Raw genomic sequence first — 57,671 nt, 5'->3', positions numbered from 1 at the left:
CAAGTAACTGCCGCCCGCCCAGATTCGCGCCGATGGATAGCGGTAGGCAATGGTGGCAAACTCACTGAGCGTCTTCGGGGTATGGATGACAGGCGACCTAATTCCTTCGTACACGCTTGCGCCTCCTGTACGTCAGGGCTATCTCGACGATTTGCAGCATTTCAGACATATCCATGCACTGGCAGGTATTGAGGCTGAGCTCCTGAATGATGGCCTTCTTGTCCAGTGTATCCTCTGTTTCCTGAGTGTCTTTCATCGGAAGGTTGTTGCCCAAGGTTTTCAGACGGGTGCTGCTGGTCAACTCCTGGAGAATGGATTCAATGATCAGCGTCTTGGAAGCATAGCAGTTGGGACACGGGGTGTTGCCGGTGGCTTGGTAAGCCCGTTCGATATCCCGGTACTGGCGCGTCTTCTGATAACTCTCGAAGGTTTTGATGTTGGCATCCCGCAACCGGAAGGCGGGAATGACACAACTGAGAGCAGCTTCGTCATTAAGCAGTACAATGCAGTTGCCGCAGGCATTTCCCTTGCAATGGCTGGTGATGGTCCTGTTTCCCACATCCTCCATAAGAATGAGGGAAAGCGGCTTGTTTGAGTTCACCGAAAGCGAGAGAGCCTTGCCGTCGATGGTACATTCTATTTTCATGGTTTCCCCCGCATGGCTGCAAGCAAGGTATCTCCATCCACGGGAATTTTTGCCACCGGCGATCCGAGGGCTTGTTCGAGGGCGGAGATGAAGGCTGCGGTTACAACCCCCTTGAGGGCACTGGTAACCGAGGAGGATATCTGATCCCCTTCTTTGGAAATGGAAATATCAATCTCAAAGCTGCTTCTATGGGAAAGCAGGGCACCGGCCTCTCTGAGGGTGGAAACGACAGTATGACGAATTTTGCTCTTGAGCACCTGCTCATCGAAAATTCGCGAGAGAGAGACCGAGACCCAGACGGAACGTACCAAAGGTTGGAGAAGCACAGCATCTATTTCGAGTTCCAGGATCAAGGCAACCCAGCTATTGCTGAAAAAGAGCGATCCTTTCGTCCCTGGTTGCTTGGGAGAGAGCACACTCTCGCAAATCGGCAGGGGCTGGACGAATCGCTTTTCCTTGATCTGGCTGCAGGCACGCTGAATCTGTTGGGGCATACGGCCGCTGTTGGCTGAAAGCACCGAAGGTCCGCTGTCCAGCATCTCCTTCTGGTCTTCCAGGAAGGTGATATCGGCCTTGGTTACCCCCAATTCCTCGCTTATTATCTGTCTCCAGATTTCGGCACTGGAGCCGTTGTTGTAGAAGGAGGTATTCACTTCCACTTTATTGTTTGTCTTGAGGGTGATCTGCACCGATTGCTGGGGAAGGGAACGACATTCGCTGGAGAATCCGCTGACCCCACCCCCGCATGCAAGGGCTGTCCCCCTGCTGTAGTTGAAAAAGGTGGAGAGCTTGACGCGCATCTGATGCTGCATTTCGTACGCTGCATTCTTGCGCTGAAAATCACAACGATTACTGAGTTCGGTGATCATGTCCTTGAGCTTGGTATACTTGTCGGTTCTGATCACCTGGGTGTGTCCACTGTTCTCAGAAGTGAACTTCAGTCTCCAAGACAGCGGATTGTACCCGGTGATTTTTGCCAGCGAACAGTAGTGGGCCTCGGTACAGCACAGAGCGTCGGCGTACCCAAGGTCCCCGAAGAAGTGGGCCGGAGGGGTATTGCTGGTTGTGAACGTGATGGAAATGTTGAGGGCCTGCAAGGGGTACAGGGGTACAAGACCGGCTATGAGTTGGTTGGCCAGTTCATCGCTGAACATCGGCTCGCACCCTTGGTTGACTTGTACGATGATATCTTCGGCCTGCACCCTGCCATCGCGGTAATACCAGCTCTTGCGCTTGATGGTCAATTCTGGTCGGAAGCTTTCAACCTTGCACGATACATCCGTAGGACAATTCGCCTTTAGGCAGGCGATGGCTGCTATTGAACAAAGGGCTGAAGGAGCGGTAAGCATTTCGTCATGCGGGGCGTAGAAGGGCAGGCGATGCACGACTATCCTGCGTTTGGGGATTGAGGTGGTATCGCTGATGGTGTCCCGCACATGACTGGGCCATTGGGTGGGGGTGTATACATGCAGGATGTCCCCCTCCTGCTCCACATTGATGCGTGTGAGCGTATTGCTTTGGTAATCGGAACCGCTATAGCGGTAGGTGCGTTCGAGCACCAACAGCTCTGTATCGCTTGTGGCAGCCTCCATAGTCCCGTAATGATAGGTGTACGGAGTCGACTCAATAACCAGGGAGGGACCATCCAAAGCGGTGGGCAGCTGATAGGAGATGTTGATTTCCCTGGCTTTGAGCTGCACCGATTCGCTGTCGTAGCCGAACAAAGCCAAAATGGGTTGCTGATGGTAGCTGATGGTTGAGGAGGTGAGCAGTGCTGTGGCGGCATCAAGGGTTCGGATTCGGTTGGTTCCTGGAATGTCGCGTGTGGTGACCAAGGTGAAGTTGGCATCCAATTCGGGCAGAGAAATCTCCTCGATCCGACCAGCATCAACCGATGAGGTGATTATCAGCCCGTGCAGCGATGTCACCTTGCTTGTCGATGGTTTTTTTTCTGCCATGCCGCCTCCCTCTCTTGCGTATGAAAGATAGCATGTACAACCTATCAAAGCAATGAGAGAAACCTAAACCACAGCTTGCAATGAAGAGCAAGAGAGCCGTACAATTACAGGCATGAACGAACTTGAACACGAAATCCACTCACTTGTCGAGCAGCTTGCCTCCTATCAGAAAGCCTACTATGTGGACAACCGTCCGCTTGTCAGCGATTTGGAATACGACCGCCTCTTCGACCGTCTGGTTGCCTTGGAGACGCAATACCCACACCTCAAGCTTGCCGATTCACCAACCCAGCGGGTGGGAAGCGACCTCGACTCGGCTCTGGTGGAGGTGGCTCATACCATCCCGGTGCTCAGTCTGGACAAGGCGTACAGCGATGGGGAAATGCTCTCCTGGATTGAGAAGACCGAGCTCAAGATTGGAGAAGAGGTGGGAATAGTCATCGAGGAGAAAATCGACGGCATCTCGATCGTGCTCTATTACGAGGACGGACTTCTCAAGCGTGCTGTAACACGCGGCAACGGGATGGTAGGAAACGATGTGACGGCCAACGTAAAGACCATCGCCTCCATTCCCCTCAGGCTTCCGGTCAAGGAAAGCTTGGCGGTTCGCGGTGAGATCTACCTGCCCAAGGAGACATTTGCCAAGCTGAATGCCCAGATGGAAGTGCCCTTCGCAAATCCACGCAACCTGGCCGCAGGAACAATTCGGAGGATCAAGAGCAGCGAAGTGGCCAAGGTGCCGCTACAGATTTTCGTCTATGAGGGGTTTTGGAAAGAGGTGGTGCATACCGACCATTTGCAGATTCTTTCAACACTTGCTTCCTACGGCTTCAGACTGAATCCAAACCTTGGATACTTTGCCAAGGATGCAAGTCAGGCAAGGCAAGCGCTTATGGATGCACAGCTATCAGGTTTTGGCGGCAGTTTTTCCGACCTTGCCTCCTATATCCAGGACCATACCCAAAAGCGAGCCTCCCTCGGCTATGAGATCGATGGTCTGGTGGCCAAGGTGAACTCTCTTTCGGGTCGTGAAATGCTTGGGTATACCGGTCACCATCCCCGTTGGGCAATGGCTTACAAGTTTGAATCACCTCAGGCACAAACCGTGGTGCAGGCAATCGATGTCCAGGTGGGCCGCACAGGAAGAGTCACCCCGGTTGCCCGAGTAGTGCCGGTGCAGGTTGCGGGCTCTACGATCAGCAATATCACCTTGCACAACCAGGACTACATCAACATGCTCGAATTGGGACTCGGGGATACAGTGGAAATTTCAAGGCGTGGGGATGTCATCCCCGCCGTTGAACGGGTCATTGAGAAGAACGAGTCCTCCCAAGGCATCTACCATATGCCTACTCGGTGCCCTATATGTGACAGCACCTTGGAAAGCCGAGGTGCCCATACCTTCTGTCCCAATATAAGCTGTCCCGCCCAGATTCGGGGCCGTATTGAGTTTTTCATCGGCAAGGAGGGGATGGATATCGACAACTTCGGTCCCGAAACCGCCGCAGCCCTTATTGATTTGGGCTATCTCAAGGATATCGATGACATCTATCGCATCGACTATCGCAAGGCCCTCTCAGACCAGGCTGGGTTCGGTGAGAAGAAAATTCGCTTGATCGAGGGTGGTGTACAGAAAAGTAAAGAGCAGCCGTTTCGCAAGGTACTGGTTGCCCTCGGTCTTCCCGAGCTGGGAAAAAAAGGTGCAGAATTGTTGCTTGCCAATGGCATCACCAGCATGGAGATCCTGCTTGATATAGCAAATCGGGGTGATGTCCAGCGGCTTACCTCGATCAAGCAGATTGGGGAGAAGATCGCCCGTCTGTACATCGAGGCCCTCTGCGAACCTGCTATGCAGCAGAGAATCGCCCGCCTTGCCTCCCTCGGTCTTGCCATGGCGGAGGGTGAACAGCAGCTGCAGAAACTCGACGATAGCTTTTCCGGTCAGGTCTGGTGTGTAACCGGCTCCTTCGAGCATTTCAATCCCCGCTCTCTTGCCATGGATGAGGTTGTCAAACGGGGAGGGAGGACAGTCAGTTCTGTTACCAGCAAAACCACTCACCTGCTTGCAGGGGAAGGGGGAGGGAGCAAGCTGGAAACTGCTCGTTCGCTCAAAGTCCAAGTGGTCGATGAACAGACTTTCCTCACGTTGCTGAAATCCAAACAGCATAACGAGCAGCAGAGTCAAGGAGAATTTGCTTTTTGAGCCGGCATTAATGACATTTTTTCCAAAAACGTATATACAGAGATGCATAACTGGAGGACATGTTATGCACGCACTAGCCACTGAACTGAATGAGACTTTGCAGAACACCATAGTTGATGCAATGCTCTCCGACGTCGGGCAAAGGATGTTTTTCCCTAAGGGAATCGTCGCCCAGAGCGCCGAAGCCGGCCAGAAAGCAACTCGTTTCAATGCCACGATCGGAATGGCCACGTCAAATGGCCAGCCCATGTATCTGTCGGACATTTACAACAAGTTTGCCGAGAACTCCTTCAAGCCCTCCGAACTCTTCTCGTATGCCCCCGGTGGAGGGGACCAGCAATTGAGGGCTCTGTGGAAAACACAGATGCTTGTAAAGAACCCCTCGCTTGCAGGTAAGTCCATTTCACTTCCCATCGTGACCTCAGGTCTCACCCATGGACTGAGCATGCTCGCCCAGCTCTTTTCACAGGAAGGGGATACCCTGGTCATCCCGGATTTGGCGTGGGATAACTATGAGTTGATTTTCAAATACCAAGTCAATTCCGATGTGCTTACCTTTCCTTTGTATAACAGTGAGGGTGGATTCAATGTTGCGGGCCTGAGAAAAGCTCTGCTTTCCATAGCAGACAAAAAAGCACGCCTGCTCCTCAATTTCCCCAATAATCCCACCGGCTATACTCCCAGCAAGACCGAGATGGCAGCCATTGCCGATGCCTTGGTGGAGCTTGCCGGCCTTGGTATGAAGCTGATGGTCATCAGTGACGATGCCTACTATGGCCTCTTTTTCGAGCAGGAGACTGCCACACAGAGCCTGTTCTCCTATCTTTGCGATGCCCACCCCAACATATTCGCCGTCAAATGCGATGCTGCAACCAAGGAAGACATGGTCTGGGGCTTTCGCATCGGGTTCATCACCTATGGATCCAAAGGCTTGACCGAGGCTCACTATGATGCGCTGAACAAGAAAACCTTGGGCATTATCCGTAGTACCGTCTCCAACTGTGACAAGCCGGGGCAAAGCCTGCTTCTCAAAGCAATGCAGGAAGGAAAGCGCTATCAGGCGGATAAGCTTGCTGCTTGCGAGGAGATGGAAAAACGTTATCGCATTCTCAAGGAAGTGCTGAAGAAGTATGAGGGAAACACCTTGTTGACTCCCTACCCATTCAACAGCGGCTACTTCATGGCCTTTAAGACCAAGGGGAGTGCCGAGGCATTGCGCCGCCATTTGCTGGACAATTACCAGATTGGATGCATCAATATTGCCGATGTGACACTCAGACTTGCCTATTGTTCGGTAGAATGTGATAAGATTGCTGAACTGGTGGATTTGGTCTATCAGGCGGCAGGAGAAGCATGGAACTAAAAACGAAGCTCTACCTCGTCGACGAGGAAGGCAACAAATTCATGGGAATCGGTGTGCTCTGGCTGCTGGACAACGTAGCAGAGCACAACTCCCTGCGCAAGGCCGCTTCGGCCTTGGGTATCTCGTATTCGAAGGCTTTTTCCATGGTGCAAAACCTGGAAAAGAGCCTGGGTGTTGCTGTTCTGAATCGACGCAAGGGAGGGGCAACTCGTGATGGGGCGACTCTCACGGCTTTTGCAATAGCCTTTCTTGACCTGTATCGCCAATTTGAACACCAAGCCAAGAACGAGTTGACGATACCTTTTGACCGATTCAGGCAGGATCTGGCGCTCCTGCTTGAAGCGCAAGATGCACCTGGAGGTGAAGCGTGACAACGAAGAAATTGGATTTTAGCATTTCTGTACTCGGCGAGGCAAAAATTTCCAGCCCGATCATGATGAGTACCAACCAAAACGATGGCCAAGCCGATTATGTTAGCGACGACGATCACATTCTTTTCGGAATCGATACCGATATCGATGAGAAGGGTCACCCGGTTCCCCGACATGAGGAAACGGTTGAGGTTGCAGGGCCGAGGGCAAAAATCTATTTCAATCCTGCACACGTGCACGCTGCCATCTGTACTTGTGGAGGCATCTGCCCGGGACTGAACAACGTCATACGTGCCGTGGTTCGTTGTTTCTGGTATCGCTATGGGGTTCGCAGGATCAGCGGGGTGCAGTTCGGCTACCAAGGTCTTTTGGAAAACAGCCCCTGGCCGCTCATCCCATTGGATCCGGATGTAGTGGACGACATTCAGGAAAAGGGTGGTACCATCCTGGGCTCGGCCCGTGGCGGCGGCAAACAGGTTGAGGAGATTGTCGACTCGCTGGAGAAGCTGAATATAAACATTTTGGTCACCATCGGAGGGGATGGAACGCTGCGCGGTGCCTATGACATCTACGAAGAGGTGAAAAAGCGCAATCTGAAGATATCCATCATCGGCATTCCCAAGACCATCGACAACGACCTTTCCCTGATCCAAAGCTCTTTCGGTGTGGATACTGCCGTACAGATGGCGGTGCCCGTAGTCAGAAGTGCGCATGTCGAGGCTAAGAACTCCATTCATGGCATCGGTTTGGTCAAAGTCATGGGCCGCGAGTCGGGATTCATTGCAGCCCAGACCGCACTTGCCCAGAGCGATGTGAATTTCTGCCTGATCCCGGAGAATCCGTTTGACTTGGATGGCCATAACGGGCTGTTGGAACATCTCAGACGAAGATTGCTCGACCGCGGTCATGCCGTGGTGCTGGTCAGCGAGGGTGCTGGTCAGGAATTGCTGCCTCCCAGCAGCGAGCTCGATGCCTCCGGCAATGTGAAGTTCCACGATATTGGAATTTTCCTGAAGGACCGGATCAATGAGTTCTTCAAGCGTGAGGGGATTGAGACGAATGTGAAGTATATCGATCCGTCCTATATCATCCGCAGCGCTCCTGCCGACTCGTACGACTCCATTTACTGCGCTCGTCTTGGTGCTCATGCAGTCCATGCAGCAATGTCGGGCAAGACGCAAGCCCTCATCGGACTTCTTCACAACCGGTTCGTGCATCTGCCTATCAAGGTGGCGGTTTCCAGCCGCAATCATGTCGATCTTGAAGGTTCTCTGTGGAGGGATGTGTTGGAAAATACCCGCCAGCCGTTCTCCATGAAGAATTTCAAATTTGACTGAGAAACAAGAGACGGGGGGATTTCCCCCCGTTGCCCAATGCCATGTGAATGATTTTCCCAATCATGCAATAATTTTTAGAAACATTGTGCCAACCTCTGGTAACTTATGACATAGTAATTAAAAAGAAAATCATTTTTTTCAGAAAATGTGGAAAACCGCTTGACGTTTTTTTTAGTTATCGGTACTGTACCTCTCAGAAAGAGAACGACCTGCTTCTGAGTCCGTTGGACCAGGCAGCAACGAAATCGGATTTTTTCTAACCTCCTTTTGTTCCCCCAGGGTTTAACCTCCTTTTCCCTGGGGGTTTTTTTTATTTGTTGACGCTCCCTTCTATTCAGCGTATCATCGGCCAATGGCTTCAAAATCTCTTACAACCATCCTCTTTGACCTCGATGGCACATTGCTTCCCCTCGATCAGAAGCAATTTATGCACGGCTACTTTGCTCTGTTCAGCAAGCGTTGCAAAGAGCTCGGTTACGATGTTGGATCTACTCTTTCGGCCTTGCAGTCAGGTCTGAAGGCCATGCTTGACAACGATGGGAATATGACCAACAAGACCCGATTCGACCAGACTTTTGAACGGATGACCGGTATTCCCAGCGATGAATTCAATTCCCGGTTTGCTTCTTTCTACGAGGTGGAGTTTCACCAGCTTAGGGATGCAAGCAGGCCCACCGCACTTGCATCCGATCTGGTGAATCTGGTACGGGAAAAGGGGTATGACACCGTTTTAGCCACTACACCGCTTTTTCCTTGGCAGGGGACGCATGCTCGACTGAGCTGGGCCAAGGTAAATCCCCGCCAGTTCTCCCTGATCACCACCTATGAGGACTTTTGTCATGCCAAACCCAATCTGGGTTACTATCAACAGATCCTGAAGGATCGAAGTGTAGAGGCCCAGCAGTGCCTGATGATCGGCAACGATGTCGGTGAGGACATGATAGCCCAACAGCTTGGCATGCAGGTGTATTTGGTCACCGATTGCCTGATCAATGAACAGCATGCCTGTCTACAAGCTTACCGTAGCGGAAGCTTGGAAGACCTATATAGATATTGTGAGGAACTGCCGATATGCAACTAGAGAAACAATCTGTTTTGGCAAAACCGCTGGTTAGTGCCCTTTTAGCCAGTTTTTGTGCAATTTTGTGGGGAAGTGCCTACCCGTCCATCAAGCTTGGGTATGAGTTGTTCAGTGTTGGAGCCGATGATACATCGGCTAAAATGGCCTTTGCAGGCCTGCGGTTTGCCCTTGCCGGGTTGCTTGTTTTCCTGGTTCGGTCAGTTCAGAGAGGCCCCAAGCAACCGATGAGGACCCTGACAGTTAAGCAATGGGGGAGTGTTTTGCTCCTGGGTCTCTTGCAGACCACGATCCACTACTACTTTTTCTACGTGGGGGTTTCGTATACCACCGGGGCAAAGAGTTCGATTCTCAACGCTTCCTCGGTATTTTTCAGTGCCCTGCTTGCACACTTCTTTTACGCAAATGACAAGATCAGTGTGAGAAAAGGCATTGGTATTCTCTTGGGTTTTCTGGCTGTCATCATTGTTAACTTTGAGTCCAGCCTTACCCTTTCCTTTGCCTTGCAGGGTGAGGGATTCATTATCATTGCTGCTCTTTTACATAGCATGAGTTCGCTGTACAGCAAGCGGATGAGCAAAACCATCGACCCCGTTTTGCTTACCGCCATGCAGCTGTTCTTTGGTGGGGCACTGCTTCTTTGCATCGCCCTGTTGCAAGGAGCCTCGTTTCCGAAAAGCAGCATCGCAGGGTTTTGCCTGCTTGCCTATATGGCAGCACTCAGTGCAGCTGCCTTTTCCATTTGGACCACCCTGCTCAAGCACAATAAGGTCAGTTCCATCACCGTTTTCAACTTTCTGATTCCGGTCTTCGGGACACTGCTTTCCGCCCTGATTTTGGGTGAGTCGGTACTTCGCATCCAGTATCTCGCCTCCCTGCCGTTGGTCGCTGTCGGCGTGATTCTGGTTACCTACTCCAGCTCAAAGGCTCCGGTGTAGAGACGGTAGTACTGGCCCTTTAGTTGCAGCAACTGCTCATGATTTCCCCGCTCGATGATCTTTCCGTTCTGAAGAACCAAGATCCTATCGGCATTACGGATGGTGGAGAGCCGGTGTGCAATGACAAACACCGTTCGTCCCTGCATCAGAGCATCCATGCCACGTTGCACCATTGCCTCGGTATGGGTATCGATGCTGCTGGTTGCCTCGTCCAGAACCAGTACCGGAGGATTAGCCACAATGGCCCGGGCGATGGAAAGCAATTGCCGCTGACCTTGGGAGAGGGAAGTCCCATCGCCTGAGAGTTGGGTCTGATACCCTTGACCAAGATGGGCGATGAAGGTATCGGCATTGGAAAGCTTGGCCGCTTCGATGACTTCCTCATCGGTGGCATCCAGGCGTCCGTAGCGAATGTTTTCCATAACCGTTCCACTGAAGAGATGTACATCCTGCAGTACCACGCCGAGTGACTTTCTCAGTTGGTCTTTGGCGATGGTGTTGATGTCGATGCCGTCATACTGGATTTTCCCATCCGCCAAATCATAAAACCGGTTGATGAGGTTGGTGATGGTGGTCTTTCCAGCTCCGGTGGCTCCGACGAGAGCAATCTTTTGGGCAGGTTTTGCTTCGATGGTGATATCCTGAAGTACAAGCTTCTCTGCTGTATAGGCAAAGTCGACTTCATGCAGTTGGACATGGCCGCAAAGCTTGGTCAGCTCTCCCGTCTTCGTGTCCTTCCATGCCCAGGTATTGGTTTTCTCATCGGTTTCCACCAATCCATCACCTTCATCCTGCTTGACGTTCACCAAACGGATATACCCTTCATCCGGTTCGCTTGCTTCATCCAACAAAGCGAAAATTCGTTTGGTTCCCGCCAACGCCATAGCCACCGAATTGAGCTGTTGCGCCATTTGGTTGATGGGCATGTTGATCGAGCGGCTGAGCTGCAGGAAGGAGGCGATGGCTCCCAACGTTAGGGAACCGACCCCCCCCAAGGCCAATATGCCACCGACGATGGCTACCAATACATACTGGATATAGCTGATATTTCCCATGATCGGCATCAGGATGTTTGCAAAGCGATGGGCATTGAACGCATCGCTGGCGAGTTCCTCATTGAACTGGTTGAACCGCTGTTTGGCCCGTTCTTCATAGGTGAAGACCTTGATGACCTTCTGCCCGTTTATCATCTCCTCGATGTAGCCATTGGTCTTTCCGATAGCCTTCTGCTGGGCCATGAAATAGGAACCGCTTTTCTTGGCTACCTTGCTCGAGATGGAAAGCATGAAGGACAGGGAGACTACCACTACAAGGGTCAGTTGCCAACTGGTCAGCAGCATTGCCAGAAAAATCGCAACCACGGTGATGATCGAGTTTATGAAGTTTGGGATCGATTGGGTGACCATTTGCCTGAGCGTGTCGGCATCGTTGGTGTACAGGCTCATGACATCACCATGCGAATGGCTGTCGAAGTACCGGATCGACAAGGTTTGCATGTGCGAGAACATGTCATCGCGGATGGACTTGAGTGTTCCCTGGGCGATGGTGATCATGAGCAGGTTGTAGGTGAAAGACGCCACAACACCGCTTGCATAGATGCTAAGCATCACCAACAAGGCTTGGACGAGAGGGGCGAACGAGGGATTCGCCGAACCGATGAGCGGGACGATATAGCTGTCGATGAGGATTCGCAGGAACAATGAGCCTGCCACTCCACTGAGGGCGCTGATGATGATGCACAGCACGACGATGACAAAACGACCCTTGTAGGGCTTCAGAATCAGGGAGAAGAGACGCTTGAAGGTTGCCAAATCAAGCTTGGGCATGCCATGTGGTTGCGTTTTTTGGTTGCTGGGCATTCTCATGCTTGTTCCTCCTTGTGCATCTGCGCTGTGTACAGTTCCTGGTAGCGAGGGCAGGAATCAAGCAGCTGTTGGTGAGTTCCCACCGCTTGGATATGACCATCCTCAAGCATGATGATTTGGTCGGCGTCCTCTACGGAGGCTATTCGTTGGGCTATGATGATTTTTGTTGTTTCCTTCAGTTCGGTTGCCATGGCTTTACGGATTGCTGCATCGGTTTTGGTATCCACGGCACTGGTGGAGTCGTCGAGAATCAAGATTTTCGGTTTCTTCAGAAGCGCGCGGGCGATGCAAAGCCTTTGCTTCTGCCCTCCTGATACGTTCGAACCGTCTTGTTCGATGTGAGTCTGGTACCCCTCGTCCATAGCTCTGATGAAAGAATCAGCTTGGGCAATCTTGCATGCCCAGACAAGTTCCTCATCGGTGGCTTCCTTGTTCCCCCAGCGTAGGTTCTCCGCTATGGTTCCGCTGAACAATATGTTTTTCTGCAACACCATGGCTACAGAAGACCTGAGACTTGTAAGATCATACTCGCGCACATCGACGCCCCCGACTTTCACTGAACCACAGAAAACCTCGTACAGACGTGCAATGAGCTGGACCAAGCTGGTCTTGGCACTTCCGGTAGGGCCGATGATGCCCACCGTCTGACCACTTTCAATATGGAGGTTGATATCATGTAGACACCGCTTATCAGCAGTACCGAAATAGCTGAAGTCAACCTTTTCAAAATCGACCGACCCATCGGAAACGGTTGTTCTGCCATCAGGGTGCTGGACCAGGTCGCTTTTCTCGGTGAGTACTTCCTCGATACGTTGGGCCGAAGCCTTGCTGATGGTCAGCATGACGATGACCATGGAGAGCATCATCAGGCTCATCAGGATTTGGGAGGTGTAGGTGATGAAGCTCATCAGTTGGCCGGTAGTCATTGAGGAGGATACGATCAGACGGGCGGCGATATAGGAGATGGCGAGAATGGAAAGGTACATCGTCCCTTGCATCAAGGGGCTGTTGAAAGCAACAATTTTCTCAGCCTTGGTGAAATTTTGGTAAATCTCCTGTGAAACATTGTTGAACTTCTGTTTCTCGTGCTCTTCCCTGACAAAGGATTTGACGACCCTGATGCCTCGGATGTTCTCCTGCACCACGGTGTTGAGCCGGTCATAGATTTTAAAGACCCGGGTAAAAATGGGATAGGCTGCACGAATCAGAAAGTAGAGGCCGGTGCCCAGAACCGGTATTGCAACCAAGTACACCATGCTCAGGCGGGCATTGATGTTGTAGGCCATCAAAAAGCTGAACAGCAGCATCACCGGGCTGCGCACGGCAATTCTGGTCAACATCTGGTAAGCTTGTTGGACATTGGTGACATCGCTCGTCATACGGGTTACCAGTGAAGCAGTGGAAAATTTGTCAAGGTTTGAAAAGCCGAAGTCCTGTACTCGGTAGAAGAGGCTTCTGCGCACATTGCGGGCAAACCCCGTGGAAGCCTTGGCGGCAAAGTGTCCGGCCATTACCCCGAAAAGCAGCGCGATGGAGGCACAGAGAAGCAAGAGAGCCCCCCATGTAATGATTTCTTGTATGTTGCCTGCATCCACCCCCCTGTCCAGAAGGAAGGCCATCAGAAAGGGTATGGTGACATCCATGACCACTTCCAGGACGACGAAGAGCATGGTAAGAAAGGTGGGAATAAGGTTGCCTTTGGCTTGTTTTTTCAGTTCTTGTATCATGTATAGGTATCCAGTATTTGATTGAGTTTCTTGGTGATGGCGAAGAACTGTTTCAGCTCTTCGTCGGATAAATTTGACTGTAGCGAGGTTTCGAAATCATTGACCAGCTTCAGGTGCTCACTGCAGAGAGCTTTCGCCTTTTCTGTCAGGCGGACCAGTTTCTGTCGCTTGTCCTGCTGATATTCTTCCCTCGTAACCAGACCCTCGCTTTCCATGCCATCGAGGATGTTGGTCATCGTTGAGCGCCTGATGAGCAAGTGGTTGCCCAGCTCGCTTTGCAGAACAGCTTCCACTTCGTGGTGGGCAAAGTATCCAAGAATATGGCTGCGTACCGCAGTTGAGGCAGCTTCTTGCTCCAAGCGCAGCTGCTGCCCCAATGTTCGCCCGATGCGATGGGAGAGGGTTTTTATAGTGAATCCGATTCGTGGTGTAGTGTCCATGTGCTCCAGACTATTTGTTAGGATGCTAACGATAATACTGAAAACAATAAAGAACGACAACTGATTTGGCAGGAAGAAACCAAAAGAAACGGCCCCGCGGGGGGCCGTACAACGCCTAGAGCAACTCCGAGAATGCCTTAAGCACCTCATCGCCCTTGCATCCGTCCAGGACCTTGGTAGCCAGAACCTTACCCAGTTGGACTCCTTCCTGGTCGAAACTGTTGAGGTTCCAGATGAAACCTTGGAACATGACCTTGTTCTCATAGTGTGCCAAAAGGGCACCCAGTGCCTGGGGGTCGAGTTGTCTGGCAGACAGAAGGCTGGATGGCCGGTTGCCTGTGAACTGCTTGTTCGGTTTTACATCGTCTTTACCCAAGGCAAAGGCAACTATCTGGGCAACCAGGTTGGCACTCAACTTTTCTTGGCTTGTCGAACCTTCCACCACGATATCCTTGTGGTACTGTGATTCGGAAAATCCGATGAACTGCAAGGGTACGATATCGGTTCCCTGGTGGAGAAGCTGGTAGAACGAGTGTTGGCCGTTGGTTCCCGGTTCCCCGAAAATCACCGGTCCGGTCGGGTAGGAGATGCTCAGGCCATCCCGATTTACATGCTTGCCGTTGCTCTCCATGTCCAGCTGCTGCAGATGGGCGGGAAAACGGCTCAATGCCTGTGAGTACGGAAGGATCGCCGTAGTGGGATAGAGAAGAACATTGCGCAGGTACACCCCCAAAAGGGCGTCGAGCAAGGCTGCATTCTCCTTGATATTTGGATTCAGTGCCAATACATCGGCTTCATGGGCGCCGTCCAGCAAGGAATTGAATACGTCAAACCCAAAGGAGAGGGACAGCACTACAGCACCTACTGCACTGGTGGAACTATAGCGTCCTCCGATGTAGTCATCGATGAAGAAGGACTCAAGCACGGAGGAGGATGTTGCAAGCGGGCTTGTCTTGCTGGTCACCGCCACCATGTGCTTGGCTGGATCAATGCCTCGTATGCCGCTTGCCTCGATGGCTTGGATGACCAGGTCCCGGTTGGTAAGGGTTTCCAGGGTGGTTCCGCTTTTGGAGACCAGAATGAAGAGGGTGCTTTCCAGATCGAGATTGTTCAGGACCGCTTGAGCATCGTCGGGGTCGACATTGCTGATGAACTGGGCATCGATCAGTTCAATTTCCTTGCTTGCACACCAACCCTTGAGGGCAAGATAGAGGGCACGGGGACCCAAGTCGCTGCCTCCGATGCCGATCTGAACCACGGTTGAGAACTTTTTGCCGGTCGACCCGAGGATGGCTCCACTGCGCACTTGGGATGAGAAGCGCTCAATTTTCTGCAGCTGTGCCTGATAGAAAGCGCCCTTGTCCTCTCCGTCTGCACTCACAGGCTTACCGACCTGGCCGCGGCTGAGATGATGGAGCACCAACCGCTTTTCCCCTGTGTTCATGACCTGCCCATCAACTACGGCTTGGTATTTTTCTGTCAGGGACAGCTCTTCGCTGAGCTGTTGCAGTACATTCAGATGCTCTTCTGCTATAGGCATGGCACCATAATGGTAGGTAAGACCGCCACCAGCCTTTGCATGATAGGTTTTAATGCGAGCTGGATTGAGGACGTGTTTCAGATTGCTCGCAGGCATGGCCTGCAACTGTTTGAATGCACTGCTTGAATCGAGATTTTTATACGTCATATGGTCTTCTCCTGATGGTACACAAAAGCCCCCCCATTGTAAGCGGAGGGGCAGTGGTGTGCAAGGTGGTTTTACTCCTCGATGTCGGGGATGCGGGTCTTGAAACTCTCCTGCAGATCTTCCTTGGACATGCCCTCGCGAAGGATGACAAAAATGGTGTCGTCACCGGCGAGGGTTCCCAGGATTTCCGGTATGGCAAGCACGTCCAAGGCAATGCCGACAGAGTTTGCGTGTCCGGGCCTGGTCTTGATGACTCCGAAGTTGCCGGAAAATTCGATGGAAAGGATGCCTCTGCGTACATCCTGGATATAACTTTTCTCAGACTCACTGATCAAGTCGTTTTCTGGAAGGCTGTAATAGTATCCGGACCAACCGTCGCTGATTTTGCCGACCTTGAGCATTTTCAAGTCTCGAGAGAGTGTTGCTTGGGTAACGGAGTACCCCTCGGTCTTGAGCATCTCCAGCAGCGTATCCTGGTTGTCGATGCGGTTATTCTTGATCAATTCCTTGACGACCGCCAACCGGTTATGTCGTTCCCTCATGGTTTGGATTCTCCTGGAATGGAATATTTATGCGATTTACACGAATAAAGATACAGTACTATTGCCTGTATTGCAAGCTTCAGGCGTATCTTTTTGCCGAACTCTTGACCGAGAGCCCCCCTTATAGCATGCTACAAATTAGTATCCCAAACATGGAGGTTGGTATGACAATTGTGTATATTCTCATTGGTGTCGTAGTCCTGATAGGTCTGTATGTGGTCAGCGTGTACAACAAGTATGTGCGCCTGAGAAACCAGGGTGAAGAAGCTGAATCGGCAATCGATGCCCACCTCAAGCAGCGCTATGATTTGGTTCCCAACCTTGTGGAAACCGTCAAAGGGTATGCAAAGCATGAGGAAAAGACCCTCACTGCCGTAATCGAAGCCCGCAACAAGGCGATCAGCGCCACCTCGACCGAGGAAAAGGATGCTGCAAGCACAGCCTTCGGTTCAACCCTCAAGTCATTGTTTGCCCTCAGCGAAGCGTATCCGGATTTGAAAGCCAACCAAGGTTTTCTGGACCTGCAGGCCCAGCTGCAAAAAATCGAGGAACAACTTTTGGGAGCCCGCAAGTACTACAATGCCATCATCAAGCATCTCAATACGATTATTGAGGTATTCCCTTCTTCTTTGGTTGCCTCCATTTTCCACTTTGTCAAGAAACCCTATTTGACCATCGAGGAAGAGGCAAAGGCCCGTGTAGAGGTTAAATTTTAATGAAACGGACACTGCTCTTGGTTCTTATGATCCTGTGCAGCCTCACCCTGCTCTTTGCCCAAGACTATGTATTTGACCGCTTCCATCTTGAGATGGAAGCCGGTTTGGATAATAGTTACGCGGTGAAAGAGCAGATTGTGGCCAACTTTTCCACTGCTCGCCATGGAATCTATCGTGAGATTCCCATCCGCTTCGGCAAGGTGCGCGTCAAGCTGAAAAATCTGCAGTCCAACGAACCCATCCAGGAAGACTCTGTCTCCTCTGACTGGGTGACCTTCCGTCTGGGCTCGGAGAATCGGACGGTAACAGGTTTGTATGAATACTTGATCAGCTATACCTACGTAATCGGGGATGACCGCAACCAGGAGTATGATGAGTTTTACTACAACCTGTTGGGTCCGGGTTGGCAGGCTCCCATATCGGAGATGAGTTTTCGCATCACCTTCCCCAAGCCCGTCGATCCTTCCATGGTGTTCCTTACCGGGGGTTCGTATGGCTCAACTGCACAGCGGGGAATCTTTACTCTGAGTTCCGACCGTCGGACCATCGAGGGAAAAGCAAGCAACCTGCTGCCCGGAGAGGCCCTTACGCTTCGGGTGCAGATGGAAGAGGGCTATTTTTCTGCAGTGAAGCCCTTTGTTGATTATACTATTCCAGCCTCCATCGTTGCTTGGCTGGTCGCCATCTTGGCAGGCCTTCATGCCACGGTACTGTTCCGCCGCCATGGAAGGGAGGAACTGTTCGTACCGGTTGTGCGTTTCGATCCTCCCGAAGGACTGAGTCCGATGGAAGTCGGATACTTGGCCGATGGGGTTGTGGATAACAAGGATGTAACCAGTATGCTCTTTGCTTGGGCGGACCAAGGGTGTCTGACCATCGAGGAGCAGGGAAAGAAGGAGTTCCTTTTTACCAAGCTCAAGGAAATTCCGACATCCAAGACCCATGAGAAAAAACTCTTTACCGCTTTCTTCGCCTGCGGAGACGGGACTTCTGTGACTTTGAAACAACTTGAGAGCGGCAAGTTTGCTGAGGCCTTGATGAAGGCCAAAATCGATGTTCATGCCTACTTCAAGGGTGAGCGTAGGCTCAACGACAGTACTGCCGAGAAGAAACGGGTTCTTGCCTTGCTGTATGCGGCTTTGGTGGTGGTCCTCAATGCCATCGCTTCCACCATTACCTATCTCTCGGCTGAGACGGTGCCTTTCTTGGTCATTGGATTCTTCAGCATGGGTATCGGCCTTGTTACGGCAAGCAGGCTTTCAGCGACCTGGGTGATGAGCTCGTCGGTCAAGAAGACGGTTAAGTTCTTTGCTTTAGTGCTCTTTTGCATCGCAATGTTCGGCTTTGCATTCATGTTTGAATATGCAGTGTTGGACCACGGGCTTTTCTATTCGGTGCTCATGAGTCTTTCAATGGTGTTTTTCCCTGTCTACTTGGCTTTCCTGACGATAATGACTGCCAAGCGAAGCCCCTATGCCCAACAGAAGCTTGAGCAGATTGTGGGCTACAAGGAGTTCATCAGCAAGGTTGAGATGGACAAACTGAAAATGATGATCGATTCAGATCCCCAACTTTTCTACCATGTTCTTGGCTATGCCATCGTACTGGGCCTTGAGGATGTCTGGGCAAAGAAGTTTGCCAGGATTGCCATTGATGAGCCCTCATGGTATGTAGGCGGCCGGCCGATCAGGGATGCCCTGTTTTACAGCGCACTCTCGCATCGATTGCATGGTTCAGTCATGGAGAAGGCTGTGTATACACAGGCAAAGGGTGGCGCTCGCTCACCGATTCATTCCTCCTTTGGCTCAAGCGGTTTCAGCGGCGGCGGCTTCGGTGGTGGAGGCGGTGGCGCATGGTAGAGCCCAAAAGCATCCCCAAGGGAATATATCGGCATTTTAAGGGAGGCCTGTATGAGGTGGTGGACACCGTCATAGACAGTGAAACGCTCCAGACGATGGTATTGTATCGTCCTATGGGTACTCCCTATTGGTGGGTTAGACCCTATGAGATGTTCTGCGAGAATGTACAACGAGACGGGGTGGTGATGCAGCGCTTCTCGCTTGAGGAAGCACGATAAGCACAAAAAACGGAGCCGAAAGGCTCCGTTCCCGTTACTGAATCATACATTGGCTACTTAGTTGCGATAACTTCCATGCGTCGGCCGGGGCTTGGCAATTGCTTCGTTGACACGAAGATTGCGACCTCCAATTTCCTTGCCATCAAGCTGGGAAATTGCGGCGTCGGCTGCAGCATCCTCCTGCATTTCCACGAATCCGAACCCTTTGGGTCGGCGGGTTTCGCGGTCAATGATGATATTGGCACTGACAACGGTGCCGTACTGTGCGAACAGGTCCCGAAGTTCTTCTTCGGAAGTGTTGTAACTCAGGTTTCCAACATAGATTTTCTTTGCCATTCAAAGCATCCTTCGCAGGCTCACTACGCCTGCACTGCAATATTGCTTCATGTGGCGCAGTCTTGAACTCTTACCTGTCTGCGGGAGCGATTCAGTAACGCACGCGTGCGAACATTTAGGAATTACGTACCAGCTGCAACACAAAAACGAAAGCAATGAAACGGTAGCATGAGCCCAAGGGACTGTCAATTCTTTGCCTATCCATTTTTGCTGTTTTGTCCACATGACTGCTGAACCCTTGCTCTCTTGAAATTCTTATTCATTCTCTGCATCATGACGCGTATGAATAGTAATATCATCGGATTGCTCATATCGTTCCCGTTTCTGGCTGTCGTGATTGCCATTGGAATTTTCTTGAAACGTCAGTATTCAATTTCCAGCGAAACGATGCGGAAGTTCGTCCACATAGGAGTCTCCAACTGGTGGTTTATTGAAGCAAATTTCTTTACTACCTTGTCCTTTGCCTTGGTCGGACCAATTTTCTTCATCGTCACCAATAGTCTTTTCACCTTCCTCGGCTGGGGTAAGGCCTTGGGCATGGATGACCGCAAGCGCAACTACGGATTGATTTATTTCCCTATCACCTTGTTGCTCTTGGTAGTGCTGGAATATCAAGGTGCGGTTTCCTCCCTAGCCTGCAGCATTGCGGTGATGATTATGGGATACGGCGATGGTCTTGCCGCCCTCATCGGTGCGAAGTGGGGCCAAAAGCGTTTGCCACTCAGCTTTGCCAAGAAGACGTATCTGGGGACGCTGGTGATGGCCTGTGTCAGTTTTATAATCACGTTCATCGGTCTTGCGGGGTACAGTACCTTGGGTATGGGCTCTGTTGTTGCAATCTCTTTTTTGATCGCTATCGTAAGTGCCGTGGTGGAAGCCATTACCCCGCTTGCGTTGGACAATATCACCGTTCCCTTGATTGCAGCACTCCTAGTTGAGGTGTTTCTATGATTGAGTACGCGAACCTTGTGCCTGCAACCGGCTCTCTTGCCTCATACTTCAATGCCTTCTTTTTCTCCTTTCCCTCTGCGTTCTGGGCGCTATTTCTGATTATGCTTGCTGTAGCGGTAAGTGCGTATGTAACCCGTCAACTCACCTTCGGTGGATCAGTTGCGGCGTTTCTGGTCGGCTTTGGGCCCACCTGGGTATTGGGATTCGGTGCATTGGCTACGCTGCTTTTGTTTTTCATCGCAGCAGGGGTGTTGGGAAAAATCGCAAAGAAGGTGATTGCCTTTGATGTGATGAAAATACAGGAAAAGGGAGGCCGTCGTGATGCAGTCCAGGTCTACGCAAACGGTCTGATGGCCTTGGTTGCCGCTCTTTTGTATGCCTTCAATCCCAGCATTACTTTTTTGGTGATGTTCGGCTCGGCTGTGGGGGAAGCTGCAAGCGATACGTTTGCAAGTGAAGTGGGTATTCTCTCAAGAACCAAACCGGTTTCCATTATCACCGGTCGTCCCATGACCCCGGGCTTGAGTGGGGCTGTCAGCCCTTTGGGTCTTGCAAGCGGAATTTTGGGCGCTGTTTTGATTGCCTTGTGCATGTGGGGTTGCTTTCTCCCTTTGACCGCAAAGAGTGCCCTTATTGCTTCTGTCATTGCCCTGAGCTCCTTTTTTGGCTGTCTGTTGGATAGTATTTTGGGAGCGACCGTGCAAGCCCACTACTACGATGAAGTTGAGGACCGTATTACCGAACGGTCGGTCATCGATGGAAGAAGCCTGCCGCTGGAACGTGGACTAAGTTGGGTGGATAATGATATCGTGAATCTGGTTAGCAATGTTGCTTCCGCTGTTTTGGGCATGTCTTTAGCCCTAATATTCACGTAATCTGTATTTTCCACTTGCTTCTCAGCATTTTTATTTGTATGTTACATGACGGTAGAGCCGTTTGGATCTACCACACGTAATCGCACCACATATTCTTTAAGTGAGGATATATAGTATGGCAAAACAATTGCAGTTTAACGAAGAGGCACGCAAGTCATTGGTGGCCGGTGTCGAAAAGATCTCTCGCGCTGTCATGGCAACCCTTGGTCCAAAAGGCCGTTTGGTCGTTCTGGACAAGAAATTCGGTTCGCCGACCGTAACCAAGGACGGTGTGTCAGTTGCTCGTGAGATCGAGCTCGAGAACCCGTTTGAAAACTTGGGAGCCCAGCTTCTGAAAGAAGTGGCAACCAAGACCAACGATGTTGCAGGCGATGGAACCACCACCGCTACCGTACTTGCTTGGTCCATCACCAAGGAAGGTATGAAGAGTGTAGCAGCCGGAGTGAATCCAATGGGTATCCGCCGTGGTATCGACAAGGCAGTCGCTGACGCCGTTGTCGAGATCAAGAAGCAGGCGAAGATGATCAAGGACAAGGAAGAGATTGCACAGGTAGCTTCCATCAGTGCCAACAACGACCGCACCATCGGCGATGAGATCGCCAATGCAATGGAAAAGGTCGGCCTGGACGGCGTCATCACCGTTGAGGAGTCCAAGACCATCGAGACCACCACTGACTTTGTCGAAGGCATGCAGTTTGACCGCGGCTACCTGTCCGCATACTTCTGCAATAACCGCGACACCATGACCGCAGTTCTGGACGACCCGTTCATCCTGATCTATGACAAGAAGATTTCCAACATGAAGGAACTGCTTCCAATCCTGGAGAAGATTGCACAGTCCAGCAAGCCCCTGCTCATCATTGCAGAGGATGTCGACGGTGAAGCTCTTGCCACGCTGGTAGTGAACAGTGTACGCGGAATTCTCAATGTTGTTGCTGTGAAGGCACCCGGCTTCGGCGACCGTCGCAAGGCCATGCTTGAGGATATCGCCATCCTTACCGGAGGCGAGGTCATCAGCGAGGAACTCGGTCTGAAGCTCGAGAACGCCGACCTTTCCCAGCTTGGTAGAGCCAAGAGCGTGAAGGTGGAGAAAGAGAATACCACCATCATCAATGGAAACGGCAAGCAGAGTGAAATCAAGGATCGTATCGCCCAGATCAAGGTCCAAATTGGTGATACCACCAGTGACTATGACCGTGAGAAGCTCCAGGAGAGACTGGCCAAGCTTGCAGGCGGTGTTGCAGTGTTGAACGTCGGCGCTGCTACCGAAGTTGAGCTTAAGGAGAAGAAGCATCGTGTTGAGGATGCTCTTTCCGCCACTCGTGCAGCCATCGAGGAGGGTGTAATCCCCGGCGGTGGTGTTGCCTTGGTGCAGGCTGCCATGAATCTTGAGAAGACTGATCTCTCCAAGTTCACCGAGGATGAGAAGGTCGGATACAAGATTGTCAGGCGTGCCCTTGAGGAGCCGATTCGTCAGATTGCAGAGAATGCAGGCCTCGACGGTTCCTTGATTGCCGACAAGTGCAAGCATGAGAAGCCGGGTATCGGTTTCGATGCCGAGAACATGAAGTGGGTCAATATGTTCGAAAGTGGAATCATCGACCCGGTGAAAGTCACCCGCAGTGCTCTGCAGAATGCAGCCTCCATTGCTTCGTTGATTCTCACCACCGAGTGTGCTATCACCGATATTCCTGCCCCCCAGGCTCCGGCAATGAATCCGGGTGCTGAGGGAATGGGCGGAATGATGTAATTAGTCGCTTTCAGCTATGGGCCGCAACTACTGCGGCCCTTTTTTGCTATAATGGTAAAACTTGACTACCATGTAGTGAACGTGCTACTTTTATCGATACTTGGAAAATTGGATGCGAAGAACTCTTCCACCTCTTTTCTGCATCCGATTTCTTGCAAAGTGAGGATTACCCATGCTTTCATTTCTTAGTGCTATGGCCGCCCCAGAGGCGAGTGGTGCCGCGGGCACAACTGGTTCAATGATGACAACCTTTGTCACCTTTGGTCTCATCATTGTCATTTTTTACTTTTTGATCATCCGTCCGCAAAAGAAGCGGGACAAAGAGACCAAAGAGATGCTTGCCGCCATTAAGAAGGGAGACAAGGTTGTTTCCATCGGTGGCATCCACGGTACCGTAGTTGCAGTAAAAGAGACTACCGTTGTGGTCAAGGTCGATGATAACACCCGCCTTGAGTTCTCCAGAAGTGCAATCAGCAGCATTGTAAACCGCAAAGCTGAGAATGCTGAGCCTTCAAGCAAGAAAAAAGCCAAGAAAGAGCGGGTGAGTGCTCCCCAGACTGTGGAAGCCACCGTCGAACAGGCTGAAGTCGAAGCTGATGCTGAGAAAAAAGACAACAACTAAATTCTATTGAAGACAATCTGGAGAGTATCATGAAAAAACGGAGTCGTCTGGTGATCGTTCTGGCTGTCATCTTGTTGTGTGGATATTTCCTGTATCCTACCATCAAGTGGTATGGTTTCGTACCACAGGACACCAAGGAACTGGCAACAGGCTCAAATGTACAGATTAAGGAGTATGCCCGCGGGCAGGCTTCACGGGATCTTCGTTCCTTGAAGGATTTGGTAGCGCAGGATTCCAAGGCTGCTCTTCCTGCCCAGTATTCCTATCTCAAGGATAGTGCCAAGGCCAATTATAAGGCCATGAAGCGTTCAGTTCCCAAGACTTGGACGTTGGAAGCTCTCTTTGGTGGGTTCTACAACGAACAGAATCTGTTCGACACCATCGAGTCTTACTACCGCACCTCCCTGCTTGAGCTGAAGACCCTTGGAAACAAGGCCCTGCAGCTTGGTTTGGACCTACGTGGTGGTATGAGCATTCTGCTTGAGGCAGACACGGTAAGCTATGAGGCTAAGAAAGGCAGCAGTGCTTCTTCAGCTGAGGTTGCCGAGGCCATCCGCCAAGATATCGAAATTCTTGAGAAGCGCATCGACCAGTTCGGTGTCAGCGAGCCGGTTATCAGACTGCAGGGCAGCGATCAGATTCTGATCGAAGTTCCTGGTGCTGCTGATCCGGAACGGGTGAACTCTTTCCTTCGTGGAAAAGGTTCCTTGGTCTTCAAGATGGTTGATACCGCTTTGACTGCCGAACTCGATGCTTACTATAAGGCTAATCCCTCTGAAGTATACACCGATACCGGTGCCCTGAAGCAGCCGAGCTTCCTGCCTGCCGGCAAGATTGCCGCCGGCTACTATGTAAGCGACTCCTACGGTATTGATGAACTGGAAAGCTATGTGGTCATCGAGGAAGAAGTCGGTTTGGATGGCATCCATCTTGAGAGTGCTACCACTGCAACCGATGGAATCACTGGTAGGCCGGTTGTCAACTTCCAGCTCGACAGCCTCGGTGGGGACATTTTCTACAAGCTTACGTCCACCCATGTGGGTGATACCATGGCTGTTGTCATGGATGGCAAAGTCAAGGCTATGGCTACCATCAATGAAGGAATCCGAAACAGCGTACAGATTTCCGGTTTCAATGCAGAAGAAGCCAGCGACTTGGCAATTGTACTGCGTACCGCAGCTCTTCCCATCGAATTGGTCGTTTCCAGCCAGCAGGCTGTCGGCGCAACCTTGGGTGAGGATGCTGTCAATGCCGGTGTTAAGGCCATTGCCATTGGTCTTGCCTTGGTTGTACTGCTGATGTTCGCCTACTATCATGTTTCAGGCTTGGTGGCCGACCTGGCTTTGCTGTTCAACCTGTTTATTATGATCAGCGTACTTTCTGCCTTCAATTTCACCTTGACGCTGACCAGCGTTGCCGGTTTGATTCTTACCTTGGGTATGGCTGTCGACACCAACGTCATCATCTTTGAGCGTATCAAGGAAGAACGGCGTTTGGGCAAGAGCGATATTGCAGCCATCAAGGCAGGTTTTGACAAAGCATTCTGGACGGTCATGGATGCCAACATTACTACGATTATTGCTGCCTTGGTCCTCTCACAGCTCGGAAGCAGTTCGGTGAAAGGCTTCGCCAATACCTTGGCCATTGGTATTGTCAGCTCGGTATTCACCGCCCTGTTTGTATCGCATCTCATCTTCGATGCGACCGTTGCTCACCACGAGGGCAAGAAACTGCACATCAGCTGGAGGAAAAACTAAATGCTTAAGAACGATATTCCTGTCATCAAACTTCGCTGGTATGCATGGGCTTTGGCTGTGGTCCTCCTGCTTGCCGGAGCCGTCACCTTGGGTGTGTTCGGAGGCTTCAACCTCGGGGTTGACTTCGAAAGCGGCTTGAGCCAGCGCATCCAGATCGCCCCCGTCGGTCTTGAAGTCACCTATAGTGGCAACAAGGACGCAGTACTTGCTATCTCCGGTTCAGCATTAAGTCTTGAGGTTCGAGGTGAGGAGGGTGTTTCTACAACCAGCTTCCGATCCCAGGCCTATCCGACTGCCAAAGATCTTGCCGGTGCCCTCAGTGCAGTACAGGACATCACTGCAACTGCAGTTGATGGATCTTTGAAGACTGCCGATTTGCTCTCGGGGTATGGTTTTCCGGCAACGCTGAGCAGCGTTCCCACCAAGCTCAACTTCACAGGAACTGGGAGCACTTCGATCGAGGATGTTAGATCCGCTCTTGCATCACTTGGAAACGTAAAAGTGCAAACGGTAGGTTCGGATGAGAATCAGACCTTCCAGGTTCGCGTGGGCATCAAGGACAATGCCACCCAGGCTTCCATGGAAGACGAGGTAAAGAAAGCCCTCGCATCCTTCTTTGGTGAAGGCAATACCGTGGTGCTGCAGAGTGACTACATTGGACCGAAGTTCAGTGCAACCCTGCTTTCCAGCTCGATTCTGGCAATTGTTGTCGCAATGGCTCTGATTCTGGTGTATGTCTGGATCAGGTTCCGCTTTGCCTATGCAGTCTCCTCTCTAATCGCCCTGTTGCATGACATCCTGATGATGCTCACCGCCATTTCAATTTTGCGTCTTGAGTTCTCAAGTACCACGATTGCAGCTCTTCTGACGATCATCGGATACTCACTGAACAACACCATCGTTATTTTCGACCGTGTTCGTGAGAATGTGATGCTCAACAAGAGTGCAGGCTTGGCGAAGCAGATTGACCTGAGCGTTAGCCAGTCGGTTAGCAGAACGGTCATGAGTGCTGTCACCACCTTGGTGGCCATTCTTCCGCTTGCAATCTTTGCATCCGGTGATATCCAGCTTTTTGCAATCAACATGATGTTCGGCTTGGTCTTTGGAACCTATTCCTCCAACTTCCTCGCTCCTTCCATGCTTTACTGGATCAGTAAGGCTCAGAAGAAGCAGAATACGGAAGCTACGGTCAAGAAAGCAGAATAACAACTATCTCCTAGGATACGATGCTGCCGTGGGGTTACCTTGCGGCAGCATTTTTGTCATACTAGGTACTATGAAAATTGTACTGTCACAAACCATGGGGTATTGCAAGGGTGTTTCCCGTGCACTCGATATGGCCCAGAAAGCCATTGAGGACGCTCGAGAGGCAGGCTTGCCAGTATACTCCTTGGGGAAATTGATTCATAACAAGCAAGTCTGCAACCAATTCGCCCAAGAAGGATTGGTTGAGATTAACGGCCCTGCCGGCCAGCAAAAAGGCGTGGTGGTGCTCAGGGCGCATGGCATCGGAGATGCCTTACGTTCTGAATTCCTGGATGCCGGATACCACGTGGTCGATGCCACGTGTCCGGTGGTCAAGCGAAATCTCCACCATATTGCACGATATGCCCCGAATCACAGCATCCTGATTGTAGGGCATGCCAAGCACCCTGAATCGACGGCCATGCAGGGCGTGTGTATCGATCAGAAGGTGATAGCCAGCAGGCTTATCACCGGTCTTCAAGATGTAGGCGAACCTGAAGAAGGGGTTTCCTATGCTGTATTTGTACAGACCACGTTCGACCAGAGCCTTTGGACGCAAATCAAGCAAGCACTTTCTGTTTGGCAGGATACTGGCACTACGGTCCTATTCGCCAACGAAATCTGCCCCAGCTCGGTGAACCGTAGGACTGCACTCATTGAACTGGCAAGTCAGTGTGATGGGGTTGTCGTAATCGGCGGAAAGGATAGCGCAAATACAAGAGCGCTGTACTCCTTGGTTCTGGAGATGGGAAAGAAAGCTTGGCACATCGAAGATGAAACAGAAATCACAAACGAAATGTACCAGTGTGCTATACTGGGTATCACAGCGGGTGCATCCACGCCGCATTCTCTGGTAGAGAGAATTGTAGGTGCACTGCAACAGGAGTAATGATGGCAACAGACAACCGTGGCATTCCTATCCCTACCATCAAGCGTTTTCCTTCCTACCTCCGCCTTTTGAAAGGCTATCGTGATGAGGGGATGGAAATGGTATCGGCTACCATGCTCGCCGACGAGCTTGGCCTTAAACCGATCCAAGTCCGCAAGGATATTTCCTGTACGGGAATAGAAGGCAAACCCAAGGTGGGGTTTACCGTTGTTAAGCTTATCGACGCAATCATCCACACCCTTGGTTGGGATAACGCCACCGATGCCGTTCTTATCGGGGCGGGCCATCTAGGTTCAGCCCTTGCCCGGTATGAGGGCTTTGAAACCTATGGTCTCAAAATTGTGGCTGCTTTCGACATCGACCAGCACAAGTGGGGTGCAAAGCTTGGGGAGGTTCCCGTCTATCCTCTTACCCAGCTGAAGCAGTACCTCGAAGAGAATCGTGTAAACATCGGCGTCATTGCCGTTCCTGCGGTGCAGGCCCAAGAAGTAGCTGAGAAGCTGGTGGAGTGTGGGATTCTTGCCATTTGGAACTTTGCACCCAAGGATTTGAAGCTTCCTATGCGGGTTGTTGTACAGCGTACCGATCTGGCAACAAGCTTTGCCGTGCTTTCTGCCAAGGTGAAGCGAAAAATGGTAAAGGAAGATTTGCTCGAAGAAGATGACGAGTGGTAAATCAACTGCATAAAGTATGGGGTATCATGACGATACCCCATAATAATGTGAAAATAATTATATTAAAATTATAATAACATAAATAATATACCAAATAAATACCTTATAGATAGAATAAAGTTCCATTTTCCTAAGAATCATTGACTTGGAAGGGTGTTCGCAGTACGATTGAGCCCAACAATAGGTTATGAGGTTGTAGCAATGGAAAAATTGGTTGTAGAACTGTGTTTGGGAAGTTCCTGCTTTGCGCGTGGCAATTCGCAAACCCTGCAAGCCTTGGAGGCATATCTCAAAGAGGAAGGTCTCGCTGATCGCGTTGCATTGGTTGGGCACTTATGCCTTGGCAATTGTGCAAAGGGACCGAACCTGAGAATTGGCAGCGAAACCTACAGCGGACTCGATACTGCAAGCGTGCTTGCCCTCATCAGGACGCAGTTGCTTGGCGGGGAGGAGAGAGCGTGATCCATCCCATCTATACCGAGCTTACTGAATGTCGGGACTGCTATAAATGCGTTCGCGGCTGCCCGGTAAAAGCCATACAAGTCAAGGATGGTTCTGCTGTGGTTGTGAAGGACCGCTGCATTTACTGCGGCCACTGTGTCGATATTTGTCCTTCTCATGCAAAGAAAATCCGCAACGACCTAGCCCGCGTCAGACAGTTTCTCATCAGTGGGAGGAAGATATATTGCAGTCTTGCCCCCTCTGCCGCCAGTGAATTCCCCGAGGGTGTCGATGCCTTGGTTCTCGCCTTGGAGCGTCTTGGGTTTACCGCTGTCAGCGAGACGGCTCTGGGAGCGGCTTTGGTCAATGAGTCGATAGAAGAATATGCCAAGGAGCATGACGGCACGTGTTCCTGGATTTCCACTGCCTGTCCTACCGTTGTCCAGAATATAAAGAAATATCATCCCTCCCTGGTCCCTGCCTTGAGCAAGGTTCCCTCCCCGCTCCAATGCCATAGCGCATACCTCAGAAAGCTCTATGGCCAGGATATCGGAGTGGTATTCGTCGGTCCTTGCATTGCAAAGAAAGTAGAGGCTGATGAAACACCCGGATACCCTGATTTCGCACTGACCTTCGAGGAGCTGCGTACTTGGTTGAAGCTTGAGAGCCTTGATCTGAGTCTGCTTGCAGAGCAGATTGAGGCTGATCCTTCCTTGGTTCCCCCGTTTGTACCGTGCAAGGCCGGTAAATCCACCCTCTATCCGATTGAAGGTGGCATGATAGCCTCCCTTAGCTGGGGAAGCGATCCTTTCCAGACCAAGGCTGTCGCCATCAGCGGTTCCACCCAGGTGGTGGGCACCCTCGAAGGGATGGAAAAGGGCCAGCGCAATTCGGATTTCTTGGAATTGCTCTTTTGTGAGGGAGGCTGCATCAACGGGCCAGGTTGTGAGAAAGGCCGTTCTTCGGCAGCGAAGAAGGGCTGTTCCTCCCGATATACCCGCAGCCGTATCACCGATGATGCTCCTGTATTTGCCGGAGACCGGGCGTTTGTTTCCACCCTGCTCGAACAGGGCTATGCCTTGATTGAGAAACCTGGAAGCGTTGCGATGAACCCACCGGTTTCCAGCTTTGTTTCGGTACATAGTGAGGCTCAAATCGAACGGGCATTGAAGAGTCTGGGCAAACGCGATAAGGCTGAGGAGCTGAACTGCGGAGGTTGTGGTTACAACAGCTGCCGTGAGATGGCCATCGCCTACCTCGATGGAATGGCCGAGCCGGAAATGTGTGTCACTAAAATGCGCAAGGAAGCGCAGAGCAAAATCGATGTGTTGCTCAGAACCATCCCGATCGGGGTGGTCATCGTTGATGATCAGCTTCGAATCGTCGATTGCAACAATAGTTTCCTCAAGCTTTTTGGCGACATCGACTTCTCCATCGAAGGAGACCTGCTTACTCTGGTGGGCGGGCTTCCTCTGGAGCGCTTTGTTCCCTTCCATGAGAAGTTCAAGGACCAATTTGCCAATCCTCGCGCCCAGCAGTATCGCTTGCATTATCAGGACAAGTTTCTGAAGGTGACCTTCTTCTCCGTGGAGAAGCAGCACTTGGTAGGAGCGTTGTTTGAGGATATCACCACCCCTACTGTTCGCAGGGAGACGGTGATCAAGAAAGCCGAGGATGTCATCCAGAAGAGTTTGGAAACCGTACAGCAGATCGCCAGCCTGCTCGGCGAGAATGCCGCCGAGACAGAAATAATGCTCAATAGTCTCATTGACGCCTTCAAGGTTCCCGGCAATGGCCAGAGCGATGGTTTTACCAAGGAAGAGCCATGAACGACCTCTTCATCGATGTAGACTATGCTCAAATTTACAAGGATGGGCAAAAGATTGGGGGGGATGTGTTTCTGCTCTCCCGCAATCCTGAGAACAACCAAATTGTGTGTACGCTCAGTGATGGGTTGGGAAGCGGGGTCAAAGCCAATGTATTGGCCAGCCTGACCGCCCGCATGGCTCACAAATTGAGTTTCAGCCCGATGGATCTCACTCATTCTGCACGCATCATCATGAATACGCTGCCGGTATGCAAAGAACGGAAGATCAGTTACGCAACCTTCACCATTGCAGACCTCAGGATGGTTGGCAATGACCAAGTTGCCATGAACCTGGTGGAGTACGACAACCCAAGCGCCTTGGTGTTCCAAGGTGAAAGGAGCGTACAGTGGGATGTCGAGCACATCGACCTTCAGCGTGACGGAGCCTTTAAGAAAGAGGTGCTGGGGCATTCTGTGCTCAACCTGCCCATCGGCAGCCGATTGGTGATTTTCAGTGACGGAGTCACCCAAGCCGGTATGGGAAAGTCCCTTCCGTTGGGTTGGCGCCTGGATGGAGTTCGCGAATTCACCCATGCACAGATTGAGGCGAATCCCGATATCTCCAGCCATGAATTGGCTCAGGCCATTGTTTGTCGGGCACACAGCCTGGACCGCCTCAGTGCGAAGGACGACATTACCTGCATGGTAGTCTATGTACGCAGACCCAGACGGACGTTGGTGGTGACCGGTCCTCCGTTCACCAAGGAACATGATGAGCAGCTGGTCCAGAAAATTAGGGACTTCGAAGGCAAAAAGATCGTCAGCGGCGGGACGACGGCCCAGATTGTGAGCCGCCTCCTGCAAAAGCCCTTGAAGGTGGACATGAGCTGTTGGTCGCCTCAGGTACCGCCTTGCTCGATGATGGAGGGTATCGACCTCGTTACCGAGGGCATGCTCACCCTAAGCAAGGTGGCCACTGCCTTGGAACAGAAGAAACCGGTCCGTTCGATGGCCAATGACGCAGTGAAAAAATTTGTCCAGGTCATGCAGGATAGCGATCAGGTTCACTTTATTGTAGGAACGAAGATCAATGAGGCCCATCAGGATCCAAGCATCCCGGTGGAAATAGGTATCAGAAGAAACCTGATAGGCAGACTTCGCAAGGCATTGGAAGACGTCTATCTGAAAGAGACCTCACAAGAATATATCTGAGAGAGGAGATGAATATGGGAAAGAAAGAGAAAGTACATGTACAGATTTGTGTAGGAACCGCCTGTTTTGTGCAGGGAGGTGCTGACTTGCTCTTATATAATGATTTCTTGGACCCTGCGGTACTCTGCAGTTGCGAGATTGAGGGCGTGAGCTGCCTTGGCGGTTGCAAGGATGCCCAGTCCAAGGACCGTCCTCCCTATGTTCGGATCGGTGAGAAAGTCTATGGCAGTGTGAACCAGGAGAAGCTGTGCAAACTGCTTGCGGAGGCGACACGTGCTTGAACTCAACAACCAATATACGCTGATGAAGCGTCAGGTTCATGCAGAGGTTCTTAAGGAGTTCTTTGCAGGGACACTGAAAGAAAATGTCGACAAACTTCCCATCAGGATCATTCCCAAACAGAGGGTTCCCAACCGATGCTGCATCTACAAGGAGCGGGCAATGGTCCGCTACCGGATCATGGCGTTGCTGGGTATCAACATCGAGACCGAGGACGACGAGCTGAAAAATCTCTCGGAGTATGTGCAGGAAGTGATGGAGGCGGACAAGCCTGCCGCTCCGATTCTGACTACCATCAGCACAGCCTGCTCTTCCTGTCCGCCGGACCGCTATTTGATCAGCGATGCCTGCAGGGGTTGCTTTGCAAGACCCTGTCTGGCTAACTGTCCGAAGGATTGCATTACCTTCAGCGGAGGGCAAGCCCATATCGATGAGAGTCGATGCATCCGTTGCGGCAAGTGCAAGGAGGTCTGCCCCTTTCACGCTGTGGTGCATATTCCTGTCCCCTGCGAAGAAGCTTGCCCGGTCAATGCGGTGAAGAAGAACGCAGAGGGCTATGTGGAGATTGATTACAAACTGTGTATCAGCTGCGGTCGATGTGCGATGAGCTGCCCGTTCGGAGCCATTGTCGAGCGCTCCTCTTTGATTCCTGTGGTCAAGATGCTTGAGAGATCTGAGCATGTCACCGCCCTGATCGCCCCTGCAATTGAAGGCCAATTTCCCGGTACCCTGGCTCAAATCAAGGCAGCGTTGCTCAGCGCCGGCTTCTCTTCTGTAATGGAAGTCAGCGAGGGAGCCGAGACGACGAGTTTGCATGAGGCGGCTGAACTGGCTCAGCGCAAAGGAAAGGGTGAAGGGTTTATGACGACCAGCTGCTGTCCTGCCTACATGGAGTTGGTGGACAAGCATCTGCCGTTCCTCAAGGAACGACGATCATGTGCTCTCTCTCCCATGGGCTATGCAGCGTTGAAGGCAAAGGAGGCAAATCCCCAAACAAGGAATGTCTTCATCGGTCCCTGCCTGGCCAAGAAAGTGGAAGCCGTAAGGCTGGATACCATAGATGGGGTAATTACCTTCAGTGAGCTTGCATCCCTGTTCATTGCCAAGAATATCGATGTAAGGGAGATGGAAGGAGCAGACCTCGGGGATACCGCTTCTTTTGAGGACTGCAGGCAGTTTGCTCTTTCCGGCGGGGTTGCTTCGTGTGTGCTCAGCCGCTTTGAGTCGAATCACGAGGTGCAGGTGCTTCCTATCAATGGTGTTGACAAGAAAATGTTCAGGACGATGAAAATATGGGAGAAACGCCCGGCCGAAGCCGACTTGGTCGAGGTTATGTGCTGCGAAGGCGGTTGCATCAACGGCCCGGGTGTGGTAGTAAAACCCTCGGTGGCTATGAAGCTCCGTGGTGGGAATAAAGCTGCCACCCCGGTGAAAGCCATGCGGTCCATTTTGTAGAATAAGGAGCGTATCGTATGATGTTGCATAGCGATGATGCACTGCTTGACCAGCTTGCAGCCCTGATCGCCGATGGGGACGGTACAGAGCTTAGACGATATTGTCATCTGTCCAATGCTTCGGCTCTGCTTGCCCAAAGGCTGAGTGACATCAACTGGGTTGGGTTTTACTTGACTGATGCTTCAGGACAGGCTCTGGTGCTCGGTCCATTCCAAGGCAAGGTGGCTTGTACCGACATCCCCTTTTCCAAAGGGGTGTGCGGGTTGTGTGCACGTACCGCACAGAGCGTGCGCGTCGATGACGTGCATGCTTTTGCCGGGCATATTGCCTGTGATGGTGCAAGCAACAGTGAACTAGTCGTCCCCCTTATCGACACTCAAGGAAAGGTGGTGGGAGTGTTGGATGTCGACAGTCCCTTTCTCTCTCGTTTTACCATAGAGGATCAGAATCTTCTTGAGAAAGCAGCTCTGATCATCTCGCGGTTGTTTGACTCTTGACTATTTTTTGCATTGTAAGCATTCTATCAAGTAAGGCAATGAGAAAGACGAGTAGTCGATAGCGGAGCCACAGAGAGGATTCCCTTGGTTGAGAGGAATCCGGCAAGCGCCCGATGAACACCCCTTTTGAGCCGCATACCGAACGGGAAACTTAGTAGATTATGCCGTACACCTGGCGATACAGGTAAATTGAGCGTCCTTTTCGGTGGTGAAGAATCGGAAAGGGAAGCAAGGTGGAACCGCGGAACATGAGAGCCCTCATGTCTTCGTCCTTGCCGGATGCGGATGATGCCGTACCGGAGAGGGAAGGCATGAAGGCTTTTTTTGTTGGTATATACGAGGAGTTGGTATGGCAAAGGAAGATGCAGGAGAGAAACTCTCCAGAATTAGGCACTCGATGGCGCATGTCATGGCGGAAGCTGTGTTGCAAATGTTTCCTTCAGCACAGATAACGATTGGTCCTGCGATTGACAATGGCTTCTATTATGATTTCGATCTGCCCAGGCAGTTGGTGAACGATGATCTTGAAGAAATAGCTGCTCGCATGAAGGCTATCATCGCCGAAGGAAAGCCGTTTGTTCGTACGGTGGTAAGCCGGGCCGAGGCTCGGAAGCAGTTTGCAGACCAAACCTATAAACTCGAATTGCTTGACGCGATTGCTGAGGGTGAGGAAGTCTCTTTGTACAGCCAGGGCGGTTTTACCGATCTCTGCCGAGGTCCCCATGTGGAGTCGACCAAGGAGCTTAAGGCTGACGCTTTCAAGCTGATGAGTATTGCAGGTGCCTACTGGCGCGGCAAGGAAACCAATCCGATGCTTACCCGCATCTATGGAACTGCATGGGCTAATGCCAAGGACCTGAGGTTGTACCTGCAGCACCTGGAGGATGTGGAGAAGCGAGACCACCGCAAGCTTGGCAAGGAGCTTGATCTGTTCAGCCTGCATGAGGAGGCCGGTCCCGGTCTTGTCTACTGGCATCCGATGGGAGCCCGTATCCGTCAGTCAATCGAGAATTTTTGGCGAAGTGAGCACTATGCCAACGGATACGAGATGGTGTACACCCCTCATATCGGGCGTTCATGGTTATGGGAGACCAGCGGCCACTTGGATTTCTACAAGGATGGTATGTACCCTCCGATGGAGATGGACAAGAGCGATTACTATGTGAAGCCGATGAACTGCCCGTTCCATATTATGATCTACAAGAACAGCAAGCATTCCTATAGGGACCTGCCGTGTCGTTGGGCTGAGCTCGGCACAGTGTATCGATATGAGAAGGCTGGAGCCATGCACGGTCTGATGCGGGTTCGTGGATTCACTCAGGATGATGCTCACCTCTTTGTCACCCCCGATCAGATGAATGATGAGATTCTTGAAGTGTTGCGGTTCTCACTGCACATGCTTCATTCATTCGGTTTCACCGAGATTAACGCCTACCTTTCCACCAAACCGGAAAAGTCCGTCGGCGATCCGGCTCGTTGGGCTGCTGCGACTGAAGCCTTGAGACAAGCCATTGTCGCTGAGGGGTTGTCTTACGAAATCGATGAGGGCGGCGGAGCTTTCTATGGACCGAAAATCGACCTTAAGATCAAGGACGCAATCGGTCGTGAATGGCAGCTCTCCACCGTACAGTTTGACTTCAATGAGCCCGAGCGCTTCGATATGACCTTCGTGGACAAGGATGGTGTCGAAAAGCGCCCGTACATGATTCACCGTGCTCTTCTTGGTTCCATTGAACGGTTCTTCGGGGTGCTGATCGAGCACTATGCCGGAGCTTTCCCGCCGTGGTTGTCCCCCGAGCAGATCAAGCTCATCCCGGTCGGGGAGAATTTCTTCGACTATGCGAAGGACTTGGAAAAACGACTGCGCAAGGAAGGTTTCCGAGTTTCTGCCGACCTTGGCGATGACCGCATGAACGCCAAGATCCGCAATGCCCAGCAGCTGAAAATTCCCTACATGGTGATTATCGGTGAACGGGAGGCTCAGAACGACCAAGTATCGGTAAGACTGAGAACAGGCAAGCAGGAGAACGGTCTTTCCACCCAGGCCTTCATCGAGATGGTGAAGCAGAAGGTGGAGAGCAAGGAACAGCTGTAAATGTAAAGAGAGCCGGAGTAATCCGGCTCTCAATCTCTAGGAGGACATATGAAACAACAACAAGCCTTTGCACGACTACAGGCGCTGGACCGTCATTTGGTGATGCTTGAACATATTGGTGCAGCCTTGCAATGGGACCAGGAGACTGTTCTCAGCGCCAGGGCGGTAGAAGAACGCTCGGTTCAGCTCGGATGGCTCGCCCAGCAGTCCCATGCTGTTGCAAGCGGGGAAGAGATGGGTCAGTTGCTCTCTGCTCTGGATGAAAAATCGGCGGAATCGGACTTTGAGAAGGCTCTGATCAGGGTTCGCAGGAAAGAGTATGAAAGAAAACGTCGCATGCCTTCAGATTTGGTGCGTGCAATTACCGAACAGTCGTCCAAAGCCCATCAGAGCTGGGTTGAAGCCCGCAAAGCCAGTGATTTCAAACTCTTTTCCAAGGACTTTGCCACCATGGTGGATTTGGTGAGGGAGAAGGCCTCCTGCCTGGCCGATGAGGGAGATTCGCTGTACGATGCTCTTCTCTGTGAGTTCGAGGAGGGGATGACCACTGCTGAGGTATCCTCCCTGTTTGATTCCATCAAGAAGCCGCTCTCGGATATGGTGCAGACGTATGCAGCGAAAGAAGTGGATGCTTCCTTTCTGTATCAAAGCTATGCGATTGAAGGCCAACAGGCGTTTGCAAATCAGGTTCTTGCTGATATGGGTTTTGATTTTACCCGAGGTTGTGCAGCTGTTTCGGTACATCCGTTCACCACTACCATAGCAGCAGATGATATCCGAATCACTACACGCTATACCGATCCGAGTGTCATGGACAGCTTTGCTTCCTCCGTGCATGAGGGGGGGCATGCTTTGTATGAGATGGGTGCCTCAAGCGGAAAACTCAAAGGTACAAGTCTTTCTGGTGGAGCGTCCCATGGGATGCATGAATCACAGAGCCGACTCTGGGAGAACATGATTTCCAAGAGCCCTGAGTTTTGGCAGCGGTATTACCCCCGATTCCAGGAAATTTTCCCTTCTCAGACTGCCGATGTAAGCCTTGAAAGGTTTGTTAAGGCTGTCAACAAGGTGGGAAAGACCTGTATACGGGTGAATGCTGATGAAATGAGTTATAGTTTGCATATCTTCCTTCGCTTCGGCTTGGAGCAGGATATTCTAGCCCGACGGATTGCCATAGATGATATTCCCCAGGCGTGGGACGAACAGTTTGCCATCCTATTTGGTTTCAAGCCTCCGACGGTAGCGCAAGGGGTTTTGCAGGATGTGCATTGGAGCAGTGGTGATTTTGGCTACTTTCCTACGTATGCGTTGGGGAATCTTTACGGGGCACAGATTTGGGATCATATGCAGGGCTCACTTGGGTTGCAACCTAATGATGTGGAAGGCATAAGCTCATACCTGAAGTCGTCCATTTATGAAAAGGGTGCCTTGCAAACGGGGCGGCTGACAGCACAAAGCGTAACCGGAAAAGCTCTTGACGCAACAGTCTACACAAGCTACCTTGAAAACAAATTCAGCCGGTTGTTCGGCTAACCAGAGGTCTTCATGAATATTCCGAATAAGCTTACGGTATCACGGCTGATTATGGCTCCCCTGTTTTTCATTGCATTTCATTTGGGCAGTTGGTTTGGGTCAGACTTTCAAAGCCTTTCTTCCATTCTTACCCTCATTCTGTGGGCTCTGACCGAGCTGACCGATCTCTTGGACGGCCAAATTGCCCGACGCAGGAATCTGGTGACTGACTTGGGCAAAGTGATGGATCCGTTTGCCGATACGTTCTCCCGTTTGACGTACTTTGTATGCTTGTCCGGTGCCGGTGTCATGCCGCTTTGGACTTTCATCCTGATTATGTGGAGGGAATTTTCCATCCTGTTTGTACGGATGTTGATGATGGGGAAAGGCAAGCCGGTGGCTGCAAACCTGTGGGGCAAGAGCAAGGCAGTACTGTATGCCATCAGCGGGGCCTTGGGAATTCTCTACATTGCATTGGGCAACTGGTTTTCTGACGCCTCTTTTATGGAAGGGGCTTCCATTGGTCTGTATGTGATTTTCGTTCTGGCGGCACTATCCTCGGTCATGTCCTTCCTCACCTATGTGAAGGCGATTATCCGTGATGGCAGCCTTTCGACGATGACCCGGTAAGGATAACAGTATGCAGAGTGTGAAAAATCTCAGCCAAGACGAGGCCAAAAAGGTCTCGTTCTTGCTTACCGATGTTGATGATACGATTACTACCGAAGGTAAGCTAAGACCGGTTGCCCTGGAGGCTTTGTATGCCCTGCAAGAGGCAGGCATTCGGACCATTTGTGTAACCGGGGGCTCTGCGGGGTGGGGTGATACCTACCTCAGGCAGTGGCCGGTTGAAGCGGTGCTGAGTGAGAGCGGGGCGGTTTGCCTCTATCGCAAGGATGGTGCCATCCGCCACTATGTGCACCCTTCCATTGTACAGGAAGGGTATGCGGTACGCAAAGCTGCCTTGATTGAAAAGGTGCTTTCTTGTGTTCCGTTCTCAAAGCTTTCCAGCGACCAGTTTGCACGATTGTTCGACATTGCTTTCGATCATGGCAGTGAGCCTCCCTATTTGGATGCACAACAGATTGCCAAGGTTGTTGAGGTTTGTAAGGATTTCGGCGCAGGGACTGCGGTAAGTTCGATTCATGTGAATGCTTGGTTCGGATTCTTTGATAAATTCCGGGGTACGAAAGCGTTTTTTGCCGATGTTCTGGGTCTTTCGGAAGAAATGATGATCGAGCGATGCTGTTATTGCGGTGATGCGCCCAACGATCAGGTGATGTTTTCTCACTTTCCGTTAAGTTTTGGAGTTGGAAACATTAAAAAGCATGTTCGTTCCATGCAAGTGCTTCCTCAGTATGCTTCTGATGCTGAAGGCGGAGCAGGTTTCTCTGAGATTGTGCATGAGCTTTTGAGGAAACGGGCAAATTAAATGTAGAAATAGTTGCAGGGGATGCTTGACACTAGAAGGCGTCTTTTGTTATGTTATCGGAGCACGCTGAACGACACCAAGTCGCCAGCGGTCGTTTTTTGACAGACATATGAGAGAAGAGAAGAGAAGATAAAACACGAGATGATTGCCTATTGGCCGTTGATCGAGTGTGTGGAAGCTGTAAGGGCTTCCCAGTCAATTACCTAAGAAGAAATGATGAACGGTAGTATAAAAGCTACGTTCGTTTGCGAGGAATGACAGGGCGAACTATTGAAGAAATAGAGCCCGCCCCTTCGGGGGCGGGATTCCTATGACGGAGAGTTTGATCCTGGCTCAGAACGAACGCTGGCGGCGCGTTTTAAGCATGCAAGTCGAGCGGCAAGGGCCTTCGGGCCCCTAGAGCGGCGGACGGGTGAGTAACACGTGGACAATCTGCCCCCCGGTCCGGGATAGCCCAGGGAAACCTGGATTAATACCGGATGAGACGGGACCCGCGAGGGCGGGATCCGGGAAAGGCGCTACGGCGCCGCCGGGGGATGAGTCTGCGTCCCATTAGCTAGACGGCGGGGTAACGGCCCACCGTGGCGTCGATGGGTAGCCGGCCTGAGAGGGTGAACGGCCACATTGGAACTGAGACACGGTCCAGACTCCTACGGGAGGCAGCAGCTAAGAATCTTCCGCAATGGGCGAAAGCCTGACGGAGCGACGCCGCGTGAACGAAGAAGGCCGTGAGGTTGTAAAGTTCTTTTCGGGAGGGGGAACAACCGTGGCAGGGAATGGCCGCGGGATGACGTGAATCCCGGAATAAGCCCCGGCTAACTACGTGCCAGCAGCCGCGGTAACACGTAGGGGGCGAGCGTTGTTCGGAATCATTGGGCGTAAAGGGCGTGCAGGCGGTCCTGCAAGTCCGGCGTGAAATACCCCGGCCCAACCGGGGGGACGCGCTGGAAACTGCAGGGCTTGAGTACAGGAGGGGATGCCGGAATTCCAGGTGTAGGGGTGAAATCTGTAGATATCTGGAAGAACACCAATGGCGAAGGCAGGCATCTGGCCATGTACTGACGCTGAGACGCGAAGGTGCGGGGAGCAAACAGGTTTAGATACCCTGGTAGTCCGCACAGTAAACGATGTGCACCAGGTGGCGGGGGGTCGACCCCCGGTACCGTAGCTAACGCATTAAGTGCACCGCCTGGGGAGTATGCTCGCAAGGGTGAAACTCAAAGGAATTGACGGGGGCCCGCACAAGCGGTGGAGCATGTGGTTTAATTCGATGGTACGCGAGGAACCTTACCAGGGCTTGACATACGTTGGAAGCGCACCGAAAGGTGCGTGCCGCTTGCGGCCGGCGTACAGGTGCCGCATGGCTGTCGTCAGCTCGTGCTGTGAAGTGTTGGGTTAAGTCCCGCAACGAGCGCAACCCCTGCTGTCTGTTGCCACCACGTGAAGGTGGGGACTCAGGCGGAACTGCCGGTGACAAACCGGAGGAAGGTGGGGACGACGTCAAGTCATCATGGCCCTTATGTCCTGGGCTACACACGTGCTACAATGGCCGGTACAGAGCGCAGCGAGGCCGCGAGGCGGAGCGAATCGCTTAAAGCCGGTCCCAGTACGGATTGGAGTCTGCAACCCGACTCCATGAAGTTGGAATCGCTAGTAATCGCGCATCAGCATGGCGCGGTGAATACGTTCCCGGGCCTTGTACACACCGCCCGTCACACCATCCGAGTCGGGGGTACCCGAAGTCGCCAGCCCAACCCGCAAGGGGGGGCGGTTCCGAAGGTACGTCCGGTGAGGGGGGTGAAGTCGTAACAAGGTAGCCGTACCGGAAGGTGCGGCTGGATCACCTCCTTTCTGAGAAGAAAGGCTGGCGGCGGCTCTCACAGCCGCAGCCGTCAACGGTCGTCGACCAGCAGGTGCAAGTCCTGCAACAAAGTGCCCTTCAGTTTCCAATCAACTCTTCTCTTCTCTGATATTTCTGTTAACCGGGACTGTAGCTCAGGTGGTTAGAGCGCGTGCCTGATAAGCACGAGGTCATAAGTTCAAGTCTTATCAGTCCCATCTTCAGTTGCGTTGGCAACTGGTTTTTTTACAGAGCATTTGCGAATAGAGCAAGTCAATATAGCGCAGGGATTGGAAGAATGATATGGTCAAGTGAATAAGGGTCCACGGAGGATGCCTAGGAGCTGCCAGGCGAAGAAGGACGCGATAAGCTGCGATAAGCCGCGGGAAGGGGCCAATACCCGATGATCCGCGGATTTCCGAATGGGGTAACCCGTATGTCTGGATGACATGCACATGCAGGTGAATCAATAGCCTGCATGGGAGATACGCTGGGGAGTGAACCATCTAAGTACCAGCGGGAGTAGAAATCAATTGAGATTCCCCCAGTAGCGGCGAGCGAACGGGGAGGAGCCCAAACCGCGTGCCTTCGGGTGCGCGGGGTTGTAGGGATGCGGCGGGGGCTTGCCCCGTGCAGTCAGAAACTGCAAGTGTAGCGGAACGGTCCTGGGAAGGCCGGCCAGAGCGGGTGAAAGCCCCGTACGCGAAACGCTTGCAGCTGCATGGCCGCGTTACCTGAGTACGGCGGGACACGAGAAATCCTGCCGGAAACTGGGGGGACCACCCTCCAAGGCTAAATACTCGGCAGCTACCGATAGCGCATAGTACCGTGAGGGAAAGGTGAAAAGGACCCCGGGAGGGGAGTGAAAGAGAACCTGAAACCGTGGACCTGCAAGCGGTCAGAGCCCGAGAGGGTGATGGCGTGCCTTTTGTAGAATGAGCCTGCGAGTTACCGTATGCGGCAAGGTTAAGGGATGGGAGTCCCGGAGCCGCAGGGAAACCGAGTCTGAACAGGGCGTTCAGTCGCGTGCGGTAGACCCGAAGCCAAGTGATCTAGCCATGGCCAGGCTGAAGCAGGAGTGGAATCCTGTGGAGGGCCGAACCTAAATCCGCTGAAAAGGGTTGGGATGAGCTGTGGCTCGGAGCGAAAGACTAAACAAACTTGGAGATAGCTGGTACTCTCCGAAATAGCTTTAGGGCTAGCGTCGCATGGACTGTCGCGGAGGTAGAGCACTGGATAGGTGAGGGCCCGTCACTGGGTACCGAGCTTAACCAAACTCCGAATACCGCGATACAATGTGCGGCAGTCAGACGGCGACTGATAAGGGCCGTCGTCAAGAGGGAAACAGCCCGGACCGCCGGCTAAGGTCCCAAAGTCGTGCTGAGTGGGAAAGGAAGTATGATTGCACAGACAGCCAGGAGGTTGGCTCAGAAGCAGCCACCCCTTCAAAGAGTGCGTAACAGCTCACTGGTCGAGTAGTCATGCGCCGATAATGTAACGGGGCTAAGCACGGCACCGAAGCCGCGGGACAGCAGCAATGCTGTCGGTAGGAGAGCATTCCGTGTACGGAAGAAGCGGGGGCGGGAGCGCCCGTGGACGGGACGGAAGAGAGAATGCAGGCATGAGTAACGAAAAGACGGGTGAGATCCCCGTCCGCCGAAAGCCTAAGGTTTCCAGGGTAAAGTCAATCTACCCAAGGGTCAGTCGGCCCCTAAGGCGAGGGCGAGAGCCGTAGCCGATGGGAAGCGGGTCAACATTCCCGCACCTCCCAGGGTTCCGATGGGATGACGCATAGGGCGAAACGCAGCCGGGCGACGGTAGTCCCGGCCGAAACGGCGAGCCGACGAGGCCCCCAGGCAAATCCGGGGGCCGAGGCGAGCCGCGAGCGAGCTGCATCACGGTGCAGCGAAGTGCGCGTAGTCGTCGTGCCGAGAAATAATCCCTAAGGAACGGCCCTGGGGGACCGTACTACAAACCGACACAGGTGGGCGAGCTGAGAATGCACAGGCGCACGGAAGAATTCGCGTTAAGGAACTCGGCAAAATGCATACGTAACTTCGGGATAAGTATGGCCCCCGCAAGGGGGTTGCAGAGAAACGGCCCATGCGACTGTTTACCAAAAACACAGGTCCATGCGAACCGGCAACGGGAAGTATATGGACTGACACCTGCCCGGTGCTGGAAGGTCAAGAGGAGTTGTCAGAGCGATCGAAGCAGCGAATCCAAGCCCCAGTAAACGGCGGCCGTAACTATAACGGTCCTAAGGTAGCGAAATTCCTTGTCGGGTAAGTTCCGACCCGCACGAATGGTGTAACGATATGGGCGCTGTCTCAACGCGAAATCCGGTGAAATTGAAGTCCAGGTGAAGATGCCTGGTACCCGTGGTTAGACGGAAAGACCCCGTGAACCTTTACTTCAACTTGGCATGGAGACTTGGGCAGGGATGTGTAGGATAGGTGGGAGGCCGCGAGGCGTGGGCGTCAGCCTGCGCGGAGCCGTCGGTGAAATACCACCCTTGCCTGTCCAATTTTCTAACCGCTGCCGTCATCCGGCAGCGGGACAGTGCCAGGCGGGAAGTTTGACTGGGGCGGTCGCCTCCAAAAGAGTAACGGAGGCGCGCGAAGGTCACCTTAGGATGGTTGGGAATCATCCGGCAAGTGTAAAGGCACAAGGTGGCTTGACTGCGAGGCAAACAAGCCGAGCAGGTACGAAAGTAGGTCTTAGTGATCTGGCGGTTGCGAGTGGAAGCGCCGTCACTTAACGGATAAAAGGTACTCCGGGGATAACAGGCTGATCTTGCCCAAGAGTTCATATCGACGGCAAGGTTTGGCACCTCGATGTCGGCTCATCGCATCCTGGGGCTGGAGCAGGTCCCAAGGGTTTGGCTGTTCGCCAATTAAAGCGGTACGCGAGCTGGGTTCAGAACGTCGTGAGACAGTTCGGTCCCTATCTGCCATGGGCGTTGGATGTTTGAGGGGTTCTGCTTTTAGTACGAGAGGACCGAAGTGGACGAACCTCTGGTGTACCGGTTGTCGTGCCAACGGCAGCTGCCGGGTAGCTACGTTCGGAAGGGATAACCGCTGAAAGCATCTAAGCGGGAAGCCCTCCCCAAGATGAGACATCCCACCCGCACAAGCGGGCGCAAGGAAACAGGGAGACTACCTGTTCGATAGGCCGGGGGTGCAAGCGCGGCAACGCGTTCAGCCCACCGGTACTAATCATCCGAGAGGCTTGACCATATCATTATTCCAGTCCCGTGGGCTGCCAAGGCCGGTCGTGCGAGTTATCTCGCGCTCCCAGGCGTTGGCCGGCCCGGTGGCCACAGCAGGGTGGACACACCCGTTCCCATCCCGAACACGGAAGTTAAGCACCCTCACGCCGATGGTACTACGGTTAGCCGTGGGAGAGTAGGTAGCCGCCGGGCCTCTTTTTTTTTCCTTCCTTGTTTTTTGTTCTTCCAGTCTTTACGGGCTGCCAAGGCCGGTCGTGCGAGATTCTCGCGCTCCCAGGCGTTGGTCAGGTCCGGTGGCCACAGCAGGGTGGACACACCCGTTCCCATCCCGAACACGGAAGTTAAGCACCCTCACGCCGATGGTACTACGGTTAGCCGTGGGAGAGTAGGTAGCCGCCGGACCTTTTCTTTTTTCCTGTCTTGTTGAGCTTTCTTTGACGTTGCCCACATTGGATGATACCATGGGTATACTACGTACAAGAAAGAGAGGTCCTTTCATGATTACCGCACAAGACACCGACATTCTGAAGCAGATTCTACCCAAAATTGATTACACCGCTGCATTGGTTCCCGATGCAGGAAAAGATGCCGTGCGCAAAGCCTGTGAAACAGCAAAGCAGTATAAGTTTGCCACAGTGTGCGTGTATCCTACTTGGACCAAGTATGCCAGCACGCTCATGGAGGGAACGGGCATCGGCATCCTCATTGCAGTCGGATTTCCTCATGGGTCAACCAATACGGAGGGCAAGGTAAGTGAAGCCCGGCAAATCTGCATGGATGGGGCAACAGAAATTGATATGGTGATCAACATTGCACGCCTCATTGAAGGGGATTATGCATATGTTGAGTCCGATATCCGCCGGGTGGTTGAAACTGCCAGGGAGTATGGAGTCGGGGTCAAGACAATTCTGGAAACCGGATATCTTTCTGATGAACAAAAACGAACAGCCATTGAGATTGCCATTCGTGCAGGAGCCGAGTATATCAAGACCTGTACCGGCTTCGGACCGGGTAAGGCCAGCATCCATGACATCATGCTCATAAGCGAAGTCTCCCAAGGCAGGATCAAGGTGAAGGCAAGCGGTGGGGTCGCAAGTTTGGAAGACCAGTGGGAGTTCATCAAACTAGGAGCAAGCCGGGTTGCAGGTAGGGGCAACATTGTAGAGCAACTGCAGCAAATCGGTGTATTTGGGGCCCTTTGAGAACAGTATGACCACCGGTAGACGATTTCTCTGGTACAAAGGTCTGAAGGACCTCATGCTCATCTATCCTGTCTATACCTTGCTCTTTTCTGCAGCAGGTCTTTCATTGTCCGAAATATCTTTTTTGCTGGCTTTATGGTCGGCTCCGGTGGTTATGCTGGAATTGCCCAGTGGGGTTCTTGCCGATCGTTGGAGCAGAAAGCATATGATTCTCCTCGCCTGCTTGCTGAAAGCAGGCTGTTTCATTTTTTGGGCAGCAAATCCATCCTTTCTCTTCTTTGCCTTGGGATTCCTGTGTTGGGGAGTAAGTGAGGCATTTAGTTCTGGAGCGGAGGAAGCTTTGTTGTTCGAAAACCTGCAAAGCAAGGGGATGGAAACCCAATTCGGGCGAATATACGGACAGGCTATGGCTGCAAGCGGAATTGCCGTTTCCCTGTCTTGCTTTTTCGGAGGGTACCTCTCCCAAGCAGTAGGGTATCGGAGTGTGGTGTTGTTCTCATTGCTAGGCAGCTTGCTTACCTTCATGGTTGCTTTGGGCTTTAAGGATGTGAAGGTGCCTCATCAGCGAAACCAGCCTTCTTTTGCAATGATACGGGAAGCTTTCAAACATCTCGTGAAAAAGAGGGAAGTCTTGGTACTATCGGCCTTGCTGGTCATTCCACTTTCCCTTGCAGACATGCTTGATGAATACGACGCACTGATTGCTGCCTCGTATCAGGTACCCCTGGCCTGTATCGGAATCTGGGTGGGCGGGCGATACCTTTTGCAGGCCCTTGGTGCTGCATTGGCCGGGAGAATGAGTCGGTATATACCCAATGCAGCACGCCTGCTCAGTCTTCTTGCCGGTCTACTCCTGTTGCTGAGCAGTCTGTTTCGTTCACCCTTCCTTCTAGGTTTTTACTTTCTCTTCTACTTCCTGCTTTCAGCAGCCGCTGTGATCGGGGAGAATCAGATCCAGTTGAGCATTGGGCAGCAGGGAAGGGCGACTGTCCAATCGCTGATCAGCTTGGCAACCAATCTTCACGCCCTGCTTGTGTTCTCCTTGCTGGCATTGCTTCCTTCCCTCTTGGCCGTCATGCTCGTAGTTGCTCTGTATTGCCTTGTCAGCAGTGCTGCCATCGGCCTGTGCATGGATTTTCATTTGCATAACCATGCAACGAAGGTGTAGAACATTTTCCCTGATCGGCAATTTTCATTGTATACTTTTCATCGAGTAAAAAAAGAAGGTAGCAATGATCGCTCAAGACAAAAAGAATCTCTGGATGTATCCACTCGGAACAGTCGGCCGGGATATGGTGTATACCTTGTTCACCAACTATATTCTCACCTTCATTCTCTTCACGAGAACCCTCAGCGCCGCCCATCTGACTGCCATCACCGCAATCATGATCGCAGCACGGGTGTTTGATGCATTGAACGACCCGATTATGGGAAACATCATTGAGCGTACACGTACGAGATGGGGCAAGTTCAAACCTTGGCTTTTGCTGGGAATCCTGTCCACGTCCCTGGTTGTGTATGCTGCCTTCAACAATACATTGCAAGGTTGGCCGTTTGTTTGGTTTTTCGGCGGTATCTACTTCTTATACAGCATCACCTATACCATGCACGACATTGCCTTCTGGGGCATGGTTCCCGCCCTCTCTTCCGATGGCCATTCACGCAACCAGTTCACTTCAAGGGCAACCCTGTTCGCCGGTATCGGGGGAACGCTTGCCGCCATCCTTATTCCCATGTTTACCACTGGCTCGAGTGCCATCGGGGGCAACACCGCTACGGCTTATGGCATGGTTGCTTTGGTGATTTGTATTCTCTCTCCGCTTTTTGTAGGCTTTACGCTCTTCGGAGTCAGGGAAAACCGAAGCGACATGGCCATTCCAGCGACAAAAATCAGTCTCAAGATGATACTGAAGACAATTGTCAACAACGATCAGCTTCTCTGGATTTCCTTGATTTTTCTCATCCAGCAGGTGGGAAATGGCATTGTTCTGGGTGGTGTTGGTTCAACGTATATCTATTTTGAATTCGGCTACAGCGGGGGACTCTATTCCTTGTTCACGACGGTAGGCATGTCGGCAACAGCTTTTCTGATGATTTTCTATCCAATGATTTCAAAGAAGATTCCTAGAAAGAAGTTGATGACCATCATGCAGATTGTTTCCGCGGTAGGCTACGTGATCATGCTTGCCTGTGGTTTGCTGATGAGCCCGGTCATGTCGAAGTTTTTCATTATCACCATCGGATACATGTTTGCGAACTTCGGGCAATACTGCTTCTATCTCATTATGATGATATCGATCATCAATACGGTTGAGTACAATGAATACAAATTCGGCACAAGAAATGAGGCGATTATTACTTCGCTCAGGCCATTTCTGACAAAGCTTGGCAGTGCACTCATTGTAGGCATAACCTCCGTCACCTACATTACGTTTGGCATAACCGGGTTTACAAACCGTATTTCTGAGATGGAAAATCAGGCAGCGAGAATGCTGATCACGGAAACCGATAAACTTTCCTTGATCGATACGATTCTTTTAGAGGTGCAGAACAGCCAGACGAAGGGGCTTCTTGTTGTATTCACCGTACTTCCGCTGGTCTTGATGTTCCTCTCGTATTGCATCTACCGAAAGAAATACCAACTCGATGAAACTGAATATGACAGGATCTGTGCTGCATTGGCGGAAAGGAAAGATGTAAAGTGATGAAGTTCGTCCTTGGTGTTGCAAGCCCGATGAAAGCCCTTGAAAGCTACGACCGTTATTTGTTCATCGGTCCCCATCCTGATGATATTGAGATTGGGGCCGGCGCGACTGCCGCCAAACTGGTAAAACGCGGAAAAACTGTTGCTTTCGTCATTGCCTTGGATGGCCGCTATGGGCTTGAGAATGCACCTGCGGGTACTACAAGCGAAGCATTGATTGAAATTCGCAAGAGGGAGGCGACAGCTTGTGCAGCGGAGCTGGGGGTCGATTCTGTTACATTCCTCGGTCTTTGTGATGGTGCGCAGTATGAACAAAAGGATCTGGTTCGCGCTCTTGCAAAAGCAATCGGGGACTTTGGTCCGGAGGTGGTGTTTGCTCCCGATCCCTGCCTGAGCAGTGAGTGCCATCAAGACCACCTGAATGTGGGAGAGGCTGCTAGACAGCTCGCGTTCTTTGCCCCCTTGACGGAAATAATGCAGCAGTTTGGTGCGAAGTCCGCCCCTGTTGCAGCCCTTGCATATTACTATACTGCGCGGCCAAACACGTATGTGCGAACCCATGGATTCCAAGCGCAGCAGCGTAGGGCACTCTTTGGATATCACCTCAGTCAATTTCCTTATCAGAGTTCGCAGGCAAAATCTCTTGAACAGTATCTGAAACTGCGCTCTTTTTTTTCTGGATTGCATAGATTGTGTTTGCATGCGGAGGGTTTTAGAATGCTCGACCGTACAAGAATGCACTGTGTCACCGAAGAGGGCCGATGAAACTGGCTCAATAGTTGGGGACATGCACGCTATGGAAATGGGCAAAATCAGGCCCAGAACCGTTATTTCACAAAAAACGATGAATTTTTTAAAAGCTACTGGACAGAGAAGTGGAAAGCCCGTATAGTGCCTTCTTGTCGGCTGGTAAAGCCGAGGCGGGAAAAAGAGGAAAAGGGAAGAAAGCCCTTGACTGAAGTGACCCAAATCGGGTAAGTTGGTCGAGCGCCTCCGAGAGGGGGAGCGGGAAGCAGGCTGGTGCCGGCTATCCCTGGATTATTGAAACAACGAGCGTTAGGGAAGGGAAAGAGAAAGAGAAGGAAGCAACCGCGAGGGGCTTCCCAGTCAATTACCTAAGAAAGAAATGATGAACGGTAGTATAAAAGCTACGTTCGTTTGCGAGGAATGACAGGGCGAACTATTGAAGGAATAGAGCCCGCTCCTTCGGGGGCGGGATTCCTATGACGGAGAGTTTGATCCTGGCTCAGAACGAACGCTGGCGGCGCGTTTTAAGCATGCAAGTCGAGCGGCAAGGGCCTTCGGGCCCCTAGAGCGGCGGACGGGTGAGTAACACGTGGACAATCTGCCCCCCGGTCCGGGATAGCCCAGGGAAACCTGGATTAATACCGGATGAGACGGGACCCGCGAGGGCGGGATCCGGGAAAGGCGCTACGGCGCCGCCGGGGGATGAGTCTGCGTCCCATTAGCTAGACGGCGGGGTAACGGCCCACCGTGGCGTCGATGGGTAGCCGGCCTGAGAGGGTGAACGGCCACATTGGAACTGAGACACGGTCCAGACTCCTACGGGAGGCAGCAGCTAAGAATCTTCCGCAATGGGCGAAAGCCTGACGGAGCGACGCCGCGTGAACGAAGAAGGCCGTGAGGTTGTAAAGTTCTTTTCGGGAGGGGGAACAACCGTGGCAGGGAATGGCCGCGGGATGACGTGAATCCCGGAATAAGCCCCGGCTAACTACGTGCCAGCAGCCGCGGTAACACGTAGGGGGCGAGCGTTGTTCGGAATCATTGGGCGTAAAGGGCGTGCAGGCGGTCCTGCAAGTCCGGCGTGAAATACCCCGGCCCAACCGGGGGGACGCGCTGGAAACTGCAGGGCTTGAGTACAGGAGGGGATGCCGGAATTCCAGGTGTAGGGGTGAAATCTGTAGATATCTGGAAGAACACCAATGGCGAAGGCAGGCATCTGGCCATGTACTGACGCTGAGACGCGAAGGTGCGGGGAGCAAACAGGTTTAGATACCCTGGTAGTCCGCACAGTAAACGATGTGCACCAGGTGGCGGGGGGTCGACCCCCGGTACCGTAGCTAACGCATTAAGTGCACCGCCTGGGGAGTATGCTCGCAAGGGTGAAACTCAAAGGAATTGACGGGGGCCCGCACAAGCGGTGGAGCATGTGGTTTAATTCGATGGTACGCGAGGAACCTTACCAGGGCTTGACATACGCTGGAAGCGCACCGAAAGGTGCGTGCCGCTTGCGGCCGGCGTACAGGTGCTGCATGGCTGTCGTCAGCTCGTGCTGTGAAGTGTTGGGTTAAGTCCCGCAACGAGCGCAACCCCTGCTGTCTGTTGCCACCACGTGAAGGTGGGGACTCAGGCGGAACTGCCGGTGACAAACCGGAGGAAGGTGGGGACGACGTCAAGTCATCATGGCCCTTATGTCCTGGGCTACACACGTGCTACAATGGCCGGTACAGAGCGCAGCGAGGCCGCGAGGCGGAGCGAATCGCTTAAAGCCGGTCCCAGTACGGATTGGAGTCTGCAACCCGACTCCATGAAGTTGGAATCGCTAGTAATCGCGCATCAGCATGGCGCGGTGAATACGTTCCCGGGCCTTGTACACACCGCCCGTCACACCATCCGAGTCGGGGGTACCCGAAGTCGCCAGCCCAACCCGCAAGGGGGGGCGGTTCCGAAGGTACGTCCGGTGAGGGGGGTGAAGTCGTAACAAGGTAGCCGTACCGGAAGGTGCGGCTGGATCACCTCCTTTCTGAGAAGAAAGGCTGGCGGCGGCTCTCACAGCCGCAGCCGTCAACGGTCGTCGACCAGCAGGTGCAAGTCCTGCAACAAAGTGCCCCTCTAGGGTGCGGACTTCTCTTTTTCCTCCCTTCCCGTACGCCTTTTTGTTTTAGCCGGGGGCATAGCTCAGCTGGCTAGAGCATCGGCTTTGCAAGCCGAGGGTCAGGGGTTCGAATCCCCTTGCCTCCATGAGTCGGAAGGTTTTTTACAGTACAAGCGCAGGGATTGGAAGAATGATATGGTCAAGTGAATAAGGGTCCACGGAGGATGCCTAGGAGCTGCCAGGCGAAGAAGGACGCGATAAGCTGCGATAAGCCGCGGGAAGGGGCCAATACCCGATGATCCGCGGATTTCCGAATGGGGTAACCCGTATGTCTGGATGACATGCACATGCAGGTGAATCAATAGCCTGCATGGGAGATACGCTGGGGAGTGAACCATCTAAGTACCAGCGGGAGTAGAAATCAATTGAGATTCCCCCAGTAGCGGCGAGCGAACGGGGAGGAGCCCAAACCGCGTGCCTTCGGGTGCGCGGGGTTGTAGGGATGCGGCGGGGGCTTGCCCCGTGCAGTCAGAAACTGCAAGTGTAGCGGAACGGTCCTGGGAAGGCCGGCCAGAGCGGGTGAAAGCCCCGTACGCGAAACGCTTGCAGCTGCATGGCCGCGTTACCTGAGTACGGCGGGACACGAGAAATCCTGCCGGAAACTGGGGGGACCACCCTCCAAGGCTAAATACTCGGCAGCTACCGATAGCGCATAGTACCGTGAGGGAAAGGTGAAAAGGACCCCGGGAGGGGAGTGAAAGAGAACCTGAAACCGTGGACCTGCAAGCGGTCAGAGCCCGAGAGGGTGATGGCGTGCCTTTTGTAGAATGAGCCTGCGAGTTACCGTATGCGGCAAGGTTAAGGGATGGGAGTCCCGGAGCCGCAGGGAAACCGAGTCTGAACAGGGCGTTCAGTCGCGTGCGGTAGACCCGAAGCCAAGTGATCTAGCCATGGCCAGGCTGAAGCAGGAGTGAAATCCTGTGGAGGGCCGAACCTAAATCCGCTGAAAAGGGTTGGGATGAGCTGTGGCTCGGAGCGAAAGACTAAACAAACTTGGAGATAGCTGGTACTCTCCGAAATAGCTTTAGGGCTAGCGTCGCATGGACTGTCGCGGAGGTAGAGCACTGGATAGGTGAGGGCCCGTCACTGGGTACCGAGCTTAACCAAACTCCGAATACCGCGATACAATGTGCGGCAGTCAGACGGCGACTGATAAGGGCCGTCGTCAAGAGGGAAACAGCCCGGACCGCCGGCTAAGGTCCCAAAGTCGTGCTGAGTGGGAAAGGAAGTATGATTGCACAGACAGCCAGGAGGTTGGCTCAGAAGCAGCCACCCCTTCAAAGAGTGCGTAACAGCTCACTGGTCGAGTAGTCATGCGCCGATAATGTAACGGGGCTAAGCACGGCACCGAAGCCGCGGGACAGCAGCAATGCTGTCGGTAGGAGAGCATTCCGTGTACGGAAGAAGCGGGGGCGGGAGCGCCCGTGGACGGGACGGAAGAGAGAATGCAGGCATGAGTAACGAAAAGACGGGTGAGATCCCCGTCCGCCGAAAGCCTAAGGTTTCCAGGGTAAAGTCAATCTACCCAAGGGTCAGTCGGCCCCTAAGGCGAGGGCGAGAGCCGTAGCCGATGGGAAGCGGGTCAACATTCCCGCACCTCCCAGGGTTCCGATGGGATGACGCATAGGGCGAAACGCAGCCGGGCGACGGTAGTCCCGGCCGAAACGGCGAGCCGACGAGGCCCCCAGGCAAATCCGGGGGCCGAGGCGAGCCGCGAGCGAGCTGCATCACGGTGCAGCGAAGTGCGCGTAGTCGTCGTGCCGAGAAATAATCCCTAAGGAACGGCCCTGGGGGACCGTACTACAAACCGACACAGGTGGGCGAGCTGAGAATGCACAGGCGCACGGAAGAATTCGCGTTAAGGAACTCGGCAAAATGCATACGTAACTTCGGGATAAGTATGGCCCCCGCAAGGGGGTTGCAGAGAAACGGCCCATGCGACTGTTTACCAAAAACACAGGTCCATGCGAACCGGCAACGGGAAGTATATGGACTGACACCTGCCCGGTGCTGGAAGGTCAAGAGGAGTTGTCAGAGCGATCGAAGCAGCGAATCCAAGCCCCAGTAAACGGCGGCCGTAACTATAACGGTCCTAAGGTAGCGAAATTCCTTGTCGGGTAAGTTCCGACCCGCACGAATGGTGTAACGATATGGGCGCTGTCTCAACGCGAAATCCGGTGAAATTGAAGTCCAGGTGAAGATGCCTGGTACCCGTGGTTAGACGGAAAGACCCCGTGAACCTTTACTTCAACTTGGCATGGAGACTTGGGCAGGGATGTGTAGGATAGGTGGGAGGCCGCGAGGCGTGGGCGTCAGCCTGCGCGGAGCCGTCGGTGAAATACCACCCTTGCCTGTCCAATTTTCTAACCGCTGCCGTCATCCGGCAGCGGGACAGTGCCAGGCGGGAAGTTTGACTGGGGCGGTCGCCTCCAAAAGAGTAACGGAGGCGCGCGAAGGTCACCTTAGGATGGTTGGGAATCATCCGGCAAGTGTAAAGGCACAAGGTGGCTTGACTGCGAGGCAAACAAGCCGAGCAGGTACGAAAGTAGGTCTTAGTGATCTGGCGGTTGCGAGTGGAAGCGCCGTCACTTAACGGATAAAAGGTACTCCGGGGATAACAGGCTGATCTTGCCCAAGAGTTCATATCGACGGCAAGGTTTGGCACCTCGATGTCGGCTCATCGCATCCTGGGGCTGGAGCAGGTCCCAAGGGTTTGGCTGTTCGCCAATTAAAGCGGTACGCGAGCTGGGTTCAGAACGTCGTGAGACAGTTCGGTCCCTATCTGCCATGGGCGTTGGATGTTTGAGGGGTTCTGCTTTTAGTACGAGAGGACCGAAGTGGACGAACCTCTGGTGTACCGGTTGTCGTGCCAACGGCAGCTGCCGGGTAGCTACGTTCGGAAGGGATAACCGCTGAAAGCATCTAAGCGGGAAGCCCTCCCCAAGATGAGACATCCCACCCGCACAAGCGGGCGCAAGGAAACAGGGAGACTACCTGTTCGATAGGCCGGGGGTGCAAGCGCGGCAACGCGTTCAGCCCACCGGTACTAATCATCCGAGAGGCTTGACCATATCATTATTCCAGTCCCGTGGGCTGCCAAGGCCGGTCGTGCGAGTTATCTCGCGCTCCCAGGCGTTGGCCGGCCCGGTGGCCACAGCAGGGTGGACACACCCGTTCCCATCCCGAACACGGAAGTTAAGCACCCTCACGCCGATGGTACTACGGTTAGCCGTGGGAGAGTAGGTAGCCGCCGGGCCTCTTTTTTGCCTTGCACCGGTTTACCGGATGTATATACATAGATAGAAAAGGGGACGTGAAAGCGTCCTCTTTTCGTCGTTAGGCATATAATGGCTATTTGTATAATAGGATATCGAGTTTTATCCTATCTGCGTCTTGTCCAATACAACCCTTTTCACTATGATGGTAGCAATTCAACTCAAAAGTGAATACAGAGGGTATATGTATGCAGATTATGTTGAACAACTTAAAGAGAACCTATGGCACATTGCATGCAGTCAATGGCATTAGCCTCTTTATACCCTCGAACACCATTTATGGTATCATCGGCAAGAGCGGTGCTGGTAAATCCACGCTGGTTCGGCTGATCAGCCTTTTGGAACGACCTGATGAAGGTGAAGTGCATTTCGATGATACACGGGTGGACAACCTTGAGAAGGACAGCCTTATTCAAAGACGTCGCCGTATCGGGATGATTTTCCAGAACTTCAATTTGTTTTCCAGTAGAAATGCAGAACAGAACATTGCGTATCCCTTGGAGATAACCGGTGTACCCAAGCAGCAGATCACTGAGCGAGTGGATACACTACTCTCTCTCGTAGGGCTTGAAGGAAGGGGTAAAGCTCCGATCAGTACCCTGAGCGGGGGACAAAAGCAGCGTGTCGCTATTGCGAGGGCCCTGGCCACCGATCCGGATATCCTGTTCTGTGATGAAGCCACCAGTGCTCTCGATCCGCAGACCACCCATGCAATATTGGCACTCCTCAAGGAAATACAGCGAAAGATGTCCTTGACGGTAGTAATGATTACCCATCAGATGGAAGTCGTACGCGATGCATGCGACCAGGTTGCTGTCCTTGATGACGGAGTTGTTGTCGAACAGGGTCTGGTTACCGATATCTTTGCCAATCCAAGTAGTGAAGTAACCAAGGAATTTCTGACTCATTTGGTGGGTCTTGACGAGTCTTCCCTCTCAGACGACCACATGGTCCATTGGTCAAAGAAAAAAGGAGCCTATACCTTGCGGTTTCGCGGAGGTACAACAGACCAGCCGATTTTAAGCAAAATCAGTCGACAGATAGGCGTTGATTTCAATATCCGTGCCGGCGGAGTGCAGAAAGTCAGTGATGTTGAGATTGGCACCATGCTGGTGGATATCAGCGGCAGTGATGAGGAGAAAAAACGGGCCATCGAAGCTCTCAAGCAGATGGGTGTCGTGGTGGAAGAGGAGGTTGCAGAATGAGCAAAATTTGGCTGTTGGTTTTCGACGCCACCCTGCAAACCCTGAGTATGGTCTTCTTCTCCACTTTGTTTTCCCTGCTTTTGGGACTTCCTCTGGGAATTCTTCTTTCGGCAACCTCAAGCGAAGAACAGGGAGGAATCATCCCCCATCCAATGCTGAACAATATACTGGGTAGAATCGTCAATGTCCTGCGTTCATTTCCGTTCATCATCCTGATGATTCTCCTCTTTCCTCTTTCAAGAATCCTGATAGGCACAAGTATCGGCACCACCGCTACTATCGTCCCGCTGTCGATCGCGGCAGCACCATTTGTGGCTCGAGTCATCGAGACTGCACTGAAGGAGGTGGATCCGGGGGTCGTTCAGGCCGCCCGTGCAATGGGTTCCACCAATTTTCAGATTGTCCGGAAGGTGTTGATTCCTGAGGCTCTGCCCTCCTTGGTCAGCGGTGTAACGCTCACCATTATCAACTTGATCGGCTACTCGGCAATGGCCGGGGCCATCGGGGGAGGCGGCCTGGGAGACCTGGCGATCCGCTATGGGTACCAGCGCTTCCGAGGCGATATTATGTTCGTTGCCGTTGTAATCATTCTGATTCTCGTTGAGATCGTTCAGGTGATAGGCAATAAAATCAGCGCCAAGCTCATCGCTCGTCGTTGATGAAATGAGTGCGCATACCTCTCGCCTTGTGGGGGAGAGAAGGAGAAAATATGAAAAAGTTTCTAAGCATCACCCTTGTACTGTTGCTTGCATTCTCATTGTTTGCAGCAGGTACCAAAGAGCAAGCAACCTCCAAGACCATCGTCGTTGGAGCAACCCCTGAACCCCATGCTGCATTCCTGAATCTGGTTGTAGAGGACCTTAAGGCGGCCGGATATACACTCAAGGTGCAGGAGTTCACTGACTATGTGACTCCGAACGAAGCACTCGAAAGTGGTGAGTTGGATGCAAACTTCTTCCAGCACATCCCCTATCTGGAATCCTTCAACAAGGAGAAAGGATATCACCTGGCGAATGCAGGCGGTATTCACGTAGAGCCGTTTGCCCTGTACTCCAAAAAGTATAAGACCCTTGCAGACCTCCCCAATGGTGCTACCATTGCCATCCCCAACGATCCAACCAACGAAGGTCGTGCCCTGCTCTTGCTCGAGAGTGCAGGCCTGCTCAAGCTTGCTGCCAATGCCGGTCTTGAAGCCACTCCTCTTGATGTTGCGTCCAATCCCAAGAACTTGAGGTTCCGTGAGATTGAGGCAGCAAGTCTTCCTCGTGTATTGCAGGATGTCGATGCAGCCATCATCAACGGCAATTACGCCATCCCCGCTGGTCTCATCGCCACCCGCGATGGTTTGCTCGTTGAAGGTGCTGACAGTCCGTACGTAAACGTTGTGGCCGTCAAGCAGGGTCGTGAGAACGATGCTGCCATCGTAGAACTGGTAAAGGCACTGCGTGGTGCGAAGATTAAGGCATACGTAGCCGAGCATTATACCAACGGTGAAGTTGTCCTGGTTTCTAAATAAGCACTTGTGTTTTTCAATCAGCCTCCTGGCATACGCTGGGAGGCTTTTTTGTATAGATATGCAAGTATGGAAAATAAAATAAAACCCTCTTTTGCACAGTGTTGGTAAACTGTTAGCAAAATATTGAAATTAGTGGTAAGGTAATAAGGCATTGAGAGGGCGATGGAGCAGAAGATGTGGTAGTCCCTGCCCATTGTTCTCCCAATGCTTAGGACTACCACAATGCCCAAGCATATCACTTCATCCAGGAAGGAGACACCCTGGACCGGCAAGGACGATGCGACCCCGTTGCAATCATTCATTGATGCAATCAATCTGTCCAACTACAAGAAGAAGCATCCCTCAATTTCGGACACCGAAGAAAGTGAGCTTCTCAACTCCTATGCACCCCAGGAGTGCCGGTATTGCCAGAGCCTCAAGATCCAGAAATACGGATTCACGAGCAACCATGTCAGACGTTACCGGTGTTCGGATTGCGAAAGGACTTTCACGGTCACAACGGGCACCATATTCGACAACCACAAGATACCCATAAGCGAATGGGTGGATTATCTGCTCGGCTTGTTCAGGATGCAGAGCTTCAACTCAGTATCGAAATCAAACAGAAACAGCGACACAACAACGAATTACTGGACATCCAAACTCTGCCTTACACTCAGGGGATACCAAGATACTATTGTTCTCAGGGGAAAAGCTTACATCGATGAGACCTTCTACAAGCTGAGGAAAGAAGATATCCAGATGAAGGAGGATGGGCTGCAGTATCGTGGTCTATCACGAAACCAGATCTGCATGGGGATAGGATGCGATCTCTCCGGCCATGTTTTCTGTACCATCGAGGGGAACGGAAAGACATCCTCCAAGAAAACGTTGGAGGCATTCCTTCATCATATCGAGCCAGGGACAACCCTTGTCCATGATAGAGAGAAAAGCCATGACAGTCTGGTGAAAGACCTGCACTTGGTGAGTGAAGCTCATAGCTCGAAGTCGCTCAAAGGCTTGCCTGACAAGGAAAATCCAATGA

General features: G+C 52.4%; 44 protein-coding genes, 2 tRNA genes and 7 rRNA genes (2 of these 53 only partly in view). 44 read left to right on the top strand and 9 right to left on the bottom strand.

Going from position 1 to position 57,671, the window contains the following annotated elements:
• The 3 genes in view from SPIBUDDY_RS14780 to SPIBUDDY_RS14770 are tightly spaced (each overlapping or abutting the next) and all read right to left on the bottom strand, a layout consistent with a single transcriptional unit that may run on beyond the window.
• Positions 1-114: the 5' portion of an FAD binding domain-containing protein gene (locus tag SPIBUDDY_RS14780; protein WP_013608569.1), read on the bottom strand. 774 nt of this gene lie to the left of the window's left edge; only the first 114 of its 888 coding nucleotides appear in the window; its start codon is at positions 112-114; its stop codon lies off the left edge, out of view.
• A complete protein-coding gene (locus SPIBUDDY_RS14775; RefSeq protein WP_013608568.1) occupies positions 98-646 on the bottom strand; it encodes a 2Fe-2S iron-sulfur cluster-binding protein in 549 nt (182 codons plus the stop codon). Before SPIBUDDY_RS14775 ends, SPIBUDDY_RS14780 begins: the two co-directional genes overlap by 17 nt.
• Entirely contained in the window at positions 643-2,604 is a 1,962-nt protein-coding gene (locus SPIBUDDY_RS14770; protein ID WP_013608567.1) for a molybdopterin cofactor-binding domain-containing protein, read from the bottom strand. Before SPIBUDDY_RS14770 ends, SPIBUDDY_RS14775 begins: the two co-directional genes overlap by 4 nt.
• Before the next feature lie 112 nt (positions 2,605-2,716).
• On the opposite strand from SPIBUDDY_RS14770, the gene ligA reads away from it, so the two are divergent.
• The 6 genes from ligA to SPIBUDDY_RS14735 all read left to right on the top strand — a co-directional run bounded on the left by ligA (position 2,717) and on the right by SPIBUDDY_RS14735 (position 9,894).
• On the top strand, positions 2,717-4,807 hold the full coding sequence (gene ligA / locus SPIBUDDY_RS14765) for an NAD-dependent DNA ligase LigA (RefSeq protein ID WP_013608566.1): 2,091 nt from the start codon (positions 2,717-2,719) through the stop codon (positions 4,805-4,807).
• A gap of 64 nt (positions 4,808-4,871) precedes the next feature.
• Positions 4,872-6,170 carry an aminotransferase class I/II-fold pyridoxal phosphate-dependent enzyme gene (locus tag SPIBUDDY_RS14760; RefSeq protein ID WP_013608565.1) on the top strand — a complete coding sequence of 433 codons (1,299 nt, stop codon included), beginning with the start codon at positions 4,872-4,874 and terminating at the stop codon, positions 6,168-6,170.
• On the top strand, positions 6,161-6,541 hold the full coding sequence (locus SPIBUDDY_RS14755; RefSeq protein ID WP_013608564.1) for a winged helix-turn-helix domain-containing protein: 381 nt from the start codon (positions 6,161-6,163) through the stop codon (positions 6,539-6,541). The genes SPIBUDDY_RS14760 and SPIBUDDY_RS14755 overlap by 10 nt, the downstream gene beginning before the upstream one ends.
• Positions 6,538-7,878: an ATP-dependent 6-phosphofructokinase gene (locus tag SPIBUDDY_RS14750; RefSeq protein ID WP_013608563.1), complete on the top strand. Its 1,341-nt coding sequence runs from the start codon at positions 6,538-6,540 to the stop codon at positions 7,876-7,878. Before SPIBUDDY_RS14755 ends, SPIBUDDY_RS14750 begins: the two co-directional genes overlap by 4 nt.
• A gap of 352 nt (positions 7,879-8,230) precedes the next feature.
• Positions 8,231-8,959, top strand: a complete 729-nt coding sequence (locus tag SPIBUDDY_RS14740) for an HAD family hydrolase (protein WP_013608562.1) — start codon at positions 8,231-8,233, stop codon at positions 8,957-8,959.
• Positions 8,950-9,894, top strand: a complete 945-nt coding sequence (locus tag SPIBUDDY_RS14735; protein ID WP_013608561.1) for a DMT family transporter — start codon at positions 8,950-8,952, stop codon at positions 9,892-9,894. Before SPIBUDDY_RS14740 ends, SPIBUDDY_RS14735 begins: the two co-directional genes overlap by 10 nt.
• Here the strand turns inward: SPIBUDDY_RS14735 and SPIBUDDY_RS14730 are convergent.
• From SPIBUDDY_RS14730 to SPIBUDDY_RS14710, 5 genes are all read right to left on the bottom strand, one after another.
• Positions 9,867-11,759, bottom strand: coding sequence for an ABC transporter ATP-binding protein (locus tag SPIBUDDY_RS14730; protein ID WP_013608560.1), 1,893 nt, complete (start codon positions 11,757-11,759; stop codon positions 9,867-9,869). The two genes, SPIBUDDY_RS14735 and SPIBUDDY_RS14730, sit on opposite strands and share 28 nt — an antisense overlap.
• Entirely contained in the window at positions 11,756-13,486 is a 1,731-nt protein-coding gene (locus tag SPIBUDDY_RS14725) for an ABC transporter ATP-binding protein (protein ID WP_013608559.1), read from the bottom strand. Before SPIBUDDY_RS14725 ends, SPIBUDDY_RS14730 begins: the two co-directional genes overlap by 4 nt.
• Positions 13,483-13,926, bottom strand: coding sequence for a MarR family winged helix-turn-helix transcriptional regulator (locus SPIBUDDY_RS15920; protein WP_049787885.1), 444 nt, complete (start codon positions 13,924-13,926; stop codon positions 13,483-13,485). Before SPIBUDDY_RS15920 ends, SPIBUDDY_RS14725 begins: the two co-directional genes overlap by 4 nt.
• Positions 13,927-14,041: 115 nt before the next feature.
• On the bottom strand, positions 14,042-15,613 hold the full coding sequence (locus SPIBUDDY_RS14715) for a glucose-6-phosphate isomerase (RefSeq protein ID WP_013608557.1): 1,572 nt from the start codon (positions 15,611-15,613) through the stop codon (positions 14,042-14,044).
• Positions 15,614-15,684: 71 nt separating this feature from the next.
• On the bottom strand, positions 15,685-16,155 hold the full coding sequence (locus SPIBUDDY_RS14710) for an arginine repressor (RefSeq protein ID WP_013608556.1): 471 nt from the start codon (positions 16,153-16,155) through the stop codon (positions 15,685-15,687).
• A 164-nt stretch (positions 16,156-16,319) separates the two neighbouring features.
• On the opposite strand from SPIBUDDY_RS14710, the gene SPIBUDDY_RS14705 reads away from it, so the two are divergent.
• The 3 genes from SPIBUDDY_RS14705 to SPIBUDDY_RS14695 are packed head-to-tail and all read left to right on the top strand — an operon-like array spanning position 16,320 to position 18,948.
• On the top strand, positions 16,320-16,871 hold the full coding sequence (locus SPIBUDDY_RS14705; protein WP_013608555.1) for a LemA family protein: 552 nt from the start codon (positions 16,320-16,322) through the stop codon (positions 16,869-16,871).
• A complete protein-coding gene (locus tag SPIBUDDY_RS14700) occupies positions 16,871-18,730 on the top strand; it encodes a DUF2207 domain-containing protein (RefSeq protein WP_013608554.1) in 1,860 nt (619 codons plus the stop codon). The genes SPIBUDDY_RS14705 and SPIBUDDY_RS14700 overlap by 1 nt, the downstream gene beginning before the upstream one ends.
• Positions 18,724-18,948, top strand: a complete 225-nt coding sequence (locus SPIBUDDY_RS14695; protein ID WP_013608553.1) for a DUF1653 domain-containing protein — start codon at positions 18,724-18,726, stop codon at positions 18,946-18,948. Before SPIBUDDY_RS14700 ends, SPIBUDDY_RS14695 begins: the two co-directional genes overlap by 7 nt.
• A gap of 57 nt (positions 18,949-19,005) precedes the next feature.
• Here SPIBUDDY_RS14695 and SPIBUDDY_RS14690 read toward each other — a convergent pair whose 3' ends face one another.
• Positions 19,006-19,284: an RNA recognition motif domain-containing protein gene (locus tag SPIBUDDY_RS14690; protein WP_013608552.1), complete on the bottom strand. Its 279-nt coding sequence runs from the start codon at positions 19,282-19,284 to the stop codon at positions 19,006-19,008.
• Positions 19,285-19,566: 282 nt separating this feature from the next.
• Between SPIBUDDY_RS14690 and SPIBUDDY_RS14685 the strand changes: the two genes are divergently transcribed.
• From SPIBUDDY_RS14685 to SPIBUDDY_RS14515, 35 genes are all read left to right on the top strand, one after another.
• Positions 19,567-20,235, top strand: a complete 669-nt coding sequence (locus tag SPIBUDDY_RS14685; protein ID WP_013608551.1) for a diacylglycerol/polyprenol kinase family protein — start codon at positions 19,567-19,569, stop codon at positions 20,233-20,235.
• A complete protein-coding gene (locus SPIBUDDY_RS14680) occupies positions 20,232-21,110 on the top strand; it encodes a DUF92 domain-containing protein (RefSeq protein ID WP_013608550.1) in 879 nt (292 codons plus the stop codon). The genes SPIBUDDY_RS14685 and SPIBUDDY_RS14680 overlap by 4 nt, the downstream gene beginning before the upstream one ends.
• Positions 21,111-21,225: 115 nt before the next feature.
• Positions 21,226-22,860: a chaperonin GroEL gene (gene groL / locus SPIBUDDY_RS14675; protein WP_013608549.1), complete on the top strand. Its 1,635-nt coding sequence runs from the start codon at positions 21,226-21,228 to the stop codon at positions 22,858-22,860.
• 172 nt (positions 22,861-23,032) lie between these two features.
• A complete protein-coding gene (gene yajC, locus SPIBUDDY_RS14670) occupies positions 23,033-23,482 on the top strand; it encodes a preprotein translocase subunit YajC (protein ID WP_013608548.1) in 450 nt (149 codons plus the stop codon).
• Between the two features lie 29 nt (positions 23,483-23,511).
• A complete protein-coding gene (gene secD / locus SPIBUDDY_RS14665) occupies positions 23,512-25,239 on the top strand; it encodes a protein translocase subunit SecD (protein WP_013608547.1) in 1,728 nt (575 codons plus the stop codon).
• Positions 25,240-26,445 (top strand): protein translocase subunit SecF, encoded by a 1,206-nt coding sequence (gene secF / locus SPIBUDDY_RS14660; RefSeq protein WP_013608546.1) that lies wholly within the window; start codon positions 25,240-25,242, stop codon positions 26,443-26,445. It abuts the gene before it with no gap.
• Between the two features lie 70 nt (positions 26,446-26,515).
• A complete protein-coding gene (gene ispH / locus SPIBUDDY_RS14655; RefSeq protein WP_155816131.1) occupies positions 26,516-27,373 on the top strand; it encodes a 4-hydroxy-3-methylbut-2-enyl diphosphate reductase in 858 nt (285 codons plus the stop codon).
• 2 nt (positions 27,374-27,375) lie between these two features.
• Positions 27,376-28,047 carry a redox-sensing transcriptional repressor Rex gene (locus SPIBUDDY_RS14650; protein WP_013608544.1) on the top strand — a complete coding sequence of 224 codons (672 nt, stop codon included), beginning with the start codon at positions 27,376-27,378 and terminating at the stop codon, positions 28,045-28,047.
• 201 nt (positions 28,048-28,248) lie between these two features.
• Positions 28,249-28,509, top strand: a complete 261-nt coding sequence (locus SPIBUDDY_RS14645; protein ID WP_013608543.1) for a (2Fe-2S) ferredoxin domain-containing protein — start codon at positions 28,249-28,251, stop codon at positions 28,507-28,509.
• On the top strand, positions 28,506-30,317 hold the full coding sequence (locus tag SPIBUDDY_RS14640; RefSeq protein WP_013608542.1) for a [Fe-Fe] hydrogenase large subunit C-terminal domain-containing protein: 1,812 nt from the start codon (positions 28,506-28,508) through the stop codon (positions 30,315-30,317). The genes SPIBUDDY_RS14645 and SPIBUDDY_RS14640 overlap by 4 nt, the downstream gene beginning before the upstream one ends.
• The gene (locus SPIBUDDY_RS14635; protein ID WP_013608541.1) at positions 30,314-31,507 is read left to right on the top strand and encodes a SpoIIE family protein phosphatase; all 1,194 of its coding nucleotides are present in this window, start codon (positions 30,314-30,316) and stop codon (positions 31,505-31,507) included. The genes SPIBUDDY_RS14640 and SPIBUDDY_RS14635 overlap by 4 nt, the downstream gene beginning before the upstream one ends.
• 14 nt (positions 31,508-31,521) lie before the next feature.
• Positions 31,522-31,788: an NAD(P)H-dependent oxidoreductase subunit E gene (locus SPIBUDDY_RS14630; protein WP_013608540.1), complete on the top strand. Its 267-nt coding sequence runs from the start codon at positions 31,522-31,524 to the stop codon at positions 31,786-31,788.
• Positions 31,781-33,241, top strand: a complete 1,461-nt coding sequence (locus SPIBUDDY_RS14625) for a monomeric [FeFe] hydrogenase (RefSeq protein WP_013608539.1) — start codon at positions 31,781-31,783, stop codon at positions 33,239-33,241. The genes SPIBUDDY_RS14630 and SPIBUDDY_RS14625 overlap by 8 nt, the downstream gene beginning before the upstream one ends.
• Before the next feature lie 17 nt (positions 33,242-33,258).
• The gene (locus SPIBUDDY_RS14620; RefSeq protein ID WP_013608538.1) at positions 33,259-33,738 is read left to right on the top strand and encodes a GAF domain-containing protein; all 480 of its coding nucleotides are present in this window, start codon (positions 33,259-33,261) and stop codon (positions 33,736-33,738) included.
• 349 nt (positions 33,739-34,087) lie between these two features.
• Entirely contained in the window at positions 34,088-35,833 is a 1,746-nt protein-coding gene (thrS, locus tag SPIBUDDY_RS14615; protein WP_013608537.1) for a threonine--tRNA ligase, read from the top strand.
• A 48-nt stretch (positions 35,834-35,881) separates the two neighbouring features.
• Entirely contained in the window at positions 35,882-37,366 is a 1,485-nt protein-coding gene (locus tag SPIBUDDY_RS14610; protein WP_013608536.1) for a gluzincin family metallopeptidase, read from the top strand.
• Between the two features lie 12 nt (positions 37,367-37,378).
• On the top strand, positions 37,379-37,975 hold the full coding sequence (gene pgsA, locus SPIBUDDY_RS14605; protein WP_013608535.1) for a CDP-diacylglycerol--glycerol-3-phosphate 3-phosphatidyltransferase: 597 nt from the start codon (positions 37,379-37,381) through the stop codon (positions 37,973-37,975).
• Positions 37,976-37,985: 10 nt separating this feature from the next.
• Positions 37,986-38,777, top strand: coding sequence for an HAD-IIB family hydrolase (locus tag SPIBUDDY_RS14600; RefSeq protein ID WP_013608534.1), 792 nt, complete (start codon positions 37,986-37,988; stop codon positions 38,775-38,777).
• Between the two features lie 310 nt (positions 38,778-39,087).
• Positions 39,088-40,628: ribosomal RNA gene (locus SPIBUDDY_RS14595) — 16S ribosomal RNA — on the top strand.
• A gap of 133 nt (positions 40,629-40,761) precedes the next feature.
• Positions 40,762-40,835, top strand: a tRNA-Ile gene (locus SPIBUDDY_RS14590).
• An 87-nt stretch (positions 40,836-40,922) separates the two neighbouring features.
• Positions 40,923-43,856 (top strand): 23S ribosomal RNA (locus SPIBUDDY_RS14585).
• A gap of 72 nt (positions 43,857-43,928) precedes the next feature.
• Positions 43,929-44,041 (top strand): 5S ribosomal RNA (rrf, locus tag SPIBUDDY_RS14580).
• 97 nt (positions 44,042-44,138) lie between these two features.
• Positions 44,139-44,251 (top strand): 5S ribosomal RNA (rrf, locus tag SPIBUDDY_RS14575).
• The 16S, 23S and 5S rRNA genes sit together here with 1 tRNA gene alongside, the layout of an rRNA operon.
• 95 nt (positions 44,252-44,346) lie before the next feature.
• Positions 44,347-45,051, top strand: a complete 705-nt coding sequence (gene deoC / locus SPIBUDDY_RS16090; protein ID WP_013608533.1) for a deoxyribose-phosphate aldolase — start codon at positions 44,347-44,349, stop codon at positions 45,049-45,051.
• Positions 45,052-45,058: 7 nt separating this feature from the next.
• Complete coding sequence (locus tag SPIBUDDY_RS14565) at positions 45,059-46,219, top strand: MFS transporter (RefSeq protein ID WP_013608532.1); 1,161 nt, start codon at positions 45,059-45,061, stop codon at positions 46,217-46,219.
• Positions 46,220-46,283: 64 nt separating this feature from the next.
• A complete protein-coding gene (locus tag SPIBUDDY_RS14560) occupies positions 46,284-47,756 on the top strand; it encodes an MFS transporter (protein ID WP_013608531.1) in 1,473 nt (490 codons plus the stop codon).
• Positions 47,756-48,520: a PIG-L deacetylase family protein gene (locus SPIBUDDY_RS14555; protein ID WP_013608530.1), complete on the top strand. Its 765-nt coding sequence runs from the start codon at positions 47,756-47,758 to the stop codon at positions 48,518-48,520. Before SPIBUDDY_RS14560 ends, SPIBUDDY_RS14555 begins: the two co-directional genes overlap by 1 nt.
• Positions 48,521-48,978: 458 nt before the next feature.
• Positions 48,979-50,519 (top strand): 16S ribosomal RNA (locus tag SPIBUDDY_RS14550).
• Positions 50,520-50,663: 144 nt separating this feature from the next.
• Positions 50,664-50,737 (top strand) — tRNA-Ala (locus tag SPIBUDDY_RS14545).
• A gap of 51 nt (positions 50,738-50,788) precedes the next feature.
• A 23S ribosomal RNA gene (locus tag SPIBUDDY_RS14540) occupies positions 50,789-53,722 on the top strand.
• A gap of 72 nt (positions 53,723-53,794) precedes the next feature.
• Positions 53,795-53,907: ribosomal RNA gene (rrf, locus tag SPIBUDDY_RS14535) — 5S ribosomal RNA — on the top strand.
• 207 nt (positions 53,908-54,114) lie between these two features.
• Positions 54,115-55,131 carry a methionine ABC transporter ATP-binding protein gene (locus SPIBUDDY_RS14530; RefSeq protein ID WP_013608529.1) on the top strand — a complete coding sequence of 339 codons (1,017 nt, stop codon included), beginning with the start codon at positions 54,115-54,117 and terminating at the stop codon, positions 55,129-55,131.
• A complete protein-coding gene (locus SPIBUDDY_RS14525) occupies positions 55,128-55,790 on the top strand; it encodes a methionine ABC transporter permease (protein ID WP_013608528.1) in 663 nt (220 codons plus the stop codon). The genes SPIBUDDY_RS14530 and SPIBUDDY_RS14525 overlap by 4 nt, the downstream gene beginning before the upstream one ends.
• A gap of 50 nt (positions 55,791-55,840) precedes the next feature.
• Complete coding sequence (locus SPIBUDDY_RS14520; protein WP_013608527.1) at positions 55,841-56,647, top strand: MetQ/NlpA family ABC transporter substrate-binding protein; 807 nt, start codon at positions 55,841-55,843, stop codon at positions 56,645-56,647.
• 222 nt (positions 56,648-56,869) lie between these two features.
• A protein-coding gene (locus tag SPIBUDDY_RS14515; RefSeq protein ID WP_013606063.1) for an IS1/IS1595 family N-terminal zinc-binding domain-containing protein crosses the window boundary here: on the top strand, positions 56,870-57,671 show its 5' portion. 206 nt of this gene lie beyond the right edge of the window; 802 of the gene's 1,008 nt are visible here — the first part of the coding sequence; the start codon lies at positions 56,870-56,872; the stop codon falls past the right edge of the window.

The sequence above is a fragment of the Sphaerochaeta globosa str. Buddy genome (assembly GCF_000190435.1).
GTDB classification, from domain to species: Bacteria; Spirochaetota; Spirochaetia; order Sphaerochaetales; family Sphaerochaetaceae; genus Sphaerochaeta; species Sphaerochaeta globosa.
Note: the sequence above shows the minus strand (reverse complement) of the source record. Positions and strands in the feature narration are given on the sequence as shown.

Bases quoted from the DNA above. Each gene is read 5' to 3' on its own strand.
- SPIBUDDY_RS14775 (WP_013608568.1), bottom strand. From the start codon at position 646: ATGAAAATAGAATGTACCATCGACGGCAAGGCTCTCTCGCTTTCGGTG.
- SPIBUDDY_RS14770 (WP_013608567.1), bottom strand. From the start codon at position 2,604: ATGGCAGAAAAAAAACCATCGACAAGCAAGGTGACATCGCTGCACGGG.
- ligA (WP_013608566.1), top strand. From the start codon at position 2,717: ATGAACGAACTTGAACACGAAATCCACTCACTTGTCGAGCAGCTTGCC.
- SPIBUDDY_RS14760 (WP_013608565.1), top strand. From the start codon at position 4,872: ATGCACGCACTAGCCACTGAACTGAATGAGACTTTGCAGAACACCATA.
- SPIBUDDY_RS14755 (WP_013608564.1), top strand. From the start codon at position 6,161: ATGGAACTAAAAACGAAGCTCTACCTCGTCGACGAGGAAGGCAACAAA.
- SPIBUDDY_RS14740 (WP_013608562.1), top strand. From the start codon at position 8,231: ATGGCTTCAAAATCTCTTACAACCATCCTCTTTGACCTCGATGGCACA.
- SPIBUDDY_RS14735 (WP_013608561.1), top strand. From the start codon at position 8,950: ATGCAACTAGAGAAACAATCTGTTTTGGCAAAACCGCTGGTTAGTGCC.
- SPIBUDDY_RS14730 (WP_013608560.1), bottom strand. From the start codon at position 11,759: ATGAGAATGCCCAGCAACCAAAAAACGCAACCACATGGCATGCCCAAG.
- SPIBUDDY_RS14725 (WP_013608559.1), bottom strand. From the start codon at position 13,486: ATGATACAAGAACTGAAAAAACAAGCCAAAGGCAACCTTATTCCCACC.
- SPIBUDDY_RS15920 (WP_049787885.1), bottom strand. From the start codon at position 13,926: ATGGACACTACACCACGAATCGGATTCACTATAAAAACCCTCTCCCAT.
- SPIBUDDY_RS14715 (WP_013608557.1), bottom strand. From the start codon at position 15,613: ATGACGTATAAAAATCTCGATTCAAGCAGTGCATTCAAACAGTTGCAG.
- SPIBUDDY_RS14710 (WP_013608556.1), bottom strand. From the start codon at position 16,155: ATGAGGGAACGACATAACCGGTTGGCGGTCGTCAAGGAATTGATCAAG.
- SPIBUDDY_RS14705 (WP_013608555.1), top strand. From the start codon at position 16,320: ATGACAATTGTGTATATTCTCATTGGTGTCGTAGTCCTGATAGGTCTG.
- SPIBUDDY_RS14700 (WP_013608554.1), top strand. From the start codon at position 16,871: ATGAAACGGACACTGCTCTTGGTTCTTATGATCCTGTGCAGCCTCACC.
- SPIBUDDY_RS14695 (WP_013608553.1), top strand. From the start codon at position 18,724: ATGGTAGAGCCCAAAAGCATCCCCAAGGGAATATATCGGCATTTTAAG.
- SPIBUDDY_RS14690 (WP_013608552.1), bottom strand. From the start codon at position 19,284: ATGGCAAAGAAAATCTATGTTGGAAACCTGAGTTACAACACTTCCGAA.
- SPIBUDDY_RS14685 (WP_013608551.1), top strand. From the start codon at position 19,567: ATGAATAGTAATATCATCGGATTGCTCATATCGTTCCCGTTTCTGGCT.
- SPIBUDDY_RS14680 (WP_013608550.1), top strand. From the start codon at position 20,232: ATGATTGAGTACGCGAACCTTGTGCCTGCAACCGGCTCTCTTGCCTCA.
- groL (WP_013608549.1), top strand. From the start codon at position 21,226: ATGGCAAAACAATTGCAGTTTAACGAAGAGGCACGCAAGTCATTGGTG.
- yajC (WP_013608548.1), top strand. From the start codon at position 23,033: ATGCTTTCATTTCTTAGTGCTATGGCCGCCCCAGAGGCGAGTGGTGCC.
- secD (WP_013608547.1), top strand. From the start codon at position 23,512: ATGAAAAAACGGAGTCGTCTGGTGATCGTTCTGGCTGTCATCTTGTTG.
- secF (WP_013608546.1), top strand. From the start codon at position 25,240: ATGCTTAAGAACGATATTCCTGTCATCAAACTTCGCTGGTATGCATGG.
- ispH (WP_155816131.1), top strand. From the start codon at position 26,516: ATGAAAATTGTACTGTCACAAACCATGGGGTATTGCAAGGGTGTTTCC.
- SPIBUDDY_RS14650 (WP_013608544.1), top strand. From the start codon at position 27,376: ATGGCAACAGACAACCGTGGCATTCCTATCCCTACCATCAAGCGTTTT.
- SPIBUDDY_RS14645 (WP_013608543.1), top strand. From the start codon at position 28,249: ATGGAAAAATTGGTTGTAGAACTGTGTTTGGGAAGTTCCTGCTTTGCG.
- SPIBUDDY_RS14635 (WP_013608541.1), top strand. From the start codon at position 30,314: ATGAACGACCTCTTCATCGATGTAGACTATGCTCAAATTTACAAGGAT.
- SPIBUDDY_RS14630 (WP_013608540.1), top strand. From the start codon at position 31,522: ATGGGAAAGAAAGAGAAAGTACATGTACAGATTTGTGTAGGAACCGCC.
- SPIBUDDY_RS14620 (WP_013608538.1), top strand. From the start codon at position 33,259: ATGATGTTGCATAGCGATGATGCACTGCTTGACCAGCTTGCAGCCCTG.
- thrS (WP_013608537.1), top strand. From the start codon at position 34,088: ATGGCAAAGGAAGATGCAGGAGAGAAACTCTCCAGAATTAGGCACTCG.
- SPIBUDDY_RS14610 (WP_013608536.1), top strand. From the start codon at position 35,882: ATGAAACAACAACAAGCCTTTGCACGACTACAGGCGCTGGACCGTCAT.
- pgsA (WP_013608535.1), top strand. From the start codon at position 37,379: ATGAATATTCCGAATAAGCTTACGGTATCACGGCTGATTATGGCTCCC.
- SPIBUDDY_RS14600 (WP_013608534.1), top strand. From the start codon at position 37,986: ATGCAGAGTGTGAAAAATCTCAGCCAAGACGAGGCCAAAAAGGTCTCG.
- deoC (WP_013608533.1), top strand. From the start codon at position 44,347: ATGATTACCGCACAAGACACCGACATTCTGAAGCAGATTCTACCCAAA.
- SPIBUDDY_RS14565 (WP_013608532.1), top strand. From the start codon at position 45,059: ATGACCACCGGTAGACGATTTCTCTGGTACAAAGGTCTGAAGGACCTC.
- SPIBUDDY_RS14560 (WP_013608531.1), top strand. From the start codon at position 46,284: ATGATCGCTCAAGACAAAAAGAATCTCTGGATGTATCCACTCGGAACA.
- SPIBUDDY_RS14555 (WP_013608530.1), top strand. From the start codon at position 47,756: ATGAAGTTCGTCCTTGGTGTTGCAAGCCCGATGAAAGCCCTTGAAAGC.
- SPIBUDDY_RS14530 (WP_013608529.1), top strand. From the start codon at position 54,115: ATGCAGATTATGTTGAACAACTTAAAGAGAACCTATGGCACATTGCAT.
- SPIBUDDY_RS14525 (WP_013608528.1), top strand. From the start codon at position 55,128: ATGAGCAAAATTTGGCTGTTGGTTTTCGACGCCACCCTGCAAACCCTG.
- SPIBUDDY_RS14520 (WP_013608527.1), top strand. From the start codon at position 55,841: ATGAAAAAGTTTCTAAGCATCACCCTTGTACTGTTGCTTGCATTCTCA.